Source organism: Clostridium sp. UBA1652 (genome assembly GCF_002320975.1).
Taxonomy (GTDB): Bacteria; Bacillota; Clostridia; order Clostridiales; family Clostridiaceae; genus Clostridium_T; species Clostridium_T intestinale.
This window is the reverse complement of sequence record NZ_DCLI01000020.1, coordinates 57,672-115,342: the sequence shown is the minus strand read 5'-3', so window position 1 is coordinate 115,342 and position 57,671 is coordinate 57,672. Positions and strand designations below refer to the sequence as shown.

Below are 57,671 nucleotides of genomic sequence, written 5' to 3'. Positions count from 1 at the left end.
AGTAGTACTTTTTATATAAATGAAGAAAATTTGATTTTAGATAAAATGAAGGAAAGTAATATTAAAGACCTTCTGGATAATAATTTGATAAATGATAAAAAGTTTGTACAAGTGGATGCGCATAAGGATTCTGATGTAATTTCTTTAGAAATTTCATTAAAAGGGGAAAACTCTCATGACTTAGACTTAAAAGAGTTAGTTTATATATCGGAGAACTTGGAGCTATGAAGAAAAAAGGTTTTACATTAATTGAGGTTATTGTGTATATTTCCATAGGAACTGTATTAATTACATTGATGATAGGAGTAATCTTTAACCTGGTAAAATTTCGAAAAGATTATATTAAAAGATCAATAGAAGAAGATATGGTCACTAATGGAATAATATCTATTTCAAGCAGATTAAACAAAGGACAGCTTAAAAATATAGAAGTTGAAAATAACAAAACCATAGCAATAAATGAAAATGGAAATAAAACATCTAAAATCACCCTATATAATGGAGCAGATTTAGCGGTATGTTATTATGAGGGCAATAGGCTACTAACTGTGAATAAGATAATAACAGGGATAAGTGATTTTGAAGTTGTTAAAAAACAAAAGTTAGTCTATATAAAAATTAGTATTGAGGAAAATGTATATGAAGAAGTTTTTAAAATCTAAAAAGGGTAATGTTTTATTAATTGTTCCCGTGTATTTAGTGGCAATATCGATAATTATAACCTTAATATATAAAATAATGATAGTTAATTCTGCTAAAAGCTACATATACCCTTATAAATATAATTCCACAGAAGTTTTTGAAGAGAGTGAATTAACTTTAGTTAATAATTATATAAAAAAGATAGATAAAACCAATATAAGAAATACTGAAGAATTAAAAAGCTATCTTATAAACAATAGGATAGTAGAAACATTAGGTACAAGTAGAATTTATTATGATAATAGCCAAGATTGTATATATATAGAGAGAAAAATAAAAGAAGGAACAATAAAAAATAGGCTAAATTATCGATTTGAAGATGAAAAGATAATAATAAGTTTAAGTAAATATTATGAAGGAGTGTAAGGACTATGATAGGTTCAAAAGAAATCATTATAGATGACAATTACATTACTTTTTCTAATCAAAAAAGGAAGTTTAAGTTGACTGAGTTTGACAAATACAAAAAGGAATTAAAGGGTAAAATCAAGGTTGTTTTAATTAATACAAGAATGGAAGTAATTAAAGTAATGCTAAATAAAAATGAAACTATTGAAAAGGTAATAGATGAAAATTTTTATAAACCAAAAGACAAATTGTTTCATTATATTAAAAACAAAAAATCCAATGACTTAATATTATACTCCATAGATAAACCTATGATTTTAGATAAGTTAATGGAGAGTGGACGGATAATTGCTATAAAACCATATGAGTTTATGCTTTTAAAGAAATATTCACCAAAGAAAAATATATTATTTAAGCCCTATGCATCTAAGGAAAAGAATAATAAAAAAATAATTATACACTCGGATTTTGGGAGATTGTTTTTATTAGCTATAGATGAAGATGAGTTGGTTTATAGTAAAAATATTAATCTTAATGAGTTTAGAGAGCTTAATAATTATATAAAGTTGTCAAAGACAAAAATGTTAAAAGAAAAAGAAGATAAAATAGAATTTAAATTCGGTAATCTTGAAAAAGGTTATTTAGATAAAGTTTTAGCTATGGAAGAGGTGGGAGTTAGAAGTGAGGAAGTTTAAAAATTTTATACCCTTAGATTATGAGGATAAGGAGAAAGTAAAAAGTGAATTTAGGGTTAAGAAAATTATAAAATTATTACTACTTATAAATTTATTACTCATTCCTGTAGCAGTTTCTAATATTAAAACTCAAGTTTTTAATAAAGAAGAAAAAAACTTAACTGTTAATGTAAAAGGTGAATTAATACCAATAGATAAAATAAGAATAGTGATGGATAAAGCTAGTGAATTAAATAGCGAAATTAAGATTAATAATTACAATTTTATTATAAAAACTTCAAAACTAGATAATAATGATAAGATGTTTCAGGAATTATATAAAAATAAGAAGATAAAAATTGAATCTGTAAATCACGGGGAAGATTTTGATGAAATAAAGGGTGTGTTAAATGAATAAAAATGTTTTGGTTAAACTTACTCTTTTAATAATCTTTTCTATAGGAAATATAATGGCTATTAATTATAAAGCTCCCGCTAAAGATATACCTAATAAAGTCAATATTCCTATAAGTTATGAGAATGTCAAAGAGTCTTTAGATAAAATAGATAATCTAATTATAGAAAAAGAAGAGTTTAAAGAAGATATTATTAAAGTATCCACCACATTAACAGGAGAAAAGAAAGAGCTTGAAGAATTAATAAAAGAGATAAACACAAACAAATTTATTAATGGAGTGGAGAATATATCAATAGAAAAATATCAAGAGAATTGGAAGTGGAATGGAGTAATAGTATTTAATTCTTATGTAGAATACAGAAATCTTCATAAAAATGAATAAATTGCTTAAAAGAATTGCATTCAAACAAGAGTTTTGATAAAATATCATTGTTGTTTAAATATAATAAATAACCCTTATCTAGGTAATTTAATTAGTATGATTTATTTATAAGGGGTTATAATATATAATGAATTAATACATTTTGGAGGGAAACTTAATGATATCAGCTAGTGATTTAAGAAAAGGCGCTACTTTTGAATTTGATGGACAAGTGTTTACTGTTTTAGACTTTTTACATGTTAAACCAGGTAAAGGAGCTGCATTTGTTAGAACAAAATTGAGAAATGTAATTGCAGGCGGAGTTGTAGACAGAACATTTAACCCAACTGAAAAATTCCAAGAAGCTGTTATAGAAAGAAAAGAAATGCAATATTTGTACTCTGATGGAGAATTATATTACTTCATGGATCAAGAAACTTTTGAGCAAATTCCACTTAACTTTGAAAAAGTTGAAGAAGCAATAAAGTACTTAAAAGAAAATATGTTTGCAATTATTAAATTCTATAAGGGAGAGGCTTTCTCTGTTGAAGCACCTAACTTTGTTGAATTATTAGTAACTCAAACTGAGCCAGGAGTAAAAGGTAATACAAGTACAAATGCATTAAAACCAGCAACTGTAGAAACTGGAGCTGTAGTAAATGTACCTATGTTTGTTAATGAAGGTGATGTTATAAGAGTTGACACTAGAACTGGGGACTACATGGAAAGAGTATAATATTAGCGCTAAGTCATAAGACTTAGCCCTTTTATTATAAGTGAGGAAGTGTAATTATGAATTTTAGAGATGAACTTGAAAATTTAGAATTATTACTTAAGGCTATTCCTGAAACTGATAAAAAAATCTTAGATTCATTTTCTAATATATTAAAAGGGTTTAATAATAAATTAGAAGAAATTGAAGTAAATATAGAAACTTTACAAGAGAACGTAGAGTTTTTAAATAGTGATTTATCTGAAATTCAAGATGATTTATTTGAAGAAGTAAGTTTAGAGGATCTAGAAGATTTTGATGAAGGTTTTGAGGAAGTAACTTGTAGTAATTGTAATAAGCCAATATTTATAGAAAAAAGTGCTTTAGTGAATAACGAAATAATTCCTTGTCCATTTTGTGGAGAAAGCATAGAATAAAAAAAGAATGTCACATGACTATATTTAAATAGGAGTGGCATTCTTTTTTTATTGCATAGGAAAGTGAATTCTTTTCTATGCAATAAAAAATGCAAGGGGTGCAGGGGAAGTTGTGTTCCCCTGCCTGTTAAGGAGGGTGCTCAGACACGTAGTGTCGTCGAAGGGAACCATAGGGTTCCCTAGCGAAGTGGCGACAGCCACTTTTTTTATGTAATTTTATTTTACATATTTTATTTATGTAGTTATATTTTTGGAAAAACATAAATAGAATTTATTGTAAGTGGAGGTGATGTTATGGATAGATATAATTCAATAATAGAGATATTACCAGAGACTATATTAAATAAAATAAGGCAAATTGATATGAATATTTTGCAGGAGCTTAGAATTAAGGTTGGATTACCTCTAATACTTGAAACCAATGTAGGAGAAAAAGTTATTGATTATATCTGTAGATACGAAGATTTAAAAACAATCACACAGAGAGTATCTAAATATTCTATGTATGCTTTTGAAGAAGACATAAGGCAAGGTTTTATAACTATAAAGGGTGGACATAGAATTGGATTAACAGGTGAATGGGTTATAGAAAAAGAAAAAGTAAAAACCATAAGAAATATTTCATCTTTAAATATCAGAGTTACTAAAGAAATATTGGGAGCAGCAGATTCGGTTATTCCATATATAACAAGTAAAAATACTGTTATTAATACTATAATAATTTCTCCACCTAAGTGTGGGAAGACCACCCTTTTAAGAGACATAACTAGAACCTTATCAAACGGAATAAGTTCTAGAGGATTTAAAGGAAAAAAAATATCTGTTATAGATGAACGAAGTGAAATTGGGGCTTGTTTTAAAGGCATACCTCAAATGGATTTAGGAATTAGAACAGATGTATTTGACAATTGTATAAAAAGTGAAGGAATGTTTATGGCAATAAGGAGTATGTCCCCAGAAGTTATAATCTGTGATGAAATAGGTACAAGTAAGGATGTGGATGCACTTATAAAGGCATTTAGTTCAGGAGTTAATATTATAACATCCATACATGGATATGGAATAAAGGATTTATATAACAGAGAGATATTCAAAGATCTCTTGATAAATAGAGTTATAAAAAGAGTTGTAGTACTTAGTAATAATAAGGGACCTGGAACCATTGAACAGATAAAAGAATTGGGGGAGGGAAGATCGTGATTAAAGGAATTCTTTTTCTAGGAATATTTATATGCTCAACATATTTAGGATTCAGTCTAGGTGAAAGCTTCATAAAGAGATATACACATTTAAGAGCTTTTGAAAAATCATTAGTGTTAATGCAAAATCAAATATTGTACGTCTATACTCCTCTGCCAGAAGTATTTGAATTTCTAACAGAAAAAGTTGAGGGGATATGGAAAGAATTTTTTAAGAATATATCTGAACTGTTAACTAATAATTTTACTGATGATGTATATGGAGCATTTAAAGACAGCATAAACAAGTACAAAGATAAGCTCTATTTAAAAAATGAAGATCTAGACTTAATAATTGATTTTTCAAAGTCATTAGGTGAGTCTGGGACATATGGGCAGGAACAGATATTTAGCTTAACTTTAAGCAATTTAAAAAATCATATAGAGGAAGCTAGAGAATTAAAAGAGAAAAATTGTAAAATGTACAGATATCTAGGGGCGTGTTTAGGTGCTGTAGTTATAATATTTTTAATTTAGGAGGGTATTATGTTAGACATTAACATGCTATTTAAAATAGCGGCAGCAGGTATTTTAATAATAATAATAGAAAAGGTACTAAAATCATCAGGTAAAGAAGATATTTCAACATTAACTAATATAGCGGGAGTTGTAATCATATTGCTGATGATAATTAATCTAATATCTAAGTTATTTGATTCCATTAAAACCATGTTTATGTTTTAGGGAGGAATTATGGACATAATTAAAATTATAGCTTTTTCTTTAGTTTCTTTGTTTCTTTTTATGTATTTTAAAGAAGAAAAGCCTAGTATAGCAACCCAAATATCCCTTGTAAGTGGAGTATTACTTCTTTTATTTTTATTAAGCCCAATAGGGGAAGTAATTACATTTTTAAAGGACATGTCATCAAAAGCGGATATAGATAGTTTTTATATTACGTTAGTACTAAAAATAGTTGGGATAACATATATAGCTACATTTGCTACAGAAATATGTAAAGAGGCAGGAGCTCAAGGAATAGCAAGTAGAATAGAATTGGCAGCTAAAATACTAATATTGGTCATAGCTATGCCTATATTAATGGGGGTACTAGATGCAATATTAAAAATAATGTAGAGGTATTATATGAAAAAAATGATAAGATTTTTACTAATCTTTTTTATATTAAGTATATCATTAACACAGTTCACTTTTGCAAGCGAAGTGACAAATAACTCTGATTCTTTGGAGCAGAGTAATAATGTTCAACAATTATATGACTATATAACAAAAATGAAAGATGATAACGAGTTAGTAAATGAATTAAATATAAGTGATTATATTAAAAACTATATATCAAAAGGAGATGGAGGAGTATCAACTTCAGATCTAGCTAAGATAACTTTTTCAGTAATTTTAAAAGAAAGTAAGACGGTATTAAAGCTATTAATTTCAGTAGTTGTTATGGCTATAATCTGTTCACTTTTAAAAAATCTGCAGGACGCATTTGGAGGTTCACATAGTGATATAGCTTTTTATGCTTGTTATGCAATTTTAATAATACTATTGTCTAAAAGTTTTTTAGTATCAATAGACTTAGCTAAAAATACAATTAATGGCTTAACAGATTTTATGATGGCATTACTGCCAGTTCTGGTATTTTTGATAGGGTCTGTAGGAGGAATAACTCAAGCAGCAACTATGGATCCAATACTTATGGGAGCTGTGACAATAGTTCCTAGGATATATGTAGATTTTATAATTCCTATGATTCTAATGAGTTTTGTACTTAATTTTGTTAATAATATTTCAAATGAGCATAAGATAAACAATATATGTAAATTGTTTAAGCAAGTTACTTTGTGGGTTCAGGGAATATTAGTAACAACTTTAATAGGGTTACTTACAATAAGAGGAATAACATCCAATGCTATAGATGCAGTGACATTAAAGACAGCTAAATTTGCGGTAGATAATTTTATACCCATTGTTGGTAAGGCATTTTCAGATGCTATTGCATCAGTAGCAGGTTATGCAGTTTTATTAAAAAATTCTATATCATCCTTAGGGCTACTTATAGTATTTCTTACCATATTAATACCAATTTTAAAATTAGTTCTGATTTCATTTATGTACAAGTTATCATCTGCATTAGTAGAGCCAGTTTGTGATAGTAGAATAACCAATTGTATAGCAGCTGCTGGAGATTATGTAGTTATGATTATTTCATGCATATTATCTATTTCACTTATGTTTTTTATTATGGTATCGGTGATGGCATCTACAGGTAAGTTTATTTTAGGAGGATAGCTATGGAATTAGTAAAAGATTGGGTTATAAAAATAGCTGTAACTTTAGTTTTTATGACAGCAGTAGAAATGTTAATAGTCAATAACTCCTTTAAAAAGTATGTTAAATTTGTTCTTGGCCTAATGCTTATAGTTGTTATCATAACACCATTAATAAACTTAGTTAGCAAATCAGACAATACTTTCATTGATACTTTTAGTAAGTATGAAAAACAATTAGAAGAAACAAGTAATGAGTCAAAAACTGTTGAGGCTAATGTAACAACGAAAAAGAAAATATTAGAAAATCTTCAAAATAACATAAATTCATCATTGAAAACAAAATTTGAAAATATGAATTTTGAAAGTGAAGTTCAAGGGGAAGTAGATTTAAATAAATTTGACATAAATATAAAACTTTTAAATATATATGTTTACGATGGAGGAATTGCTCCCGTAAAGAAAATAGAAATAGGTTCTTCTACTAAAAAAGAAGAAAGTAATGTTAAAAATAGTAAGGAAATTAAAGAATATTTAAGTGGTGAGTTGAAAATTGATAAAAGTAAAATAAACATATATTCAGCTAAATAAGGAGGGGTAATATGGATAAAAATGATTTGAAAAATAACATCCTTAAATCATTAAAAGATCCAAAGTTAATGAATATTATAGCTATACTTTTGATTGCTGTTTTTGCCTTTGTAGTACTAAGCTTTTTTAATAAAGATGGACAAAAAACTGTAGCAAAAAATACAACGCAAGAAACAGAAACAGTAGCTAAAACAAATGAAATATCTAATTATGAAGAAGCACAAAAAGAGGAACTAAGAAAAATACTAAGGAGCATAAAGGGCGTAGGGGAAGTGCAAGTAATGATGTACTTTGAGAGTAGTGAATCTAAGGTTCCTGCCATAGATACAAATGAACAAGCTAGTGTAACAGAAGAAACAGATGGAAATTCAGGTAAAAGGGTAACTAACCAAAATAACAATGCTAGCAAGGTAGTAATGGCTAGTGGGGATGATCCACTAATATTAAAAACCTTAAAGCCAAAGGTAACAGGTATAGTAGTGGTAGCTGAAGGTGCTGAGGCATCGAAGATTAAATATGATATTACTAAAGCATGTTCTGGGTTATATGATGTATCCTCAGATAAGATAAATGTATACCCCATGAAATAAGGTAAAGAAATATATATCTAAAAAATTATGTGAGATAAACATATATATTAAAATAGCAGTGAAATGAACGTATATCTAAAAAATTATGTGAGATAAACGTATATCTAAAAAATTATGTGCATATAATTCAATAGAAATAGATGGGAGGAATTAACAATGACAAGAAAACAATTTGGGATTATTTTTACTCTACTTGCATTAATAGTTTGTGTGGGGGTTTTGGCTGCAAGAGTTAATGGTTCTTTACCAGAATCGCCTGGAGATTTAAATCCAACAATAAAGTTAACAGATGATGAGAGTGATGCTAATGCAGATTATTTCTATGATCAAAGAAATCAACAAAATCAGGTAGACGCATCTACTATGGAATCGCTAAAGAAAATAATGAATGATTCTAATTCTACTGCTGCTGCAAAAGAAGATGCATCAAAACAATACAGTACATTAGTTATGAGTCAAAATTATGCATCAAAAATTGAACTAGAGATAAAAGGCAAAGGCTTTGAAGACGCTCTTTGTTTAATTCAAGGTGATGGTAAAAAAGCTACAGTAGTTGTAAAAAGTAAAGAAGAATTGAATCAAAAGCAAGCTAATGAAATACTACAAACAGTAATGAATGTTTCAAAGATCAAGGATGTAAAAATAGAAAGTAAGCAATAACATTGAATTTAAAAAGATATTTTGATATAATTAGCCTATGATAAAGTGCTTTAGAGCAAACAGGAGGTTATTTTAAATGGATGAACTTGTTAGAGATGAAAGTCTTGGAATAATCAAAATATCTGATGAAGTAGTAAGTGTAATTGCTGGTATAGCAGCTTCTGAAATAAGTGGGGTATATGAATTTAATTCGGGTGTTACCTCAACTATATTTCCAATAGGGAAAAAAAGTGCTGGTAAAAGCGTTAAGGTAAATGTTGATGGTAATGATGCAGTTATTGATATATCTATACTTGTAGCATATGGAGTAAGAATTCCAGATGTGGTTAATCAAGTACAAGAAAACGTTAAAAAAACTGTTGAAGTTATGACTGGACTTAAGGTTTCTAGTGTCAATATAAATGTCAACAACATAGTAATTCCTAAGGAAGAAAAGGTTTCTAAAGAAAAATAATTAAAATTTTTACCCTCTGACTTTCAGAGGGTATTTCATTGTGTTAAAATAATATAATATGTTTAATATAAATAAACAAGACAATAATAAGAATAGAAGATAGTGGAGGTACTTATGAATAGAAAAAAATCAAGAAGAGTGGCTATGGAGTTATGTTACAGTATGGAGATATCTAAGGATGAACCTAGCCTTGTACTGGAAAACTTTTTAGAAAACTACGAAGAGGATAAAACAGTATTAGATAAAGAGTACATAATTACAATATTAAATGCGGTGAATGAAAACAAAACTAGCATAGATTCTAAGATTGAAGAGTTTTTAAAGGGATGGAAGTTATCTAGAATATCAAAAGTTAATCTTTCAATATTAAGACTTGCTATAAGTGAAATGTTATATATAGATGATGTTCCTAAAAAAGTTGCTATAAATGAAGCTCTAGATGTTGCAAAAGAGTATTCAGATGAAAAATCAGTAGCATTTATAAATGGTATATTAGACAACATATATAAGGAAGAAAACTAATTTTCAGGGGGAAGTAACATGGGGCAAATAATTGATGGAAAAAAGATCGCGCAAGAAGTGAAAAATGAAATTATGGAGTTTGTATCAGAAAGAAAATCTAAAGGACTAATAGCTCCTGGAATAGCATCTATTCTAGTTGGGAATGATGGTGGTTCCATCTATTATCAAAATGCTCAAGAAAAAGTTGCAAATTCACTTGGAATTAATTTTAATAAGATTTTGTTAGAGGAAAATATTACTGAAGAAGAAATCGTTAATAAGATAAATAAACTAAATACAGATGAAAATATTCAAGGTATAATTATACAACTTCCACTACCAAAACATTTAAATGAAAAATACATAACCTCTTGTATAAGTGTAGATAAAGATGTTGATTGTTTGACTGATGAGTCTATGGGGAGGTTCTATAAAGGTGAAAAATCCTTTATACCATGTACACCTAATAGTGTAATAACTTTATTAAAAAGTTTAGATATAGAATTAAGTGGTAAAAAAGCTGTAGTTATTGGAAGAAGTAATATAGTTGGCAAGCCAGCCTTTCAACTTCTTATAAATGAAAATATGACAGTAACTATGTGCCATTCAAAAACAAAGGACATCAAGAGTATAACAAAAGAAGCAGATATATTAGTTGTAGCTATAGGAAAACCTAAGTTTATAAATAAAGAATATGTAAAAAAAGGTGCTATAATAATAGATGTAGGAACATCTTCATTAAATGGCAAAATAACCGGTGACGTAGACTTCGAAGATGTATTTGAGGTGTGTGATTATATAACACCAGTTCCTGGAGGAGTAGGAGCACTTACCACTACTCTTCTTATAAAAAATGCATGCGAGGCATTGAAATAAATGAAAATGAAGGTTCTAAAAGTAACAGAGGTTAATAGCTACATAAAAAGAATATTTGATAATGACTTTATTTTAAGCAATCTTTCTGTAGAAGGGGAAATTTCAAACTTAAAATATCATAGTTCAGGACATATATATTTTTCTTTAAAGGACGAAAATTCAAAAATAAACTGTGTTATGTTTAAAAGTGATGCTATGAGCGTAGATTTTAAACTGGCAGATGGAATAAAGATAATAGTAAAGTGTAGATTATCAAACTATGTTAAAGATGGAAGCTACCAGCTTTATATTAAGGAAATATCTGAAAGTGGGCTTGGAAGCTTACATATTCAATTTGAAAACCTTAAAAAGAAATTAAATGAAGAAGGATTATTTTCAGAAGATCATAAAAAAGCAATTCCTAAATTTATAAGGACATTAGGTGTAATTACCTCTCCAACAGGCGCAGCTATAAAGGATATAATAAATGTTACAAAGAGAAGAAATGATAATGTAGACATAATAATTTATCCAGCTTTAGTTCAAGGAGCAGAAGCCTATAAGACCTTAATTTCAGGAATACAATATTTTAATAAAACTAAAAATGTAGATGCTATTATTATTGGAAGAGGTGGAGGTTCTCTTGAAGAACTTTGGGCATTTAACGATGAATCCTTAGCAAGGGAGATTTATAAGTCCAAAATACCTGTAATATCAGCTGTAGGACATGAAGTTGATTTTACAATATGTGATTTTGTAGCAGACATTAGAGCTGCTACTCCATCTTCAGCAGCTGAAATAGCTATAGTTACAAAGGAAAGCTTGAGAGAAGAGTTATTTAACATAAAAAGTATGCTCAATAAAAGCATTAATAAAAAGTTAGACGAAGAAAAAAACAATCTTAATAACATCAAAAGATTTTTGCATATAAATTCTCCACAGAACATTATTATAAATTCTTATAATACAATAGATGGGCTTAAGTGGAGATTAAATAAAACACTAAAAACAAAAATTGATATAGAAAAAGAAATTATTTTTAGATACAATAAATTACTCCAAGCAAATAATCCTATAAGTATATTAGATAAAGGATTCAGTGTAATTAAAGATTCTAAAGGAAACACTATAAAATCTAAGGAAGATTTGAAAGATGGAGTGTATGAAATAATATTAAAAGATGGTATTGAAAAAAGAAAAATAAATACATTAGATTAGTTAGGGTGAGTTTATGGTTAAAAAAAATGAGACATATGAAAATATGCTTGAAAAATTAAAAGACATAGTAGATAAGTTAGAAAGCAATGAATTGAATATAGATGATTCCATGAAGATGTATGAAGAGGGAACCAAGCTTGTAAATAAGTTATATAAAACCCTTGATACGTTAGAGGGGAAGATAAAGGTTATAAGTGAAGAAGGAGAATTAGAAATAAAGGAGTAGTAAATGGTTATAGATAGTATTAAAGATTATTTTAATCATGAATTAGATAATTATTTTAAAGGTAAAGAGGGGTTTAATAAAATAATATATGAAGCTCAAGATTATAGCTTAAGAATAGGTGGAAAAAGAGTTAGACCTACATTATGTTTTTTAACATATTCTTTATATGAGGAAGATTACAAAAAAGTTTTACCTTTAAGCCTAGCACTTGAGATGATACATACCTATTCGTTAATACACGATGATCTTCCAGCCATGGACAATGATGATTTAAGAAGAGGTAAACCTACAAATCACAAAGTTTTTGGTGAGGCAATAGCTATATTAGCAGGAGATTCTTTATTAAATGAAGCATTTAATATATTAATAGACTTTTCTATAAAAAACGGAGAAAAAGCATTATTAGCTACTAAAGAAATAACTAATGCATCAGGCGCTGAAGGAATGATAGGCGGCCAAATAGTTGATATAATAAACGAAGGTAAAGTAATACAAGAAGAAGAATTATTATATATGCACAGTAAAAAAACTGGGGAATTAATTAAAGCTTCAATCCTATCTGGTGCCATATACGGAGGAGCTTCAAATGAAGAATTATCCAAATTAAAAAGATTTGGAGAAAATTTAGGGTTAGCCTTTCAAATCAAAGATGATATACTTGATGTAGTAGGAAACACTAATAAACTTGGAAAAAATGTAAAAAGCGATGAAAATAATAATAAAACTAATTTTATTACTATGTATGGATTGGAATATTGTAATAAGAAGTGTATAGAGCTTACAGATGAATGTTTAGAAATACTAAATTCATTAAATAAAGATGTAAAATCATTAAAAGCTCTAACATTAGAACTTTTAAATAGAGAAAATTAATTTGAAGGATGATAATATGGGTAAATTTTTAGATGAAATAAATGAACCTAAGGATGTAAAAGTATTAAATGAATCTCAGTTAGAAGTATTATCTAGTGAAATAAGAGAGTTTTTAATAGATAAGGTGTCAAAAACAGGAGGACATTTAGCCTCAAATCTAGGTGTAGTTGAGCTTACATTAAGTTTATTTAAAAATTTTGATTTTGAAGAAGATAAGCTTATTTGGGATGTAGGACATCAATCTTACGTACATAAAATTTTAACTGGTAGAAAAGAAAAATTTGATAAGTTAAGAACTTTTGATGGACTTAGTGGTTTTCCTAAAAGAGGAGAAAGTATATATGATTCTTTTGATACAGGACATTCTTCTACTTCAATTTCAGCAGCATTAGGAATGGCAAGAGCTAGGGATGTTTTAGGTAAAAAGAATAAAGTTGTAGCAGTAATTGGTGATGGTGCTCTTACTGGTGGAATGGCATTAGAAGCATTAAATGATGCTGGAGATAACAAAACAGATATAATTGTAATCATTAATGATAATGGTATGAGTATAGATAAAAATGTAGGTGGCTTATCATCGTATTTAAGTAAGCTACGTTTGGAGCCAAGTTATAACAAATTAAAAAATGAGATAAATGATACTCTTAAGAGTTTTGAAATTGGTAAAAACATAGCTGTATCTTTAAGTAAAATCAAAGATAGTGTAAAACAATTGGTTGTACCATCAATGCTTTTTGAAGATATGGGATGGAAGTATCTAGGCCCTATAGATGGACATGATTTGAAAGAATTAAATTCTGTTATATCTAAGGCTAAAGAATTAAATACTCCAGTAATTATACATACAATAACTAAAAAAGGTAAAGGATATGAGTTTGCTGAAAAAAATCCCAATAAATATCATGGTGTTTCTCCTTTTAACTCAACAAATGGGGAAATAAATGGTTCAAATGAAATTACATATTCTAAAGCGTTTTCAAATGCTATGGTAAGGCTTTCAGAAGAGAGAGAAGATATTGTAGCAATAACAGCAGCCATGCCTGATGGTACAGGATTAAAAGAATACTCTAGATTATTTCCAAAGAGATTTTTTGATGTTGGAATAGCTGAACAACATGCAGTTACATTAGCTGCTGGAATGGCAGCTGAAGGATTAAAGCCGGTTTTTGCCGTATACTCAACTTTTTTACAAAGAGCATATGACCAAGTTTTGCATGATGTTTGCATTCAAAATTTACCTGTTATATTTGCTATTGATAGAGCAGGTTTAGTTGGTGAAGACGGAGAAACACATCAAGGCATATTTGATATATCATATCTATCTCACATCCCTAACATGACCATAATGGCTCCTAAGTGTACTGGTGAGTTATATAATATGTTAAAATGGTCAATAAATCAAAATACACCTATAGCTATTAGATACCCTAGAGGTGGGGATGAAAGCAATAACTTAAAACCACTAAAGGAAATTGTTTTAGGTAAATGGGAGATAATTGATAATGGAGAAAAAGTAGCTATAATCTCAACAGGTAAAATGGTGACTAATTCATTAAATGCGAAAAGGTTATTATTAGAGGATAATATAAACCCTATGATAATAAATGCAACATTTATTAAGCCTTTAGACTATGAGCTTATAGATTACCTTATTAAAAATAATTATAAAATAATTACTATTGAAGATAATATTTTAAAGGGCGGTTTAGGTGATTCTGTTCTTTATTATTTAAATAAATGTAACTATAAAAAAAGCATTATTCAACTAGGATATGAAGATGAATTTGTAGAACATGGAGATGTAAAGACTCTATATAAAATTAATAAACTAGACGGAAAAGGAATTAGAGATAAAGTTATAGAAATTATAGATTAATTAAAGGAGTTAACTATGGCGGAAGCTAAAGAAAGATTAGATGTTTTATTGGTAGAACAAGGTTTTTTTGAATCAAGAGAAAAAGCTAAAGCTCAAATAATGTCAGGGAACATATTTGTAGATGGTCAAAGAGTAGATAAGTGTGGAGAAAAAATAAAGATAACTTCATCTATTGAATTTAAAGGGCAAAAAATTCCCTATGTAAGTAGAGGTGGATTTAAACTAGAAAAAGCCATAAAAGAGTTTAAAATTGAATTAGAAGATAAAGTATGCTTAGATATAGGAGCTTCTACAGGTGGATTTACAGACTGTATGCTTCAAAATGGCGCTAATAAGGTATTCTCAATTGATGTTGGGTACGGTCAATTTGCGTGGAAGTTAAGAACTGATCCTAGAGTAGTATGTATGGAGAGAACCAATATAAGATACGTTACTGAAGAACAATTGGGTGAGCAGGCTGATTTTGCATCTATAGATGTTTCATTTATATCAATCAATAAAATAATGCCAGCTGTATTATCATTAATAAAAGAATCAGGGGAAGTTGTATCTCTAATAAAACCACAGTTTGAAGCTGGAAGAGAAAAAGTTGGTAAAAAAGGTGTGGTGAGAGAAAAAAGCACTCATATCGAAGTAATAAATAAAATAGTTGAAAATTTAATAAAAGAAAATATAAATATATTAGATTTAAGTTTTTCTCCAATTAAGGGGCCGGAAGGCAATATGGAATTTTTGATATATTTTACAAAAGATTTAAGTAGAGAAACTAATTTTAAAATGCAAATGATAGATGAAGTAGTTAATAAAGCACATGAAAGTCTATAATAATTTTAAGATTGGAGAATATATGGATAAGATATCAGTATTAATTAATCCGTCAAAAGACAAAGGTGGAGAGATCTTAAGAGTTGTTTTAGGGAAGTTAGAAGATGCATTTTCTGATTGTGAAATATCTGTAGTTTATAATTGCGAAGATATAGCAGAGTCTATAGAAAAAGACATTGATTTATTAATAGTCTTAGGTGGAGATGGAACATTAATTGGAGCCTCTAGAAGATTAAACGGACATATTAATTGTCCTATATTTGGTATAAATATAGGGAATTTAGGATTTTTAACGTCGGCAGATATAGAAGATTTGGATAAGGTGATTTTAGATCTAAAAAAGGGAGATTACTTTATACAAGAAAGAATGATGTTAGAAGGAACTGTAATAAATGAAGGTGTTAAAAAGAAAAATGTTGCATTAAATGATTTTGTAATAGCTAGAGGAACCTTATCGCGTATGAGTAAGTTTACTATATATGTTGATGATAAGGAATTTACATCTATTAAAGGCGATGGAATAATAATATCCTCACCTACTGGCTCCTCAGCATACTCTTTTTCAGCTGGAGGTCCTTTAATTTATCCAACTTTAGATGTTATTCTCTTAACGCCTATTTGTCCTCACACTAAAAATATGCAGACAATGGTTTTAGAAGGTAAATCAAATATAAAAATAATAAGTGAAAGTTATGAGGAAGAGGTATACTTATCTATAGATGGTCAAAAAGCAGTAAAATTAGATAAAAAAGATGTAGTAGAAATAAGTAAAGCACAAAATAGCTGCAAAATTTTATTACTTAATGACTATGATTACTTTAAAGTAATTAGGACAAAACTTTTTAACTCTAATATTGATTGTGAAGGTGATTATGATGAAATCTAAAAGACATGATGAGATATTACAAATAATTAAGGATAAAGATATTGAAACTCAGGAAGAGCTTGCAGAAGAATTAAAAAGCTCTGGATTTGATGTTACGCAAGCAACAGTATCTAGAGATATAAAATTATTAAAATTAATAAAGGCTCAAGGAAAGTCGGGTAAATATAAGTACACTCTTCCAGCAGCAGATAAATATAATATTTCCGATAAACTAACATCAATACTAAAAAATTCAATATTACATGTTGAGAATGTAGATAAATTTGTAGTTGTAAAAACTATTTCTGGATCTGCAGCAGCTGCAGCTGAGGCTTTAGATACTTTGGACTTAGATGATATAGCTGGAACTATAGCGGGAGACAATACCTTTTTTATATTAGTTAGAAGAATAGAAAAAGCAGAAGAAATTGTAAGTAAACTTAGGAAGATGATAAATGAATAGAGCGTATAAGGTGGGTTAAAATGTTATTACAATTAAATATAAAAAATTTCGCATTAATAGAAGAGATGACTGTGGACTTTTATGAAGGATTCAACATCTTATCTGGAGAAACTGGTGCTGGAAAATCTATTTTAATTGAAGCAATTAACTATGTTTTAGGTGGGAAAGTTGGAAGAGATATAATAAGAACCGGAACTTTTAAAGCCTATGTTGAGGCTGTATTTTCGGTTAATAGTAAAAATATAAATGACATATTGAGAAATTTAGATATAGATGTTGAGGATGTTATTATAATCTCTAGAGAAACTTTTTTAAATGGTAGAAGTAATATAAAAATAAATGGGAAAAGTATTACTATTACTATTTTAAGAAAAATTACTGAAAGACTTGTAGATATACATGGTCAACATGAAAATCAAAATTTATTAGATAAAAGTAAACATATAAATTATTTAGATAGTTTTGGAGAAAAAAATTTAAGAGATTTATTAGAAGAATATAGATTGGTAAGAGAAAATCTATTATCTGTACGAAATAAAATTAAGGAACTAAATGGTTCAGAAGATAAAGAAAAGTTTGTAGATTATCTTAAATTTCAAATAAAAGATATAGAAGATGGGAACTTAAAGCTAGGAGAAGAAGAACAGCTTAGAGAAAGATTCGAATTATTATCTAATTCAGAAAAGATACTTAGCGCTTTAAATAAATCTTACGTTTTATTAAAAGATTCTAATACTGAAGGAACTATAATAGACAATCTTTCTAATGTTGTTGCATACCTAGAATCAATTGAGAATACTGTTTCAGAGATTAAAGAATTAAATAGTAGTCTTAATGAAACCTTTTATATCTTAGAAGAGGCTGCTAGAGAAATAAATAGATTATTAAATTCAATAAATTATGATGAATTTGAATTAGCTGAAATAAACGAAAGATTATATAAAATTTCTAACTATAAAAAGAAGTATTCATCTAATAATCAGAGTGTAGAAGAAGTTTTGGAGTATTATGAGAAGATTAAGTCTCAGTATGATGAAATAATTAATTCAGAAGAAATTATAAACAAGTTAAAAAATGAGGAAGACAAGATAATTATCTCTCTTAATAATATTTGTAGAAAAATTAGAGAAGAAAGAATAAAAGTAAGTACATATCTTCAAGATAAGATAATGAATGAATTAAGATATTTAGGATTAGAGAAGTGTACTTTTAAAATTTCTATAGATGAAGATTCAGATTTTAATAACAATGGAAAAGATAAGGTTTTATTTGTAGTATCCACGAATATAGGAGAACCTTTAAGAGCTTTGGATAATATAGTTTCTGGAGGAGAATTATCAAGAATAATGTTAGCACTAAAAACAGTATTTGTAGATAAAGATAATATAGAAACTGTTATATTCGATGAAATTGATACAGGAATAAGTGGAAGAGTAGCTCAATCTGTTGGAGAAAAAATCTTTGAAATATCAACTAAACATCAAGTTATATGTATAACTCATTTACCACAAATCGCATGCTTATCAGACACTCATTATTTTGTTTCTAAAGAAGAAAGAGATGGTAAAACTCTTTCTAAAATAAAAATATTAAGCGAAGAGGAAAAAGCAAAAGAAATTGCATTAATGGTAGGTGGAGCTAGGATAACAGATGTTACATTAGAAAATTCTAAAGAAATGATAAAATTAGCAAACGTAATTAAAGAAAATATAAAAAGATTAGAGAATAAAAATAGAAAAAATAGCCAAAATAAAATCGATAAGTAAAATCGGTTTTATTTTTTTGTTTTAAAGAAAAATAAAGGTATATTATTAAAATTATTGTCTATAATAACAAAGTTATTACAGGATATTGTAAAGTATACACGGGCAATTTAAAGATAGAGGCGAAAGGAGGAGAAAAAATGAAAAATAGAAAAATAAAAATTACTGCTTTAATTTTAACTCCCCTAATACTTCTATTTTTATTAGGAATAACTGTACCAAATAAAACTCCAAAGTATATATATACATCTACAGGAGAAATAGGTGATTATAAATTAACCAGTTCACCTATATACTCTAAAAAAGTTGAATCAAACAAATTAAATATAAATCTTTTTGGTTTGATTACGGTAAAAAGTGTAGATATTAAAAATGTCAAAGATTTGGAGGTATATCCTGGAGGAACGCCAGTTGGCATAAAATTATCATCTAAAGGAGTTTTGGTAGTAGGATATTCAGACATACAGATAGAAGATAAAAAGATTTCATCTCCAGCAAAAGAAATAGGTATAGAAATAGGTGATTTAATACTAAAAATCAATAATGAGGATGTGGAAGATTCTCAGGATTTAGTTAGAAAAGTAAGTAGTAGTAAAAGTGATGAAATTAAGATTGAAGTATCAAAAAATGGTAAAAGTGAAATTAAAACACTTAATAGAATCAAAGCTACTACAGACGGTAAATACAAGATAGGATTATGGGTGAGAGACTCTACAGCAGGAGTAGGAACATTAACTTTTTCGCATAAAGAAACAGGATATTATGGAGCATTAGGGCATGCGATAATTGATGGAGATACTAATTCATTAATTACAGTAAAAAAAGGGGACTTAGTGAAGTCTTCAATAATAAATGTTAGAAAAAGTGAAAAAGGATCTCCAGGAGAACTAAGAGGAATTTTCTTAGATGAAGAATCTCCATTAGGCTTAATATCACAAAACACGTATTGTGGTATTTTTGGAAAACTAAATGAGAATTATCAGCCAAGAAGTAATCCCATAAAAGTTGGTTTTAGGGATGAAATAAAAGAAGGAAAAGCACAAATATTAACCACTGTTGATGAAAATGGACCACAATATTATGACATTAAAATAACAAAATTACTTGCACAGGATGAAGCTGGACCTAAAAGCATGGTTATTGAAGTAACAGACCCAAAACTATTAGATAAAACAGGTGGTATAGTTCAAGGTATGAGTGGTTCACCAATAATACAAAATGGAAAAATAGTAGGTGCAGTAACGCATGTTTTGATAAATAATCCTAAGGTTGGATATGGCATATATATAGAGTGGATGTTAAAAGATGCGCAGATCATTAAATAATTCAAAAACCTCTCAATTATTTGAGAGGTTTTTGTAATATTTTTATAAAAAATATTAAAATTTTACTCTTATGTGTTATAATCTATTTATAAATAAAAGAGATAAAAGATTTTTTTTATTTTTTATACCAAATTAGAAGGAATTGGTGTGGATTTGTCGAATAGAAATAATGTAAAATTATGGTACAAAGTGAAGGGGAGAAGATTATGCAAAATTCAAAAATATCAGTTTTAATAGCAGATGACAACAAAGAATTCTGTAACATTCTTAATGATTATCTTTTAAATCAAAGGGATATAATAGTTACGGGTATAGCGAAAGATGGAATTGAAGCATTAAAATTGATTGAAGAAAAACAGCCCGATTTAGTTGTTTTAGATATAATAATGCCTCATTTAGATGGTCTTGGAGTTTTAGAAAGATTAGGTTCTATGAATCTTGATCCTATGCCAAGAATTATAGTATTAAGTGCAGTAGGACAAGATAAAATTACTCAAAGAGCTATAAGTTTAGGTGCAGATTATTATGTAGTAAAACCATTTGACATGGATGTATTTACTAAGAGAATAAGACAAATGTTCAATAATACTATTTCTGCAGAAGGAGTAAAAAAATCAATTCCGTTAATTGAAACACCAGAAATTAAGGTAGAAAATAAAAGAGAACCTATTGATTTAGAAACTGAAATAACTAATATCATACACGAAATAGGAGTTCCAGCACATATTAAAGGCTATATGTATTTAAGAGAAGCTATAACAATGGTTGTTAATGATATGGAACTACTATCAGCTGTAACTAAAGAATTATACCCATCTATAGCTAAGAAGTTCAATACAACTGCATCAAGAGTTGAAAGAGCAATTAGACATGCTATAGAAGTAGCTTGGGGAAGAGGTCAAGTAGAAGCAATCAATAAGTTATTTGGGTATACTATACACAATGATAAAGGCAAGCCAACAAACTCAGAATTTATAGCAATGGTAGCTGATAAATTAAGGCTTAAAAATAAAGTCAGTTGAAAGAGATAACACTAGGCTAAAAGCGTTTTAAGTTTAGTGAAAAAATCAATAAATATTTTAATATAATAAAGCCAACAAATACATGAGTGTAGATTTCACTAATCTATACTCTTTTTTTGTTGGATGAATATAATCAAGTGTTTTATATACGCATTAGTATTAAAATACTAAAATAATGAATTTAAAGCAAATTAACGTATTTAATAGGTTTTAAGTATATGGAAAATGAAACTTAAACTTATTGTTTTGTAATCCACAGTAACTTATAATTAAATAAATAATTACAAATTATTATGTATTATAAAGGTATGGAGGATTTATATGTTTGAATTTAATACTAAAGAGGCAAGATGGTTTTATAAGCCTCAAAGTTATGTGATTGAAAAAGATAGAATTGAAATTACAACTGATCCTAATACTGATTTTTGGCAAAGAACTTATTATGGATTCAGAAATGATAATGCTCATGTGTTTTATGTTACAACAGATGAAAAATACTTTACTTTTACGGTAAAGGTTGATTTTAATAGTACAGCATTATTTGACCAGAGTGGAGTTGCAATTTATCAGGATAGTGATAATTGGGTAAAAGCAGGGATAGAATTTCACGACAATAATACTGCATGGCTCGGAAGCGTAGTAACTAATCATGGATATTCTGATTGGGCAACCACCGACATTAGTTCATCAATAAAGTGCGTATGGTATAGAATAAGTCGACGAGAAAGTGATTATTGTATTGAGCATTCATTTGATGGTATAAACTTTAAACAAATGAGAATTTTTCACTTGTTCGAAGGTGGAGATGAAATTAATATTGGTTTACTTGCATGTTCTCCAAATAATAATTCTTTTAAATCTATATTTACTGAAATGAAAATAACAGAGTGTTTATGGGAAAAATATAATCCAATTACAAAGTAAGAGTCTAAAGTTATAGGCTCTTTTTTTTATAGGAATTCTAGCATTAAGGCATAGAGGTAAAAAGAATTAATAACAGATAAATTAAACTTTTTTATAAAAATCATGACAATAAATCACTAAAAAGAGAAAATCCGAATTGAAGAATTGCACTATTATTCGGTAGACACGCACTGCTGATCTGTAGAAGTTCGAAGAACTTCATCAAATTCAATCTCTTCCTCAGCTTCAATCTAATCCTTTTTTATATTGGCAAAAAGGAATCTAATGAGACTTGAGGAGAAGTCTCTACAGAGAAGTAGTGTAGCGTCAGTCTAATCCATATTGGTATATATGAATCTAATGAGATTTGAGAAGAAGCCTCTACAGGGCAGTAGTGCACAGTAAATCTAATCCTTTTAGAAGTTTAAGAATACTTTTTTATAAAAGATGAATAATGAGTAGGAAGAAAAGTAGACTACCCTATGTCAAAGTGTCAAAGTGTCAAAATTTCATTATGTTGTTGTGTCGTACTTAGAAGGAATCTAACGAGACTTGCACCGCTAATCGGTAGAAGCTCTCCTCAGCTTCAATCTAATCATTTAAGTCTCTACAGAATAGAAGTGCAGCGCCAGTCTAATCTTTTTTTATATTAAGAATAAAGTAAACTTTTTTTAAGAAAAGCTTGCAAAAAAGTCACAGAAAAAGTAGACTGCCCTAAGAAAGCGAGAAAGCGAGAAAGCGAGAAAGCGAGAAAGCGAGAAAGCGAGAAAGCGAGAAAGCGAGAAAGCGAGAAAGCGAGAAAAATGAGAGCATACTAGACTTAAAAAAATCTAGTATGCCCTCATTTTTTATCTTTCATTAATACCTTTATATAATTTTTCGGTAACTATACTTTCGTATGCAGGTCTTATTATTTTATCTGTATTTATAAGTTCTTCAAGACGATGAGCGCTCCATCCAACAATTCTTGCCATTGCAAAAATTGGAGTATAAAGCTCTAAAGGAATGTCCAACATACTATAAACAAAGCCGCTATAAAAATCTACATTAGCACTTACTCCTTTATAGATATTACGCTCTTCAGCTATTACTTCAGGAGCAAGTCTTTCTATGATTGAATATAGTTTAAAATCAGTATCTCTAGATTTTTCTATTGCAAGTTTCTCTACAAAACCTTTGAAAACAGTTGCTCTTGGATCTGAGATTGTATATACAGCGTGTCCCATTCCATATATTAAACCTCTTTTATCAAATACTTCTTTATTAAGCATCTTTTTAAGATAAGCTCTTATTTGATCTTCATCATTTATATTATTAACATTTGATTTAATATCCTCCATCATTTCTACAACCTTAATGTTTGCTCCACCATGTTTACCTCCTTTTAAAGAGGATAAAGCTGCTGAGATAACTGAATAAGTATCTGAACCTGATGATGAAACCACTCTTGTTGTAAAAGTGGAGTTATTACCGCCACCATGTTCCATATGAAGCATTAAGGCTGTATCAAGTACACTTGCTTCAAGGGCTGTATATTTTGTGTCAGGTCTTAGCATTCTTAGTATATTTTCAGCTGTTGAAAGATTTTCATCAGGTCTATGAATATAAAAACTTTCTTTAGCCTCATAGTGGTTATAGGCATGATATCCATAAACTGCAAGCATAGGAAATATACTTATAAGCATTAAACATTGTTTTAAAACATTGTCTAATGATAAATCAGAAACATTTTCATCATAGGATGCAAGAGTTAAAATACTTTTAGTTAAGGAATTCATGATATCTTTACTTGGTGCTTTCATAATTACATCACGTACAAAATTTTTAGGAAGCTCCCTTGTAATATTTAATACACTTTTAAACTCAGTAAGCTCACTTTCAGTTGGAAGTTTTGAAAATAAAAGTAAATATGTAGTCTCTTCAAAACCGTAACGCTTGTCATTAACAAAACCCTTAATTAAATCTATGATATTATAACCTCTATAAAGAAGTTCCCCTTCACAAGGAATGCTTTTTCCATTAACTTCTTCATGAGATTTAATTGAAGATATACTTGTAATTCCAGTAACTACACCTTTTCCATTTTGATCTCTAAGCCCTCTTTTTACCCCATATTTTTCATATAAGCTTATATCAATAAGACTAGTTTCACTACATACTTTGCTATATTTATTTGTATACTGGTCAAGAGTTTCTCTTTCTATTTCCTTCATAATATTTTGCCCCCATTAATCTTTTATTTGATGCCCTAATTTTTCATATGAATATATATAACTGTTAATGATTTTCTGTTATTTAATATATTCATAGAATTATTAATGAATAGATTTACTTAAACAAAATATATTACAAAAACAATAATATATCAATCTTTTTTATATTATTTTACTATTAGAGTTATAGATTATAGGGGTATTTTTATTTAAAGTGGTAAATATAATAATGAATTTATTATTTATAAAAATAGGGGGACTACAATGAATAAAGAAAAATTAAAAAACGAAATAGAAAAAAATGATGTGATTTTTAGATATAATAATAAGTATTATTCTATATGTTATTTTGGAGATAAATACAGTGTATATGAAACAGATGTTGACTATAGTGAACAAAGGTTTAACTCTTTTGAGGAAATGATAGAAAATTTTAATATAGAGGGAAAAGCATTTAAGGATGTAATAGGGGAGATTATTCTGGTATAATATACTAAATATTAATAAACTATGTTTTAAGAGGTGTCATATGAACTTAGTAGAAAAAACTTTAAAGAAAAGTACCGTTTATGAAGGTGATTTTCTAATATATGAAAAGATACAAGTAGAATTACCAGATGGAAATACAGCTAATAGAGATGTAATAAGACATCCAGGAGCAGTTGCGGTAATAGCTATTACAGAGGATAATAAAGTATTGTTTGTTGAGCAATATAGGAAGGCATTAGACAAAATTACATTGGAAATACCAGCAGGAAAAATAGACAAGGGGGAATCTCCTGAAAAAAGTGTTGTCAGAGAATTAGAAGAAGAAACTGGATTTAAATCTGATAATATAAAATTTTTAGGAAAAATAGTTACGGCTCCTGGATTTTGTGATGAGTATATACATATTTATTTAGCGAAAGACCTTAAAACAGGAATTAAAGAAGGAGATGAGGATGAATTTATAAATGTTAAAAAGTTTTCAATGGAAGAAATTAAGAAGTTGATATTAAATGGAGAAATATATGATAGTAAAACATTATCAGCTCTATTATATGTTTTAATTTAGAAAACTGCCTTGAGATAGTATTTATCTACTATTTCAAGGCAGTTTATTTTTTTTATAAGAATAATTATATTCCTTATATCATAAAGATAATTATGGTAACAAGGAGGTATATAAGAATGAAGTTTAAAAGTTTGTTTGAGGAAAGTATGAGAAAAAATAAAGGGGCCTACTTAATGACATTTCTCTTCTTTTCAATAGGAATAGTTTTGGGAGCATATACCATAAAGTACATGGGAGATTTTAATAGATCAGAATTAAGTAATTATTTTACTAGTTTTTCAACAAATTTAGGGAATGAAAATATAAATCATAGTGACATATTGTTTTCATCAATAAAAAACAATGCGATTCTTTTTATAGCAATAATTTTATTAGGAATCTTTATTTTTGGTTTTCCTTTTATATTATTAATAGATTTATGGAAAGGATATTCTATAGGTTTTACTTTTTCTTTTTTACTTACAACATATGAATATAAAGGTATTGGACTAGCCTTAGCCGCAATAATTCCTCAAAACATTTTCATTATACCCTGCTTAATACTTTTAAGTACTATATGTTTTAGTATGTCATTTGATAAATTTAAAAGTAAATTTACAAAAAATAAAAAAATATCTATAGATATAGCGGAGTTTGGGAATATATTGATAATATTTTCCATATTATTGGGTATAGGAATTTTTATAGAAGCCTTTATAAGTCCGAGTATAATAAGATTTATTATTACTACAATCTATCTTTAACAGTTCTTTGAATGGTTTTATTAAGTAATTTTATGGGAGAGAAAAATGAAGGAGATACTAAAAAGTTATGAGGAATATTTATATGATAGCTCAAAAAGTAAAAATACAGTATTAGCCTATGTTACAGATATAACATTATATAGTAAATTTTTATTAAATACGAAAAAAATTGAAATTCTAGAATCTGATAAAGACTGTATCAGTGAATACATTAAGTATTTAATTAGTCAAGGAAAAAGCGAAAGAAGTGTCAACAGGATAATTATTTCTATTAGAAATTTTTATGGATTTTTAAAGAAAAAAGCACTTATTAAAGAAGTACCAGAAATAACCTACAAAACTTCAAATTTATCTAAAAAAATACCGGAGATATTGACAGTAGATGAAATTGATAGGATAATCAATATTGTAGACAAAGATAGTCTTAAAGGAGTAAGAGACAAGGCTTTACTTGAGATTATGTATGCTACTGGTATGAAGGTAAGTGAATTAACGGCATTAAAAATTCAAGATATTAATACAGAGATGTCCTTTGTTGCATGTAAAGATAATAAAAGAACAGATAGATTGATTCCTATAGGAAGTTCGGCAGTTAGAGCTTTAAACGAATACTTATCAGAAAGAGATAGGGTTGGATACCTTACATCTCCGTATTTATTTATTAATTTAAATGGAAATAAGTTAACAAGGCAAGGAGTTTGGAGAATAGTAAAATCTTATTGTGAAAGAGCAGGAATTAGGAAAAGTGTTAATCTTAATACTTTCAGGCATTCTTTTGCAGTTCATTTATTGGAAAATGGAGCAAATGTTAGAGCTGTTCAAAAGTTATTGGGGAATCAAGTTTTAACATATATGGATACTTACTATGAAATAATAAACTCTGATAGATTAAATGTAATCTATAAGAGATCTCATCCAAGAGCTTAATTAGGGACCTTAATTGTGTCCCTTTAAAAAAAAATAATGTGTGAGCGATTACACAAATTTAAAAATATACTTAAACAATTATCCAAAAGGATAAAAAAGATGGATAGTGGAAAACTTAAAGCGGAGGTATATAAAATGAGAATGGTAGATATTATTCAGAAGAAAAAACAAGGTGAAGCTTTAACAGCATTAGAAATTGATTTTGCTGTTCAAGGTTATACTAAAGGTGAAATTCCAGATTATCAAATGTCAGCATTTTTAATGGCGGTATATTTTAAGGGTATGAATAAAGAAGAAATATCCAATATGACCTTATCTTTTGTTAATTCAGGAGATCAAGTGGATTTATCAGCTATTGAAGGAATAAAAGTAGATAAGCATTCAACAGGTGGTGTTGGAGATAAAATTAGCTTAATAGTTATACCACTAGTAGCTTCATTAGGTATACCTGTAGCTAAAATGTCAGGAAGAGGATTAGGGCATACAGGCGGGACTATAGATAAATTAGAATCTATAGAAGGATTTAAGACAGAGTTAACTAGTGAAGAGTTTATAAACAATGTAAACAAGTATAAAATGGCAATAGTAGGTCAGTCAGGAAATTTAACTCCAGCAGATAAAAAGATATATGCATTAAGAGACGTTACAGCAACAGTAGATAGTATACCACTTATTGCAAGTTCAATAATGAGTAAAAAAATAGCTTCTGGAGCTGATGCTATTGTTTTAGATGTAAAAGTTGGAGATGGAGCTTTTATGAAGACAGTAGACGAGGCTAGAGAATTAGCTAGAACTATGGTAGACATAGGTAATATGCTAAATAGAAAAACCGTTGCTATAATTACAGATATGAATAATCCTTTAGGCCATGAAGTTGGTAATGCTAATGAAATTAGAGAAGCTATAGAAGTTTTAAAGGGGCATGGATCAGAGGATGAAACTACTGTAGCCTTAACCATTGCATCTCACATGGCTGTATTAGGTGGAGCATTTAATGAATTTGAGGAAGCTTATAAAAACTTAGAAAGTATAATAAGGTCAGGAAAAGCTATAGAAAAGCTAAAGGAGTTTGTTAAGATTCAAGGTGGGAACTCTGAAGTTGTTGAAAATGTGGATTTACTTCCTAAAGCTAAATATCATATAGAAGTTAAAGCAAATGAAGATGGATATGTTTCTCATATAGAAGCAGAAAAGATAGGTATTGCTGCTATGCTACTTGGAGCTGGAAGAAAAACTAAAGAAGATAGTATAGATTTTGCAGCTGGAATCACCCTAAACAAAAAGGTTGGAGATAAGGTAAAAGTAGGTGAAGCTATATGTACTCTCCACACTAATTTGGAGGTTTGCGAAGATGCAAAAAAAGTAGCTGAAGAGGCATTCTACATTAGTGATAAATGCAATACTATACAATATATCCATGATATAGTAATGTAGATAATGATGTGATTTTTGGATGAATATTACATACAAAAATAAGATGTTAAAGAGTCTTATTTTTGTATGTTTTTTTTTATTTTGGTAAAGATATTTCTGAAAGGAGGAGTACAAATGATGAAATTTGATAAAAAACTTATAGCAAAAATATTATTAATTACAAGTATATTTTCACTAGGAAGCACAAGCTTAAGAGTTAAAGCGGAAGACGCGGGCACCAATGGAGGAATAGAGGTTGAAGCAAAGAGTGCATTACTTATGGAGGCTAAAAGCGGTACAATAGTGTATGAAAAAAATTCCCATGAGAAATTTGCACCTGCATCAGTTACAAAAATAATGACTATGCTTTTAGCTATGGAGGCTGTTGACTCAGGAAAAATAAAAATTGATGATAAAATAACAGCATCAGAAAATGCAAAAAAAATGGGCGGAAGCACTATGCTATTAGATATAGGAGAGATAAGAACTGTAGAAGAGATATTAAAAGGTATAGCTATTGCCTCAGGTAATGATGCAGCAGTTGCTATGGGAGAATATCTTGCAGGAACACAAGAAGCTTTTGTTGAATTAATGAACAAAAGAGCACAAGAACTTGGAATGAAGGATACTACCTTCAAAAACTGTACTGGTTTGCCAGCAGAAGGTCATTTATCCTCAGCATATGATATATCAATAATGTCTAGAGAACTATTAAAACACCCAACTATACTAAAATATACAGGCACTTATGTGGAGACTATATCAGAAGGAAGAAAAGCACCAATTGAATTAGTTAATCATAATAAGTTAGTAAGATTCTTTAAGGGCTGTGATGGACTAAAAACTGGATATACTGAGGAAGCTAAATATTGTATATCTGCTACAGCAACTAGAGAAGGTGTAAGAATGTTAAGTGTAATTATGGGAGCACCTACATATAAAATAAGAAATAGAGATGCATCATTATTATTAAATTTTGGTTTCTCTAAATTTGAAGGTAAAAAGATTTTAGATAAGGATGCAGATGTAGTTAAAGTACCGCTTAATAAGAGCGAAGATAAATTCTTTATTGCAAAAGCTAAAGAAGAAGTGGTATTAGTATTCCCTAGAGGTTCAGGAGATAGCGTTGAACAAAAGATTTCTTTAGATGAAAGTAGAAGATCATACGTTAAAGGTGAAAAAATAGGGGTATGTGAATACTACTTAGGAGAACAAAAAATAGCAGAAGTTGAACTATATGCAGATAGAGATGTTAAAAAAGGTGGATTTATAGATAATCTAAAATACAACTTTAGGAACCTTTTTAAAGGTGGAGTTTAAATATATAATTATTAATGAGCGTGACTTTTTTCTTGAACTAAGTTACGCTCATTGATATTATTATAAATGTGCTATAAAATGCAGGAGAGTAATTATTATGGATATTATGAAGATAAAAATAGAAAACTTTGAAGGACCATTTGATTTATTATTACACCTAATAAGAAAAAATAAAATGGACATATATAATATTAGGATTTTTGAAATTACTAATCAATATCTAGAACATTTAAAAACAATGAAGGAATTAGACTTAGAGATAACTTCAGAGTTTATTGTAATGGCATCCACGTTACTGGAGATTAAATCTAAAACCTTACTTCCTAAAATAAAAAATGAAGAAGAGGATGAAAATCCTGAACTTTCCCTTGTGGAAAAGCTTATAAGATACAGAAAGTTTAAGGGTGCAGCTGAATTTTTAAAAGAAAAAAGTTTATATAATGGGGTTGTCTTTTCGAAGAAACCTGAAATAATTGAAGAACCCAAAACTGATAAAAATAATGAAGACATATTTAAAAATATTACTATGTTAGATCTATATAACATATATAATAACCTTATTGAACAGATGAAAAATAAGATGAACGAATCTAATGTAAGTAATATGAGCAAAACTATTGAAATGGATAGATATAGAGTTGAGGATAAGATAGTGTACATAAAAGAATTGTTAGGTAATAAAAAAGTGTACAAGTTCAACGATATAATAAGTGAATGTGAAAGCAAAATAGAAACTATAGTTACATTTTTAGCTTTATTAGAACTTATTAAAGACAAGCAAGTAAAAGTATTACAAGAAAATAGTTTTGAAGAAATTTATGTTGAAAGGATTGAGCTAGATGAGTAAATTAGATATTAATCAATATGAATTTACTGAAGTTTCTAAAAAAGAATCGTTAAAATCTATAATTGAAAGCTTGTTATTTGTAGCTGGAGAACCATTAAAAATAAAAGACATTGGGGCTATTTTAGAATGCTCTGAAGAAGAGTGTTTGGATTTGATTAAAGAAATGGAAAAAGAACTTGATAATGATAAATCCAGAGGGATTAAGTTAATCTCCATTGAAGGTGGATATCAATTTGTTACTAAGTCACATAATAGTGATTATATACAGAAATTACTTAAGAAAAATGTGAGACAATCTCTATCGCAAGCTTCTTTAGAAAGTTTAGCTATAATAGCGTATAGACAACCTATCACAAGAGTAGATATTGATGATATAAGAGGAGTAAAAAGTGATTCAGCTCTTCATAGATTATTAGAAAGAAACCTTATAAAAGAAATAGGTAGATTAGAGGTTCCAGGAAGACCGATACTTTTTGGAACTACAGAAGAGTTTTTAAGGGCTTTCGGTTTAGAAACCCTAAAAGAGCTACCTTCTCTTGACTTATTTAATACAGAAGAACAAAAAGAAGAGCCAGAGTTTGAAGAATAATCTTTAAACTCTGGTTTTTTAGTTATTCTACATTGACATTAACTTTAGTAGGACCATCTTCCTCAGAGTCTTTAGATAACTTGTTTTTAATCATTTCTATGACTTGAGGGATAGTATCAACAATTCTATCATAAGTATTATTTGCATCAACAGGTAATAATCTAACAGAATTATCACGCATTACTAAAAAAGCTACAGGTTTTACTGATACACCAGCACCAGAACCACCACCAAAAGGATAACGTTGATCTTTCTCACTGGCTATTTTTTCAGTTCCAAATTCACTTCCACCAGATGCAAATCCCACACTAACCTTAGATATAGGTATTATGCAGCTACCGTCTTTTGTTTCAATAGCATCACCTATTACAGTGTTAACATCAATCATTTCTTTTAAATTTTCCATGGTACATTTCATTAAATTTTCTATAGGATGATTATCATTGTTCATATGCCTCCCTTAAAGGGGACACCTCCTTTTTTATGCATTTTAATAAATTAATAGCAATAATGATTAGTTTTACAAAATTTATATAAATTATTCCTTTAAATTGAAATTCAATGTTAAATTCATTTTTAAATAAAGGATTTACCTGTATATTAAATTTCTTAATTTTAAAAAACCATAATAATAAATGATGAAGTGAACTTGATAATATATTTAAATATCCATTTAAAATTGCTGTGTAATAAGCATCAGAGGTATCGTAAAGAAGTTTATACTTGTAAGATAATCTAGGCTTAAATTTAGAATGTTTTATTATATGCAAAAATTTTTTCCAATTAAAAATAAAACTATAGTTTTTCTTTTTCTTTGGAGCCTTTTTTTTCTTATCAGATTTTTTTATTTTTATCTCTTTATTATATAAATAAATTTTAATTACCTTATTATTAACATAAAGTGAAAATTTTATAGGAAAAGGGATAAAAATAAGAATAACAAGAACAAATATTATATACAAGTAAATCACCTCATTAACTATATCTTTAAGTTTATCCATAAGTGTTAAAATTAAACATTTATTAATTGAATTAAATTTAAATAATAATACACACTATAAAATGAGGTGATTTTATGGCAAAAAAAATATCATTGTTGTTTATTTGTTTTTTATTTATGATAACAACTGCAACACAAGCAAAAACAAAAAAAATATCAATTGACGCAAAGGCAGCTGTAGCTATAGATGGTAAAAGTGGCGTAATATTATATGCAAAAAATGCCCATGAAATAGTACCTATGGCTAGTACAACTAAAATTGTTACTTCATTAGTAGCCTTAAATAGAGGAAGTGTAGATGAAAAATTTAAAATAAGCAAAAGTTCTGCAACCATTAATGGCTCAACGGTAGGTTATAGAGAAGGCGAAGAAATAGCTTTAAGAGAGCTTTTATATGGACTTATGTATAAGTCAGGCAATGATGCTGCTATTGCAATAGCCGAAGGAATAGGGGGAACTAAAGAAAATTTTTATAAACAGATGAATGAATGTTCAAGAAATATAGGACTAATTAATAGTTCTTTTAACTCTCCCCATGGTTTAGATACAGAAAATCATTATTCTACAGCCTATGATTTAGCCATTGCTACTAAAAAAGCTATGGAAAATGATATTTTTAGAGAAATAGTAGGAACAAGAGAAATATCTAGAGGTAAATATAACTTCACAAGAGACTACAACAATATAAATAAAATGCTTTTTCAAGTTCCGGAAGCTAATGGAGTTAAAACAGGATATACAGGTGGAGCAGGCAAATGTTTAGTATCTTCCTTTAGGTATCAAGACAGAGATATAATTACTGTTGTTTTAAACTGCCCAGAAAGATGGAGAGAAAGTACTAAATTATTTGAATATGTAAAAGAAAATTATTCTGATTATTCGGTTAATGTTCATGATTATTTTAAGGATAAAAATAGCAAATTTCTCGATTTAGTTAAAGATGACAAGATTAGTATTATGGCCCCTAAAGATGGAATAGAATCCGAAATGGTTCTTATAACTCCAACTAAAAAAATAATGAAAGATGACTATCTAGGATATATAAGCATAAAATCAAAAGTTGGAGATGAAATATATAAAAAAAATATATATTCTGAAGTATCGATGAAAAACAAAGAGTTTTTGGAGTTAATGAATTAATTAAGTTTGCAGGTAATAAAAAGTTACCTGCACTTTTAATAAGTTAATTGAAAGGAAATAATTTATGTTTGAACTAGAATATGAACTTTCAAAAAAAGATTATATAGAGTATGACCTCTTTAGTTTAATGGCATCAAGTACAATGAAGAAATTACTGTTTATACAAAGATATATAATATCACTAATTTTTTTAGTTGCGCCATTTGTAGGAAGAAAGATAAGTACAATATCTTTTGAGATATGGCTTATTGTATTTATAATTATATATTTGGTTTGGGTTATTTTTTATCCAAAATTTTTTGAAGCCATGCTTAAAATAAGATTAGAAAGAATGATTAATAGAGGAAAACAGGAGTATTTATTTGGGAATCATAAAATATTAATACGTTCTGAAGGAGTATTTGAAAATAATAAAACTGGCATATATGAAAGTCACTGGACAGCAATAAAAAAAATCGTTGAAACAAAAGAAAAGATATATATTTATAGAGAGGCTATAGGGGTAATCATTATACCTAAAAGATTCTTCTTTAGTTTAAATTATAAAGAGGAGTTTATTAAACTGGTTGAAAAGTACAGTGAATTAGAAAGAATAAGTATTGAATATTAATAAAAATCTTCATGAAATATACTCATGGAGATTTTTATTTTGAATCTAAAAAGGAGGATTGAGAAAATTTTATCCAAAATAAACGAAAATAATGAAAATTATTTTTAAAAACTATTTACAAGAAAGAATGCGTGTGGTAAATTAAAAATGTAGTATTAAAACGATATCATAAATTTTGTTGAAGGGAGAGACTAAATGAAAAACTATGATTTAGTTATTGTAGGTGGTGGAATTTCTGGTTCAGTTGCAGCTATAGCCGCAGCTAGAATGGGAGAAAAAGTACTTATAATTGAAGGAACAGGGTTTTTAGGAGGAGCATTAACTTCTTGTGGAGTAGGACCAATGATGACTTTTCATGCAGGAGAAAAACAAGTTATTAAAGGGATTACTGATGAGTTAATTGAAAGAATGAAGAAAGCAGGAAAATCACAGGGACATATAATTGATTCTACAACTTACACTTATACAGTAACACCTTATGACTCGGAGGGTATGAAATATGAGTTAGAATGTATGTTATTAGAAAGTGGAGGAGAAGTTCTATATCACACTATGCTCACAGATGTAAACGTATATGAAAAAAAGATTGAGAGTATAGAAGTATGTAATAAGTCAGGTAAAAGTTTACTTAGTGCTAAAGTATTCATAGATGCAACTGGTGATGGAGACCTAGCATATTTGTCTGGAGTTCCTTGTAAAAAAGGAAGAGAAAGTGATGGAGCCGCTCAACCTATGACATTAAAGATGAAGATGAGAAATGTTAATATGGAAGAAATTAAGGAATATATAAAAAATAATCCTGAGAATTTTACTAGAATTCATAGAGATGTTTCATTGATGGACAAGGTATCAAGGTTATCAGTAATAGGGTTTGTAAAAGAATTCGAAGAAGGTAAAAAAAATAAAGAGATATCTATTAAAAGAGAAGATGTACTTTTCTTTGAAACAAATAACCCAGGTGAGGTAATAATAAATACAACTAGGATTTTAGGTTGTGATGGAACAGATGCTTGGAGTTTAACTAAAGCCGAAATAGAAGGAAGAAAACAATGTAGGGAATTAGAATTATTCTTAAAAAAGAGAATTAAAGGTTTTGAAAATGCAGTGGTTGTTTCAACAGGACCATCAATTGGAGTAAGAGGATCAAGGCAAATACAAGGTATATACACAATAACAGCTGAAGACTTACTAGAACAAAAGAAGTTTCAAGATGTTATAGCTCACTCTGGTTATCCAATTGATATTCATAGTCCAGATGGAGAAGGAACATCTCATGGGCATCTAAAGTGGGGAGAATATTACGGAATACCATATAGAAGCTTAGTAAGTGAGAAGATAGAGAACTTAATTGTTGTTGGAAGATGTATATCAGCGACTTTTGAAGCTCAAGCTGCAATAAGGACAACGCCTACAGTTGGAGCTATTGGACATGCTGGTGGGATAGCAGCATCCTTAGCAATTAAAAATAATAAAAATGTAAAAGATATAGATATTAAAGAACTTCAAGAGAATTTATTGAATCAAGGAGCATATTTAGATATATAAAATTAATTATCTTAGGGAGGAATTATAAAATGGGTTCAATTCAAACAATTCAGGCTATCGGAATTTTAGCGGTATTTATAATATCAGTTATTCTTATGATGACAAAGAAGGTGCCAACAATATTAGCTTTACCTATAATGGGAGTTGTCTTTGCTTTAATTGCAGGGGTTCCATTTATGTCAAGTAATGCAGAGACTTATACAATTGCTAAAAATGTTTTAGAAGCTGGAGCTATGAAGATGTCAACAGCAATAGCCGGATTAATTTTTGGTGCTTGGTTTGGACAGATACTTAGCAAGGTAGGCGTGACTAAATCAATTATAAAAAAAGCAGCTGAACTTGCTGGAGATAAACCACTTGGAATAGCTATTACATTTTTTGTAGCAGCATCAGTAATATTTTCAGCATCATCAGGTTTAGGTATGGTTATATTAGTTGGAACAATTATAATACCAATAATGCTTACAGCAGGGTTAAGTCCACTAGTAAGTGCTATGGTACTATTATTAGCAAATGCAGTAGGGGTAACCTTTAACGTTTCAAACTGGGGTGTTTACACAGATGTAGTGAAACTTCCAGTTAATACAGTTGCAGCTTATACTTTAATACCAGCGATTCCACTAATAGTAGTATCTCTAGCAATGATTGTATTTTATACAAAAAAAGGTGGAAGAAGCAAAAGAGCTTGGGCTATGCCAATAAAAAATGAAGTAATAAATAATGATAACAAAAATGTTAGAGCAATAGCTATGATAAGCCCAATTATACCAGTAGTATTAGTGTTTGCATTTAAGTTAACTATAGTTCCATCTATCTTTATAGGAGCAGCAATAGCAATATTACTTGCAACACCTAAAAGACCTATACATGTATTATCAAGTGCACTTATAGACGGAATTCAAGATGTTGCAGGTGCAATGGGACTTATGATAGGAATAGGAATATTATTAAATTCTGTTATGGCACCACAAGTTGCTACAATAATAGAACCATTAATAAAAGCAATAATACCTACAAGTCCAATAGCTTATATACTTATATTCACTGTATTAGCGCCTTTAGCAATCTATAGAGGACCACTAAATGTTTGGGGACTAGGAAGCGGTATAGCAGCTCTTATGATTTCAGCAGGAATGAATCCTATAGCTGCAATGTTAGCATTACGTATAGATAGTAACCTACAAGCAGTATGTGACCCTACAAATTCACACAATGTTTGGGCCGCGGACTTTACTAAAACAGATATAAATGAAATTTTAAAGAAAACAATAGTATGGATTTTAGTATCAGTATTAATTTCAATGATAATAGCAAGTTTTGTAGTATTTAAATAAATAAAAGAATGGGATACTTTTAGTCTCCCATTCCTATTCATAATAGGAGGTATAGATATGGGAAAAAAAGTTAGAATAGGTATAGATGTTGGAGGAACTTTTACAGATGCAGTTGTTATAGATAATGAAAGCTATGAAATTATAGCTAAGCAGAAGATCCCAACAACTCATGCTAGCAGTGAAGGAGTTGCTGGAGGAATAGTTAGAATAATAGATAAGGTATTAAGTGATAATAATATATCTCCTGATGATGTTATGTTTATAGCACATGGAACAACTCAAGCAACTAATGCATTACTTGAAGGTGATGTAGCTAAAATAGGAATCATTGGAATGGGAACAGGAATAGATGCAGGTAGTGCTAAAAATGAGACTAAAACCTCTGATATACAATTAGCACCAGGAAAGTTTTTGAAAACCTATCATAATTTCTGTGATTCTAAAACCTTAAATGAAACAAATATTAATAGTACAATTGATGGACTAATAAAAGATGGTGCGGAGGTTATAGTTGCATCAGAAGCCTATAGTGTTGATGATCCATCAAATGAACTTAAAGTAATAGATATAGCTAATTCAAAAAATATATATGCAACTGGTGGACATGAAATTTCACAATTATATGGACTGAAAATAAGAACAAGAACAGCAGTAGTTAATGCAAGTTTAATACCTAAGATGATGGAAACTGCCAATATGACAGAAAAGGCTGTTAAAGATGCTAAGATAAAATCACAGCTTATGATAATGCGTTGTGATGGTGGAGTAATGAGTGTTGAGGAAGTTAGAAAAAGACCAATACTTACAATGTTATCAGGTCTTGCTGCTGGAGTTGCAGGTGCACTTATGTATGAAAAAATATCTGACGGGATATTTTTTGAAGTTGGTGGAACCAGCGTAGATATATCAGTAATTAAAAATGGAAAAGTAATGATAAAAAATGCTCAAGTAGGAGGGCATAAAACTTACCTTCAATCTCTAGATGTAAGAACATTAGGAGTTGCTGGAGGAAGTATGATAAAGGTTGAGGATAAGAAAATAACTGATGTTGGTCCTAGAAGTGCTCATATTGCAGGCAAGGATTATGAATCTTTTGCAGATGAAGATAAGATTAATAACCCTAAAATAAAATTTATAAGTCCAAGAGATGATGATCCTAAAAACTATGTGATTATAGAGTGTGAGGATGGGAAAGAGTATTCCTTAACTTTAGCTGGAGCTTCAAATATATTAGGGTACATTCCAGAAGATGATTATGCTAGAGGAAATGTAGATAGTGCAAAAAAAGCATGGCAAGTTCTTGCAGACTACCTTAATATATCTGTTGAAGAGGCAGCTAGGCAGGCTATGGACATAGCTGTTAAAAAGGTTATGGAAATAGTAAATGAAATGATAGATGAATATGATTTAGATAGAAAGTTTATTACTTTAGTTGGAGGCGGCGGAAGTGGAGCAGTATTAGTTCCAGCTCTTGCAGACAAAGAAGATTTTAAATGGAAAATAGCAAAAAATGCACCATACATATCAACAATAGGGGTTGCACTTGCTATGGTTCGTGAGCAAATAGAGAAATCTGTATTAAATCCAAATGAAGAAGATATAAAGAGAATAAGAGAAGAAATTATAGAAAAGATAGTAAAGTCAGGAGCGAATGAAGCTACTGTTGATGTTACTATAGAAATAGATAGCCAGAAAAATATATTAAGGGCTATAGCTACAGGTTCTACAGAATTAAGATCTAAAGATCTTACACAGAGCGAAGTATCTGAAGATAAGATGCAAGAGATAGTATCAGAGGCCTTAAGTGTAGAAAAATCAACGGTTCAAGGTATAGCTAAAACTGGAAGATGGAGTTTGTTTAAATCTGTACAGCAAAAGAAAATGTTTTTTGGGCTATTTAAGAAAAACTTAAATAATCTTTGCGTGGTAGATCGTGAAGGAATTGTAAGGCTAAAGAAAGAAAATGCAAATAACTTAATTTTTAGAAAAAATCAACTAAGCAGTGTTTTTGATGAATTTTTAGATGACAACACCATATACTCAGATGCAAATGCAACAATTCCTAAAGTATTTTTATTTTACAAAGAAAAGATGCTTGATTTAACAGGAATGCAGACCAAGGAACAGCTTTTATCAATAATAGAAGTAGAAACACAATATCTTCAAGAGGATAATGAGATTATTGCATTAGTTTATCAATAAAAAAGCAGGGAGTAATTGATATGGAGAAAATTCTTGATATTTTAGATAGGTTGGATGATGAAGTTTTAGCTTATGGAGAGCTAAAAAATGATCTGGTATTTCATAAAATTCCTAAAGATAAAGTAAGCTACTATATAACTGAATCATTAAGACTAGGTGAAGAAAAGGGAAAACAGTATAAAACCTCAAATTTGATTAAATTATGTAATGAAAATGATATTAAAGTAGAGTTTGTAAAAAAATCAGGAAAATTTTATAGTGTACAGTTTAGGGCAGAAATAAACTTCTCAAAAAAAGAGAACATTATTAAAATATATGAAGACTCACTTATGGATCTTATGAATACCTATAATAAGATGGTTGAGGAAAAAGATAAACTCACTTATGAAGAGGTAATAAATATTCATCTAGCTCACGAATTTTATCACTATTTAGAACATAGAGATAAAAAATACACAAATGATATATTGGAACCTATCTGTACATTTCAATTACTAAGCTTTAAAAAAGAAGCTTCTGTTTTAAAGTGTTCAGAAATAGCTGCACACAAGTTTTGCAAAGAGGTATTAGGATTAAAACATCTGCCTAATATTTATGATTATATATACTTAATTGAAACAGGAGAAATAAGTTTAACTAATTTCAATGAGATGATAACTTCTTGGAAAAAAGAATTAATAAGTTAGGTGAAGGGAATCTATATATTAACTCGGTAAATCTTAGTGTTTTATAATCTCAAAGCTTTATATTAAGGCTTTGAGAATTTTTTTGAGGTGATTTATGATAGAAAAAATAGAAAATGAGTATCTTAGTATAGAAATTAAAACTTTTGGAGGGGAGCTCACAAGTGTAAAGAGCATTAAAGATAAGTGTGAGGTTTTGTGGCAAGGAGATGAGAAGTATTGGAAAGGCCAGTCACCTATATTATTTCCTATTGTAGGAAAGCTGCCAGAAGATAAATATACACATATGGGAAAAATATATGAAATGATGGGACATGGTTTTGGAAGTAAAAGTAAGTTTGAAGTGGTTTATAAAAGTCCAGATTCAATAGCTTTTAGGTTATGCAGTAGTGAGGAAACAAGAAAAAGTTACCCTTTTGAATTTGAGTTAAATATTAAATATACCCTTTTAGAATCTTCACTTAAAACAGAATTTGAGGTTATAAATAAGGATAATAAGGACATGTTCTTTTCAATAGGAGCTCATCCAGCATTTAAATGTCCACTTTTAAATAATGAATCTATGGATGATTATTATTTAGAATTTGAAGTGAATGAAAATGTTAAACGCCTACTATTAGGGGAGAGGCTTCTTACTGGAGAGAAAGTAGATTTTTTTGATAATGAAAAAATTCTAAATCTTAATCACGCCTTGTTTTACAAAGGAGCCATAATATTAGAGAATCTAAAATCAGAATATATAATATTAAAAAACAGAAAAAACTCTAAAGAAATAAAATGTAGTATTAAGGGATTTCCTTATGTAGGAATATGGTCAGCAATTAATGATGCTCCATTTGTGTGTATAGAACCTTGGCATGGAATAAATTCAACCTATGGTGATGAATATGATATAACAAAAAAAGAGGGAATAATAAAGCTAGAGGAAGATAAAAAGTTTAAAACTCAATATATAATTGAAGTTAATTAGCTATATATTTACATGAATATATAATAATCTATGTAAAATTTTGTTTTGATGGTATAATAAAGGTTATCGAGATAAATTTTATGTGGATTATTTTTATTTAAATGATTCATTTTGTTTGAAAGTGAAAGAAGGAGGACTTAATGAATACCAGTATTCCCGTTGTAATAACTAAGATTATATCAAAGCAGAAGAATTTTACCTTTAGTGAAAATGAAATAGCGAATTTTGTTATTAATAATCCCGAAGTAGTTGTTAATAACACAATAACATATATGGCTAATGAAACTGGCACATCAGAAACCAGTATTAATAGATTTTGTAAAAAGATTGGATTTAAAGGCTTTAATGATTTTAAGATAGCTTTAGCTCAAGATAATTTTTATAGAAACATGAGAGAAAAAGATAAAAGCAAAAAAAATGATAATATTATAGATTCTATTTCATCAGATTATAATGAACTTATATTAAATACAGCTTCTTTAATTAACGAAAAGGATTTAATAAAGGCAGTTGAATTAATAAAAGGTGCTAGAAGGATATATATATTTGGAGTATTTAGCTCTTGGCTTGCTGCTTTAGAATTAAAACAGAAGCTTAATATGATAGGTATAAGTGCTGAAGCCTATAATGATGGGCCTAATATGAAATTAAGTAGCATTAATGCAAAAGAAAATGATTTGTTTATAACAATATCTAGATCTATTTCAGTTAGAGATATAATTGAATCCTTAAATATAATAGAAGAAAGAAATGCTAAACTAGTTACAATTACAAGTTATGATTATCAGAAATCAAATGCTATTGCAGATGTAAAGATAGTTACTGCTGACAGACTTTCAATTAAACACAGCTCAGTAATTTCTGAGCATATTCCTTTTCTATTAGCTATTGATTTGATTTTTGAAATGCTTATTGAATCAAATAAAAACTATTTAAAGATAAAACAGAATAGTGATGCTTTATTTGAAAGCGAACAAGTTAGTAATAGTTATTTTTATGATTTGTAATGCTAAAAGACCTCCAAGAGAAATTTTGGAGGTCTTTTTTTAAGAATTTAAGATTTTAAGAATTTAAGAATAAAAGAAGTTAAGAACATAAGAATATATAGTAAAAATGCGGGTTACAAGGATTAATTAAAAATTTTGAAGTTCTTGAACCAAAAGCATGATCCTTAAGTCTAATTTATGAGAGGAGGGAGTTAACTTTGGATACAAGCCAATTAGTGAGAAAAGCTAAAGGTGGAGATGATAAAGCTTTTAGTAAACTTATAGAACCTATACAAGAAAAGTTATACGTTACAGCTTATTCTTATGTAGACAATAGGGAAGATGCTCTAGATATAGTGAGTGAAGGAGTTTGCAGGGCATATACTTCAATTAAAAAATTAAAAAATGAAGCTTTATTTAACACTTGGATAACTAGAATAGTTATTAATTTATCTATTGATGTCTACAACAAAAATAAAAAGAAAGCGCAAATTGTATACGAAGAAAATGATCAAGGTTATATAGAAGAGCATGATGAAAGAATAGATTTAAATAGGGCTATAGAAGATTTAGATCCTAAATATAAAATTATCTTACAAATGAAGTATTATGAAGGACTAACCTTATCTGAAATAGCAAAAATATTAGAGATACCGTTAGGAACAATAAAAAGCAGTCTTAATAAAGCTCTTAACATTCTTAGGTTAGAGCTTAAGGAGGAGGTTTTAGAATGAAGAAAGAAAATAATAAAAATGATATTGAAGATTATTATAAAAATATAGAGATACCAAAAGAATTATCTAGTGCTGTAAAAAGAGGAATTGAAAAAGGAAAAAAAGAAAAAAGAAATATATATTTTAATAAAGGGTTAAAAATAGCATGCAGTTTTTTAATAGTTGTAACTTTAGGAATGCTTTTAAACAATTTAAAGCTTGGGGTAGGAGATATAGACCAAAGTGTAGAGAAAGCTAGTATAGGTTTGGAACTACCCAAGATAAAAGATGATAAAGAGCTTCTAAAACTAATTGTTTCTAGCCAAGATATAAAGAAAGAATCCTCTACTAATAATGAAATCACAGGTAGTAGTAATGATGCAGGCAAATCTGATTATGGAGCAGCAGATTATTCAAAAACCAATAACCAGGTTGAGAATGTTGAAGAAGGGGATAGGGTAAAAACTGATGGTAAATATATATACACAGTTAAAAATGACTATAAAGGAGGGAATGTCTCTGAGGTAATAATCGTTAAAGGTGATGACCCAACTAATATGAAAATAGAAACAAAAATTACTTTAGAGGGATTTATTCAGGATATTTATATAACTACAAATAAGCTACTAGTAATTTCACAAAATAATAATTCCTTAGGAACCGATTTTAGCATTTATAATAAAGAAGATATTGAAAATTTAAAACTTGAAAGAAAACTAAATTATAGTGGACAGATAGTAAACAGTAGATTAATTTCAAATAAATTAATAATGATAACAAATAATAATCCATTTTCAATCTATCCAATGATGGAAGATAGTAAATCTGGCGTTATAAAAGATAATGGGAAAACAATATCTCTACCTAGATATTATGACTCTCTTAATGATAAAGAAGAAGTTACAAACATTAAGGATATTTCTTATTTTCCAGATACTAAGGGAGAGAGCATAATTAATATAGCTTCAATAGATATAAATAATTATAATGAAAAAATTAAAACTGAAACAGTTTTAGCTAGTGCAGGAAGCGTATATTCAACAGCGGATAATATATATATTACTGCATCTAAGGGAAGTTTTTCTGACTTTGCTACTAAGAATACTATATTCTCTGATGGAGATACATTAATTTATAAATACTCTATTAAAAATGGACAAATAAATCCAGTTGCTAGTGGTGAGGTAAAGGGGAGATTATTAAATCAATTTTCTATGGATGAAAATAATAATACTTTTAGAATAGCAACAACTAAGGGTTTTTCAGAGGGAAGTACAAATAATTTATATATATTAGATGAAAATCTTAAGGAATTAGGAAAGTTAGAAGGTCTTGCACCAAGGGAGAGAATTTATTCAGTTAGATTTTTAGGAGATACAGCATATATGGTTACTTTTAAACAGGTAGATCCATTATTTGTTATTGACTTAAGGGACTCAAAAAATCCAAAAGTTACTGGGGAACTTAAGATACCTGGATTTAGTAACTATCTTCATCCACTAGATGGGGAAAATTTAATAGGGTTTGGTGAAGATAGAGATGAGCTGAGTAGATATAGAGGACTAAAGCTTTCTATATTTGATGTTAAGGATGGAACATCTCCAAAGGAAAAATCTACACTTGCATTTGGAGGAAATAAGACTCATTCAGAGGTGAATTATAATCATAAAGCTTTCTTTTTAAATAAAGAAAAATCTATTATAGGTATACCAATGGTGAACTTCACTGATTATGGGGAAAATAGAGAAGGGATAGTATATTTAGCTAAATACTCAGAAGATAGAGTGATGTCAAAGTTTGGTGAGCTAAAATTTAATACGGGTTATTATGGTTATGAAAATAGAATAATTTATATTAAAAACAATCTATATGTAGTTACCAATGAAGGGATTTTTTCATATAACATTGATAGTTTAGAGTCTTTAGGAAAAATTGAATATTAAATTATAGGCAAGTTTTTAAATTTATAGGATTTAAAAACTTGTCTTTTCATATTCTGAAAATAATATTTTTCTTCATTTGATAAAATAAAAAAGTTAATTATTATGTATAATAATATTTGAGAAGATGATGAAGGAGGAAATAAAAATGAGTTTTCCAAAAAAATTTTTGTGGGGTGGAGCGGTTGCTGCACATCAATTAGAAGGTGGATGGAATAAGGGAGGAAAAGGACCAAGTGTTGCTGATGTTATGACAGCAGGAGCCCATGGAGTGCCAAGAGTAATTACAGAAGGGGTAATTCAAGGTAATAACTACCCAAACCATGAAGCTATAGATTTTTATAGTAGATATAAAGAGGACATAGCACTATTTGGAGAGATGGGATTTAAATGCTTTAGAACATCTATTGCCTGGTCAAGAATTTTTCCAAATGGAGATGAATTAGAACCAAATGAAGAAGGATTAAAGTTTTATGATGATATGTTTGATGAATTACATAAACATGGTATAGAACCTGTAATAACTTTATCTCATTTTGAAATGCCTTATGGACTTGCAAAAAAATATGGCGGATGGAGAAGCAGAGAAGTTATTGACTGTTTTGTAAGATTCTCAAAGGCTGTATTTACTAGATATAAGGATAAAGTTAAGTATTGGATGACTTTTAATGAAATAAATAATCAAAAAAATGTTGCTAATGGAATATTTGCTTGGACTTGTTCAGGAGTTCTTTTTGAAGAGGGAGAAAACAGAGAAGAAGTTATGTATCAAGCAGTTCATCATGAATTAGTAGCTAGTGCCTTAGCTGTTAAAATAGGTCATGAGATTAATCCAGAACTAAAAATAGGATGTATGGTATCATTTGTCCCAATTTATCCGTATTCATGTAATCCAGATGACATGATGTTATCAGTTGAATCTATGCATGATCGTTATTTCTTTGCAGATGTACATTGTAGAGGTCATTATTCTTCCTATGCATTAAAGGAATGGGAAAGAAAAGGTTACAACATAAAGATGGAACCAGAAGATAAAAAGATATTAGAAGAAGGAAAAGTAGATTATATTGGATTTAGCTATTATATGTCTGATGCTGTTAAATCAGGCGTAGATACTTTAGATGAAAATTCAGTAGTAGGTTCAAGTGCTAGTGTTAAAAATCCACATGTAAAAGCTTCTGATTGGGGATGGCAGATAGATCCAGTAGGTCTTCGATATTCTTTAAATATGCTTTATGAGAGATACGAACTTCCTCTATTTATAGTTGAAAATGGGTTTGGTGCTATAGATGTAAAAGAGGAAGATGGAACTGTAAATGATGATTATAGAATAGATTATTTAAGAGCTCATATTGAAGAAATGGATAAGGCTATAAATATTGATGGAGTAGATTTAATGGGATACACTCCGTGGGGATGTATAGATCTAGTTTCTTTCACTACAGGGGAAATGAAGAAACGTTATGGATTTATCTATGTTGATAAAGACAATGAAGGAAATGGAACTTTAGAAAGATCTAAAAAGAAATCTTTTGATTGGTATAAAAAAGTAATAGCTACTAATGGAGAAGATTTAACTAATAATTAGAAATAGAATAATATAAATAACTACAGGTGGACTAACAGCCACCTGTTTTTTATGCTAATATATATTAGTACATAAAAACAGGGGGATAAAATCAATGAGGATTAATATAAGTAGACTTTTTAACGATAAAGAGTTTTATAAAAAGTTATTTATTTTAGCTATACCTATGATAATACAAAACTTTATAGTGTCATCTATAAATATGCTAGATACTGTAATGGTTGGTGCGTTAGGAGAAAGTGAGATTGCGGCAGTTGGAATAGCAAATCAATACTTCTTTTTGTATAACTTAATAATCATAGGTATAACTACAGGGTTTAGTATATTTATTTCACAGTATTGGGGAAGTAAGAATATAAGAGACATAAAGAAGGCTATAGGATTAGAATTTCTAAGTGTTATGGTGGTAGGTCTTATTTTTACATTAAGTGCATTAATTATTCCAGGCGTTATACTTAGAATATTCACAAAAGATATAAACGTAATAGGTTTTAGTGAAGGTTACCTTAGAATAGTAGTATTAAGTTACGTGATTACTGGAGTAACTATATTATTTACAGGTGCATTAAAAAGTATAGGAAATTCAAAGGTTCCTATGGTTGTAAGTGCTATGGCATTACTTATAAATGGAATTTTAAATTATATACTTATATTTGGTAAAATAGGATTTCCTTATATGGGGGTAAAAGGAGCAGCATTAGCAACTCTTATTGCGCGTTTGGCTGAGATGATAATAATTATTTATTTTAGTTTTAAACATACTTCGCCACTTAGAGGAAAAATAAAGGAGTTCTTAGATTTTGATTTTAGTTTTACTAAAAAAATATATAAGTCTGTTACTCCTGTAATATTAAATGATGGAATTTGGGCTTTAGGAATTGTTCTTTATACAGTTGCTTATGGAAAGGTTGGAACTAAAGCTATAGCTTCGGTTCAAATATCAAATACTATTCAAAACTTATTTATGATATTTTGTATAGGAATTGCAAGTTCTTCTTTGGTTATGATAGGACATGAAATAGGTAAAAAAAAGAGAGAAAAAGCTATAGAATATGCTAAGAAATTCTCTATATTATCATTTATAATAGGTGGAATTTTAGGTGTTTTGCTAATTATATTTTCACCTGTAATTTTAGAGCTATTTAATGTTTCTAGTGAAGTAAGGGATTCCACAAGGAATATTCTAATAATATATGGAGCTATTTTCCCTATAAGATCATTAGGAATAGTTTTGATCGCTGGAATATTCAGAGGAAGCGGAGATGCTAAGTTTGCATTAAAAGCAGAATCTTTTGCAATGTGGGCTGTAGCTCTGCCACTATCTTTTATAGGAGCTATTGTTTTTAATTTTAGCGTGGAGATGGTGGCTTTTATGGTTATTATTGAAGATATAATAAAGTGCCTTCTTTGTGTTATACATTTAAAAGGTGGAAAGTGGATGCATGATTTAGTTAATCTTAAAGAAGCAAGTTAGAGGTTTGTTTTAAAAAGAAAAATGAAAAATATAAATTAATCAACCTTAAAAATCAACCGAAAGGTTGATTTTATTTTTTCTCTTAAAAGATAAAATGAATATCAAGGAAGGTGATTAATACATGAATAATATATTTGAAGTAAAAGGTTTAGAAAAAAGCTATAAAAATAATAAGGTTATAAAAAATATTTCCTTTGAGGTTTTAAAAGGAGAGATACTTTGTATATTAGGGCCTAATGGTGCAGGAAAAAGTACCACTATAAATGTTCTTACAGGGGTTTTGGGTTATGAGTTAGGAGAATTATTTTATAGTGGCAGGAAAATTAAGAAAAATGATAAAGAGTTTAAAGGGAAATTAGGAGTAGTACCACAAGATATAGCTTTATATGAGGATATAAGTGCAGAACAAAATCTTAGATTTTTTGCATCTCTGTATGGATTAAAGGGGCAGGAATTAGATGAAAAAACGAAAGAGGCCTTGGCGTTTGCTGGGTTAAGTGAAAGAGCTAAAGATAAGGTACGTACATTTTCAGGGGGAATGAAAAGAAGACTTAATATAGCATGTGCTATAGCTCATAATCCAGAACTTTTAATAATGGATGAGCCTACAGTTGGGATAGATCCTCAATCCAGAAATCATATTTTAGATTCTGTAAAAAAAATGAGAGAAAGAGGTATGACTATTATATATACAACTCATTACATGGAGGAAGTAGAAGAAATCTCAACAAGGATAATCGTAATGGATAAAGGGGAGATAATAGCGTCAGGAACAAAGGAGAAGCTTAAGGAAAATGTAGTCAACTTTAAAAAAATAATTCTAGAAGTTGATGATACAAGTAAAGTTAATTTAGAGAAATTCTACGATGTTGAAGGAATTAAAGAAGCTATTATAAAGGAGAAAAAAATTGAAATCATAAGTTTAACTGGAGTTGAAAATTTGGATAAAATAATTTCAATTTTAATAAATGACTCTATTAAAATCAATAATCTAACGACAGAGGTACCAAGTTTAGAAACTGTATTTTTAAATCTTACAGGGAAAACCTTAAGAGATTAGGAGGATGTCATGTATAAATTTTTACAGATTTTAAAAAGAGATTTCTTAAACATGTTATTTAATCCTATGTGGGTGTTTTATGATACAGTTTTCCCTTTAATGCTTATTTTGATTTTGGGTTTCTTAAATAGTGGAGCTTATGGGAATGAGGTGTCTTCTTATGATTATTATGGGGTAGCTATGATACTTTATATAATATTAAACACTGCAACCTTAAGTGCTAATAGTTTCATGGAAGAAAGAATTAAGAAAGGAAATATGAGATTAATATATTCACCATTACCTAAAAGTTATATATATTTATCTAAAATTTTAGCAACTTCTGCATTTGCATCTTTATGCCATATTTCAGTAATGATTTTATTAGAGCTTTTTATGAAGGTTAACTATGGAGGAAAAAATATTGTTTTTATAATTATAATACTTATTTTTGCTGAGATATTTGCCTCAGTTATTGGAGTGTTGTTTTGTTGTATTTTTAAAAGCGAAAATATAGCAAATCAAATATTAAGTATTGTTATAAATATACTAGCTTTGTTTGGGGGACTATTTTTTAAAGTTGACAGCATGGGAAAGGCTTTAGAGAAGTTGAGTTATGTATCTCCAGTAAAATGGATGATGATAAGTATATTTAAAATAATTTATGATAGAAACTTTTCAGATTATATGGTGACTATAGGAATATTAATAATTTCGTCAATAGTAGCAGGAGCTTTATGTGAGAAATTTTATAAACCGGAGGAATATATATGATTAACATTCTAAAAAATAATTACTTTAGACTAAAGAGCAAAAAATATTATAGTATCATTTACTTAATAATGACTATACTCTCAATAGTAGCAGCAGTATATATGACATCAAAATTTCAGACTAAAGGAAATATTGCTTTTGTAACAAATGATAAAGAAAGAGCAATTAAGTCTGAATATTTTAATTTTGTTAGCTTGGAGAGAGAACCAGAGAAATATGAACTGGCTTTAGGTGGATATGATGGAGTAGTAATAGATAATGGAGCTGGAGATTATGAAATATATACTATAAAAAATACTGAATATAAACAAATGCTTAAAAACGTTATAGCTAATCCTGATTCTAAAGAGATAGAAATTGAAAGTAATAGAGGAGTAGGTACAAATATAATAGGTTTTTTAATGGTTTTTATTCTGCTTCAAAGTATTTTATTTATGTTTACCTTAGCAGAAGAAATTGAATTAAAGCAGATTGAAAGAATAGCGGTATCACCCTTATCATTTTCAAAATATATATTAGCTCACTTCATTTACAATATATCTTTTATAGTCGTGCCTACATTTTTAACTTTAACTATTATAAATATTTTCTTTAAAGTAAATATAGGCTTTAGTTTAACTCAGTATTTAGGTATATTAATGCTTTTAGGTGCCTTAGGAACAAGTTTTTCTCTATTTATAAATGCATTTATAAAAGGTGCTGACAATGCTAATATGATAGGTTCAGCTAGTATACTTTTAACAACAATCTTATCTGGAAGTTTTTATTCTTTTGAGAATGGAAATAAAGTTCTTCAAAAGATATTATTAATTTTTCCTCAGAAAGAGTTTCTAAATTTTGTTAAGGCATTAGAAGAGGGTAAGGATATTTTAAATTCGCTACCTCAAATATTATATGTAATTACAATCTCGTTAGCATTTTTCTTTATTTCCATAATAAAAATGAAAAAAGACTATGTACTAAGGAGCGAGTAAAGTAAACTAATATTAAAGTAAATTTAAATTTTAGGTGATGATATGAAAGATACACCATTATTAATATATACAAGGCTTAAGGTACCAGAACCAAGGAAAGGTTATATAATAAGAGCGGATTTGTTTTCAAAACTCGAAAAAATAGATGAGTATAAGGTTGTTTTAATTAAGGGTGGAGCTGGTACTGGAAAGACAACCCTTGTAAGTTCGTTTATAAAGCAGAAGAATCTAAAGGCGAAATGGATATCTCTTGATGAAAGTTGTGATAATGTTTTTTCATTTTGGAACTACATGTTAGAGGCTTTAGGAGATGTTTTAGGAAGAGATAAGGATGAAATTAAGGCTATTTATGATTCTAATATGCAAAAAGACAATCTTCAAATGTTTCTAGTAGCTATTTTAAATCTTTTAGATATAAATGAAGATATTTATATAGTGCTAGAGGACTTCTATTATATTAAGGAAAAATTTTTAATTGAAACAATAAACTTTTTCATAAAAAATCTTTCTTTAAATGTACATTTAATAATAATAACAAGAGAGTCTCCAGATATATATTTAGGAGCTATAAGTATGGAAGGACGGCTTTTATCCATTGAAGATAATGAGCTAAACCTAAGTAGAACTTTAGGCATTAGCTTTTTAAAAGATACTCTAAAACTAGATTTTAAAGAAGATATATTGAGTTATATATACGAACTTTCAGAGGGCTGGATTGGAGGATTGCAGTTAATTGCTTCATCAACCAATATAAAAAGTGAAAAAGAAATATTTAAGCTTAATTTCAAAAATAGAGTTATAGAAGAATATATAAATAAAGAAATATATGAGTTTTTTAGTGAAGAAGAAAAAGAGTTTTTATTAGAAACTTCAATACTTTCCTATTTTAATGAGGATATATGCAAAAGGTTTATTCCTAAGTTTGATTTTAAAGGTATACTTTATAGTTTAGTCAATAGAAATACTTTAATAAGTTGCGTTAATGAAGAGTTTGAAATATATAGATATCATAATATATTAAGAGAATATCTAGAAGAAAAAGTAGATAGAGATAAAAAGATAAAAGCTCATATAAGGGCTTCAAGTGTTTTTAAAGACTTAGGAGATTATAGTGAGGCTATTAATCATCTGTTGCTTGCAGGAGATTATGAAGAGGCAATGGAAACTATTTTGGAACACTCTAGGAGTTTAAATCTATTTTCCTATATAGAGAGAATCCCTAAAGAGTTCATTATAAAAAATCCTGATTTTGCGTATCAAAGTTTTTTCTATTATTATGCTAATTTAGAAGTTGATAAAGGGAGTGAACTATACGATTTAATTATTAAAAATATGCATACTAGCCCTATATTAGAAGCCTTTAAGTTTTCTAATATGTTTATAGAAGACAACTTCAAATTAAACGAGATTGAAGTAATGCCTCTAGCTGAAATTGATAAACTTAAGCTAAAAGATTCTACAAAAGCGTATCTATTATTAAAAGAAGCATCTTTTTTATATGTTCAATCTAAGTACAATGAAGCATTAGATTTTCTTGAAAAAATTGATAACTACTCAATAACCAAAGACAATTTCTATATTCAATTTTTCTCTTTTAGTGTTAAGTCGCAGGTTTTAGAGGATATGGGAGAAATCAATAAAACCTTTGAATTATATGAGGGAATGAAAGAGATGATTTTAACCTATAAAAAGTTGCCTATGCTTACTGTAAGCTTTTATATAGGTATTACTGGAATGTATTTAAAAAGAATGGAATTAGAAAAAGCAAAAATATCATTAGATGAAGCTTACAAGTATATGCCAAATGAAGCTGTAACAATGAACAGGGGATATAGGTATAATCTATGTGAGTATAAGTTTATTATAGGAGAAACAGAGGAAGCTATTAAAATACTAGAAGAACTTATTAAACTAGAGTCCTACAAGAATTATGTATTTATATCCCCACTTCTAAAATATATATATAAATTTGAGAATGAAATAATAAAAGATTTTATAGTTGGATATGAAAAACAACAAGAGGAGAGAAAAAGTTTAGATAGTAAGCTTTTGTATGGATCAATTCTTTTTAAAAAAGGCAAGAAAGAAGAAGCTCTAGAGTTAGTTAATGAGGTTTTAAGATATTCTAGAAAAAGAAAAATTAAACTTAAGATGGTTCAAGGATCTTTACTTAAGATAAGTATTATCATAGAGGATTTGGAAAAAAATAGAGAAGTCAAAAACCTATTTATAGAAGCATTACATTACAGTTATGAAAATAAAATTCTGCAACCTTATTTTTTCGAAAAAGATATAGTTAATAGACTTACTACAGAAGGAAGATTTAATATTATTAGCGAACTTACAAATAAGGAAAAGCTTCACTACGAAGAAATCATTAATATTATTAGAACTAAAGATGATATTATTTTAAGTCAGCGTGAGATAGATGTTCTTAAAGAGATTGCAAAAGGATCTACTAATAAAGAAATAGGAGAAAATTTGTTTATCTCAATTTCAACAGTTAAGACTCATATAATAAATATATATGGTAAACTTCAGGTTAGTAACAGGGTTTCGGCTGTAGAAGAGGGTAAAAGGCTTAAAATGATATAAGAGAACATGTTCATAGGCTTGAAATTTATTTAAATATAATATATGATAATAACAATAAAACTTTGGAGGAATATTATGAAAACACTTTGTTTAAAAAAATTACATCATCATACCTAGAGACTTGATCTGCTTAGATGTAGATACAAGTCTATTAATGTAGGCTTGTATCCTCTAGGTGATGATGAATTAAGTGTAATCATAATTTGTTAAGCCATGTGGGATTTTGCCTGCATGGCTTTTTGTTATATAAAAATATATTAAAGGAGAGTTAAACATGAAAACAAAAATTAAACCAAGTATATTATCAGGATTTATGGAGCTTTTGCCAAAAGAGCAGGAAAAGTTTAATAATATTTTAGAGAAAATAACTAATGTTTATGAGAAAAATGGATGCCTTCCTATGGATACTCCCATAATAGAAAAAGCAGAAGTTTTATTAGCTAAATCTGGAGGAGAAACAGAAAAACAAGTATACAGTTTCTCAAAAGGGAAAAGTAATTTAGCACTACGTTTTGATTTAACTGTGCCATTTGCAAGGTATGCTGCACAATATTATAATGAACTGGTTTTTCCATTTAAGAGATATCAAGTAGGTAAGGTTTATAGAGGGGAAAGAAATCAAAAAGGAAGATATAGAGAATTTTATCAATGCGATGTAGATATTATAGGAAAAGATGAGCTAAGTATAAAAAATGATGCGTGGATTATAAATCTAGTATCAAAGTCTTTTAAAGCCATTGGATTAAGTGGATATAAGATTCAAATAAGCAATAGAAAGATTTTGAAAGGTTTGTTAACTGAGCTATCTATTGAAAATAGTAAAGAAGTTATGATCTTAATAGATAAGTATGACAAGATAGGAAAAGAAGCTTTTATAGATGAATTAAATGTATTAGTAGGAGAAGATAGGAGTAGGTTTATTAAATCTATATTAGATATGGGGTTAGAAGATTTAGAAAAATTGACTATAAACAATGAAGATTTCAAAAAAGGTATAGAAAATCTTAAAGAAGTGAAGTCAATGCTTAATGTTTTTGGAGTTAAAGAAAATGAGTACGAAATAAATTTAAAGATTATAAGAGGGCTTGACTATTATACAGGAACTGTATTTGAAACCATACTTGAAGGAAATGAGAGCTATGGATCTATATGCTCAGGAGGGAGATATGATAACTTAGCTGAAAATTATACTGATAATATACTACCGGGCGTAGGTATGTCAATTGGACTTACTAGATTGTTTTTTATACTTCAAGAAATAGGGTTTATAGATAATTATAAAATTCCAAATAAATTTAAATATTTAATTTTGCCTATAGGAGATACCTTAGAATATTGTGGACTAATAATAAAAAGATTAGAGGAAAAAGAATTGGATTATTCTATATATTTAGAGAATTCAACATTAAAGAAAAAAATGAACTATGCAAATAAACTTGGTTTTGAGAATGTAATATTGGTTGGAGAAGATGAGGTTAAAAATAATGAACTAATAATAAAGAAAATGACAACTGGAGAAGAAGTTAAATTAGATATAAAGGAACTTTAAAACTTTTCTAAACTTTTTTACTTAATATAAATATTGTTTGGATTTTTGAAATATAAATATATAGTTATTAATTTTAATATTAGGGGGCTTAGATGTACACAACATCAGAACTTTTTGCTAAGATGATTCAAATTGTATTTATAAACTTGGTTTTATCAGGAGACAATGTAGCTATTATATCACTTTCGGTAAAAAACTTGCCGGTACATAAAGCAAAATTAGTAAGTATGATAGGAGTTATTTTAGCCCTAATTTTTAGAATTTTTTTTGTGGCTATAATAGGTGTTTTATTTAATTTGAAATGGCTCCATCTAAACTTAGTTGGCGGAATAATACTTATAATAGTTACTATTAATATGTTTAACCATGAGAAAAGCACTTCTGATTCTGATAAAGATGATAATGAGGGATTTATGAAGGCTTTATTTTCAATAATTATCTCAGATATTAGTATGAGTCTAGATAATGTACTTGCAATTACTTCTATTACCATGGCTGACAGTGGAGTGATTAGTAGGCAAGAAATGACGCTTATAATATTTGGAACAATAGCGTGTATGCCTATTATATTTTTTGGAAGTGAGGCTGTATCAAAATTAATGAACAAATGCCAGGCTGTTATATATCTTTGCGCAGGATTATTAGTATATACAGCTACAAAAATGATTTTAAGTGATAGTATAGTTTCGAACTTAATTAATAAAGTGAATCCTGTAATAGGACTAGCTGTAATTGTAATTATGGCAACAATTTTAATTGTAATCATGATTAAGGACAAAAAGAAGAGCTGCTGATTTATTAAAGAAATGGTAAAAAGATTTTTAGTATTATTCTAAAAGTCTTTTCTTTTTAAAAGAACATTAGTAGAAAAATGGCAATAATTATGATATTATTACATTTGGTATTTTATTTTAAATACATTAAGGAGGAAGTGGATGGATAAACTTAATTTGGTATTAGTATTTTTAGAAGGAGTAATATCTTTGTTTTCTCCTTGCGTGTTACCAATACTTCCGGTATACATAGGAATGCTTTCTAATAGCAGTGTAGATAGCTTAAATAGAAATTTTAAATTCAAAAATTCTATATTATTAAAAAACACTCTATTTTTTATATTAGGAATATCATCAACATTTTTTATATTAGGTTTTTCTATAAATAAATTAAGCAATATATTTATAACTAATAAATACTTAGTTGAAATCCTAGGGGGAGTAATAATTGTTTTTTTAGGGATATTTTATATGGGATATCTTAAAATACCGTTTTTGTATAGAGAAAAAAGGTTTAATATAAACCATAAAACTATGAATTTCTATACTGCTTTTCTGCTAGGATTCTTTTTTAGTTTTGGATGGACACCATGTATAGGTCCAATGCTTGCGTCGGTGTTATTTTTAACTGCGCAATCAGATAGTGCCTTATTTAGTGGTATTGTAATATTAATATACTCTTTAGGATTTACTTTACCATTTTTATTAATAGCTATTTTCTATAATAAGTTATTTGTGTATATTGATAAAGTAAAACTAAGAATAAATGATATAAAAAAGCTTGGAGGGGTAATACTTTTAATAGTCGGATTTATCATGTTCTTTAGAGGTAGTAACAGTTTGCTTGAAGAACAGAAGGGTAAGATTAATAACTCTACAAGTATCAATGAGAACATCACCAAAGATACGGAAGATGAAGAAGTTCAAGCTCCTAATTTTACTTTGATTGATCAATATGGAAAGATTCATGATTTGAAATCTTATAAGGGAAAAACAGTTTTCTTGAATTTTTGGGCCACTTGGTGTCCACCTTGTAGAGAAGAGATGCCGAATATAGAATCTATATATAAAGAATATGGAGAAAACAAAAATGAAGTAGTAATATTAGGGGTAGCTGCGCCTAGTTTAGGAAATGAGGGTTCTACAGAAGATATTATAAAGTTTTTAAAGGATAATGGTTATAGTTTCCCAGTGCTTTTTGATAATGGAGGAAGGGTAATGAATAGCTATAATATTAGTGCCCTACCTACAACCTTCATTATAGATAAGGATGGAAATATAAAAGGGTATGTTCCTGGTGCAATGGATAAAGAAACAATGAAAAAGATAATAGGGCTTGAATAAAAGTTTAGGTTTGAAATTAGCATTTATTTTGATAATATATAAATAGGGTTTACCTAAATTCCGCAGAAAGATAACTAACTTTAACAAAAGTAATATATCAAAGAATTTAATTTGTATTCAAATGTTTATAAGTTAAGTTTAAGATAGCTCAAGAAGATTAAGGAGTGATTTTATGGCAAACAATAGAACAGAATTAATACAAAGCGCCCTAGGTTCAGTTTTTACAGTTTTTAGTGAAGATCAGTTAAAAGAATTAAGAGGAAAAAATAGAAAGATAGCTATCTGTGGAAAAATAAATAACCCAGGAATTATAGATATTCCAGAAGGAGCTACTCTTCAAGATATAATAGAATTATGTGGTGGAATAATAAACAAAAGCAATTTTAAAGCTGCCCAAATTGGACTTCCTTTTGGAGGATTTTTAACAGAATCAAGTTTAGATAAAGAATTTGATTTTGATTTATTTTATGAGAATATTGATAAAACTATAATAGTTTTATCAGAAGAAGATTGTATAATTCAATATCAAATGTTCTATATTGAATATTTGTTAGCTAAGGTGAAAGAAGGATCCTATAAAAACTATGAGATAGTAGTAGATGAAATAACTAATATGCTTAAGACTTTAGATAGAATAAGTAAAGGCGTATCTAATATGAGAGACGTTTATCATCTAAGAAACTTAGCACAAATAGTAAAAGGCAAAATGAAACAAAAACATAATTCAATGGAAGATATAATTACTACTTTCTACCATGAAATAGAAGAGCATATAGAAGAAAATAAATGTTATACAGCTCAATGTAACCATTTAATAAAACTAACAATAACTTCAAAATGTATTGGGTGTGGAGCATGTAAAAGAGCATGTCCGGTTGATTGTATAAATGGAGAGGTAAGAAAGCAACATTACATAGACTATAATAGATGTACACACTGTGGAGCTTGTGTATCAGCTTGCCCTGTAGATGCTATAAAAACAGGAGACAACACATTAAAGTTTATAAGAGATTTAGCTACACCAAATAAGGTAGTGATTACACAAATGGCTCCAGCTATTAGAGTTGCGATAGGAGAAGCATTTGGCTTTGAGTCAGGAGAAAATGTTGAAAAGAAACTAGCAGCAGGTTTAAGAAAACTTGGTGTTGATTATGTATTTGATACAACTTGGGGAGCTGACTTAACAATAATGGAAGAAGCTGCT

General features: G+C 28.7%; 61 protein-coding genes (2 of these 61 cut by a window edge). 58 read left to right on the top strand and 3 right to left on the bottom strand.

Annotated features, from left to right (window positions below):
- The 30 genes from B3N22_RS03075 to B3N22_RS02930 form a co-directional block, all read left to right on the top strand.
- Positions 1-228, top strand: partial view of a hypothetical protein gene (locus B3N22_RS03075; protein ID WP_286904766.1) — the 3' portion only. Its footprint begins 219 nt before the window's first position; the window shows 228 of its 447 coding nt (coding positions 220-447); the start codon falls outside the window, past its left edge; it ends in the stop codon at positions 226-228.
- A complete protein-coding gene (locus B3N22_RS03070; protein WP_286904765.1) occupies positions 225-662 on the top strand; it encodes a type II secretion system protein in 438 nt (145 codons plus the stop codon). The genes B3N22_RS03075 and B3N22_RS03070 overlap by 4 nt, the downstream gene beginning before the upstream one ends.
- Positions 640-1,068 carry a hypothetical protein gene (locus tag B3N22_RS03065; protein WP_286904764.1) on the top strand — a complete coding sequence of 143 codons (429 nt, stop codon included), beginning with the start codon at positions 640-642 and terminating at the stop codon, positions 1,066-1,068. Before B3N22_RS03070 ends, B3N22_RS03065 begins: the two co-directional genes overlap by 23 nt.
- A 5-nt stretch (positions 1,069-1,073) precedes the next feature.
- Positions 1,074-1,745, top strand: coding sequence for a hypothetical protein (locus B3N22_RS03060; RefSeq protein WP_286904763.1), 672 nt, complete (start codon positions 1,074-1,076; stop codon positions 1,743-1,745).
- The gene (locus tag B3N22_RS03055; protein ID WP_073019746.1) at positions 1,732-2,142 is read left to right on the top strand and encodes a hypothetical protein; all 411 of its coding nucleotides are present in this window, start codon (positions 1,732-1,734) and stop codon (positions 2,140-2,142) included. Before B3N22_RS03060 ends, B3N22_RS03055 begins: the two co-directional genes overlap by 14 nt.
- On the top strand, positions 2,135-2,524 hold the full coding sequence (locus B3N22_RS03050) for a hypothetical protein (protein ID WP_286904760.1): 390 nt from the start codon (positions 2,135-2,137) through the stop codon (positions 2,522-2,524). Before B3N22_RS03055 ends, B3N22_RS03050 begins: the two co-directional genes overlap by 8 nt.
- Positions 2,525-2,681: 157 nt before the next feature.
- Entirely contained in the window at positions 2,682-3,239 is a 558-nt protein-coding gene (gene efp / locus B3N22_RS03045) for an elongation factor P (protein ID WP_021801442.1), read from the top strand.
- Positions 3,240-3,295: 56 nt separating this feature from the next.
- Entirely contained in the window at positions 3,296-3,652 is a 357-nt protein-coding gene (locus B3N22_RS03040; protein ID WP_286904757.1) for a CD1247 N-terminal domain-containing protein, read from the top strand.
- Between the two features lie 294 nt (positions 3,653-3,946).
- Positions 3,947-4,852, top strand: a complete 906-nt coding sequence (gene spoIIIAA / locus B3N22_RS03035; protein WP_286904755.1) for a stage III sporulation protein AA — start codon at positions 3,947-3,949, stop codon at positions 4,850-4,852.
- Positions 4,849-5,367, top strand: a complete 519-nt coding sequence (spoIIIAB, locus tag B3N22_RS03030; RefSeq protein ID WP_286904753.1) for a stage III sporulation protein SpoIIIAB — start codon at positions 4,849-4,851, stop codon at positions 5,365-5,367. The genes spoIIIAA and spoIIIAB overlap by 4 nt, the downstream gene beginning before the upstream one ends.
- Before the next feature lie 9 nt (positions 5,368-5,376).
- On the top strand, positions 5,377-5,574 hold the full coding sequence (spoIIIAC, locus tag B3N22_RS03025) for a stage III sporulation protein AC (protein ID WP_021801445.1): 198 nt from the start codon (positions 5,377-5,379) through the stop codon (positions 5,572-5,574).
- Between the two features lie 9 nt (positions 5,575-5,583).
- On the top strand, positions 5,584-5,967 hold the full coding sequence (gene spoIIIAD / locus B3N22_RS03020) for a stage III sporulation protein AD (RefSeq protein ID WP_073019734.1): 384 nt from the start codon (positions 5,584-5,586) through the stop codon (positions 5,965-5,967).
- Positions 5,968-5,976: 9 nt separating this feature from the next.
- Positions 5,977-7,140: a stage III sporulation protein AE gene (gene spoIIIAE / locus B3N22_RS03015; RefSeq protein ID WP_414632216.1), complete on the top strand. Its 1,164-nt coding sequence runs from the start codon at positions 5,977-5,979 to the stop codon at positions 7,138-7,140.
- A 2-nt stretch (positions 7,141-7,142) separates the two neighbouring features.
- Positions 7,143-7,709 carry a stage III sporulation protein AF gene (spoIIIAF, locus tag B3N22_RS03010; RefSeq protein ID WP_073019730.1) on the top strand — a complete coding sequence of 189 codons (567 nt, stop codon included), beginning with the start codon at positions 7,143-7,145 and terminating at the stop codon, positions 7,707-7,709.
- An 11-nt stretch (positions 7,710-7,720) separates the two neighbouring features.
- On the top strand, positions 7,721-8,299 hold the full coding sequence (gene spoIIIAG, locus B3N22_RS03005) for a stage III sporulation protein AG (protein WP_021801449.1): 579 nt from the start codon (positions 7,721-7,723) through the stop codon (positions 8,297-8,299).
- Between the two features lie 156 nt (positions 8,300-8,455).
- Positions 8,456-8,959 (top strand): SpoIIIAH-like family protein, encoded by a 504-nt coding sequence (locus B3N22_RS03000; protein ID WP_073019728.1) that lies wholly within the window; start codon positions 8,456-8,458, stop codon positions 8,957-8,959.
- 76 nt (positions 8,960-9,035) lie between these two features.
- Positions 9,036-9,413, top strand: coding sequence for an Asp23/Gls24 family envelope stress response protein (locus B3N22_RS02995; RefSeq protein WP_021801451.1), 378 nt, complete (start codon positions 9,036-9,038; stop codon positions 9,411-9,413).
- 114 nt (positions 9,414-9,527) lie between these two features.
- Positions 9,528-9,935 carry a transcription antitermination factor NusB gene (gene nusB, locus B3N22_RS02990; protein WP_073019726.1) on the top strand — a complete coding sequence of 136 codons (408 nt, stop codon included), beginning with the start codon at positions 9,528-9,530 and terminating at the stop codon, positions 9,933-9,935.
- 18 nt (positions 9,936-9,953) lie between these two features.
- Positions 9,954-10,790, top strand: coding sequence for a tetrahydrofolate dehydrogenase/cyclohydrolase catalytic domain-containing protein (locus B3N22_RS02985; RefSeq protein WP_238907369.1), 837 nt, complete (start codon positions 9,954-9,956; stop codon positions 10,788-10,790).
- Positions 10,791-11,987 (top strand): exodeoxyribonuclease VII large subunit, encoded by a 1,197-nt coding sequence (xseA, locus tag B3N22_RS02980; protein ID WP_286904749.1) that lies wholly within the window; start codon positions 10,791-10,793, stop codon positions 11,985-11,987.
- 13 nt (positions 11,988-12,000) lie between these two features.
- Positions 12,001-12,213 carry an exodeoxyribonuclease VII small subunit gene (gene xseB, locus B3N22_RS02975; RefSeq protein WP_073019719.1) on the top strand — a complete coding sequence of 71 codons (213 nt, stop codon included), beginning with the start codon at positions 12,001-12,003 and terminating at the stop codon, positions 12,211-12,213.
- Positions 12,214-12,216: 3 nt separating this feature from the next.
- On the top strand, positions 12,217-13,086 hold the full coding sequence (locus B3N22_RS02970; protein ID WP_286904748.1) for a polyprenyl synthetase family protein: 870 nt from the start codon (positions 12,217-12,219) through the stop codon (positions 13,084-13,086).
- Between the two features lie 16 nt (positions 13,087-13,102).
- Positions 13,103-14,962, top strand: coding sequence for a 1-deoxy-D-xylulose-5-phosphate synthase (dxs, locus tag B3N22_RS02965; RefSeq protein ID WP_286904746.1), 1,860 nt, complete (start codon positions 13,103-13,105; stop codon positions 14,960-14,962).
- A gap of 15 nt (positions 14,963-14,977) precedes the next feature.
- Positions 14,978-15,787 (top strand): TlyA family RNA methyltransferase, encoded by an 810-nt coding sequence (locus B3N22_RS02960; RefSeq protein WP_073019712.1) that lies wholly within the window; start codon positions 14,978-14,980, stop codon positions 15,785-15,787.
- Between the two features lie 22 nt (positions 15,788-15,809).
- On the top strand, positions 15,810-16,673 hold the full coding sequence (locus tag B3N22_RS02955; RefSeq protein WP_073019709.1) for an NAD(+)/NADH kinase: 864 nt from the start codon (positions 15,810-15,812) through the stop codon (positions 16,671-16,673).
- The gene (locus B3N22_RS02950; protein WP_021801460.1) at positions 16,663-17,115 is read left to right on the top strand and encodes an arginine repressor; all 453 of its coding nucleotides are present in this window, start codon (positions 16,663-16,665) and stop codon (positions 17,113-17,115) included. Before B3N22_RS02955 ends, B3N22_RS02950 begins: the two co-directional genes overlap by 11 nt.
- A gap of 20 nt (positions 17,116-17,135) precedes the next feature.
- Entirely contained in the window at positions 17,136-18,881 is a 1,746-nt protein-coding gene (gene recN / locus B3N22_RS02945) for a DNA repair protein RecN (protein ID WP_286904743.1), read from the top strand.
- A 137-nt stretch (positions 18,882-19,018) separates the two neighbouring features.
- Positions 19,019-20,203, top strand: a complete 1,185-nt coding sequence (gene spoIVB, locus B3N22_RS02940) for a SpoIVB peptidase (RefSeq protein WP_286904741.1) — start codon at positions 19,019-19,021, stop codon at positions 20,201-20,203.
- Positions 20,204-20,409: 206 nt separating this feature from the next.
- Positions 20,410-21,225, top strand: a complete 816-nt coding sequence (spo0A, locus tag B3N22_RS02935; RefSeq protein ID WP_021801463.1) for a sporulation transcription factor Spo0A — start codon at positions 20,410-20,412, stop codon at positions 21,223-21,225.
- Between the two features lie 321 nt (positions 21,226-21,546).
- Positions 21,547-22,149, top strand: a complete 603-nt coding sequence (locus B3N22_RS02930) for a DUF1349 domain-containing protein (protein WP_073019703.1) — start codon at positions 21,547-21,549, stop codon at positions 22,147-22,149.
- An 827-nt stretch (positions 22,150-22,976) separates the two neighbouring features.
- Here B3N22_RS02930 and B3N22_RS02925 read toward each other — a convergent pair.
- The gene (locus tag B3N22_RS02925) at positions 22,977-24,341 is read right to left on the bottom strand and encodes a citrate/2-methylcitrate synthase (RefSeq protein WP_286904738.1); all 1,365 of its coding nucleotides are present in this window, start codon (positions 24,339-24,341) and stop codon (positions 22,977-22,979) included.
- 264 nt (positions 24,342-24,605) lie between these two features.
- Between B3N22_RS02925 and B3N22_RS02920 the strand changes: the two genes are divergently transcribed.
- The 8 genes from B3N22_RS02920 (at position 24,606) to scpB (ending at position 31,234) form a co-directional block, all read left to right on the top strand.
- Positions 24,606-24,830, top strand: coding sequence for a hypothetical protein (locus B3N22_RS02920; protein ID WP_286904737.1), 225 nt, complete (start codon positions 24,606-24,608; stop codon positions 24,828-24,830).
- Between the two features lie 40 nt (positions 24,831-24,870).
- The gene (locus B3N22_RS02915) at positions 24,871-25,395 is read left to right on the top strand and encodes an NUDIX hydrolase (protein ID WP_286904736.1); all 525 of its coding nucleotides are present in this window, start codon (positions 24,871-24,873) and stop codon (positions 25,393-25,395) included.
- Between the two features lie 116 nt (positions 25,396-25,511).
- Positions 25,512-26,138, top strand: coding sequence for a stage II sporulation protein M (spoIIM, locus tag B3N22_RS02910; protein ID WP_073019696.1), 627 nt, complete (start codon positions 25,512-25,514; stop codon positions 26,136-26,138).
- A 45-nt stretch (positions 26,139-26,183) separates the two neighbouring features.
- Entirely contained in the window at positions 26,184-27,065 is an 882-nt protein-coding gene (locus B3N22_RS02905; RefSeq protein WP_073019694.1) for a tyrosine-type recombinase/integrase, read from the top strand.
- A gap of 135 nt (positions 27,066-27,200) precedes the next feature.
- Complete coding sequence (locus B3N22_RS02900; protein ID WP_286904731.1) at positions 27,201-28,499, top strand: pyrimidine-nucleoside phosphorylase; 1,299 nt, start codon at positions 27,201-27,203, stop codon at positions 28,497-28,499.
- 114 nt (positions 28,500-28,613) lie between these two features.
- Entirely contained in the window at positions 28,614-29,798 is a 1,185-nt protein-coding gene (locus B3N22_RS02895; RefSeq protein ID WP_286904729.1) for a D-alanyl-D-alanine carboxypeptidase family protein, read from the top strand.
- Between the two features lie 97 nt (positions 29,799-29,895).
- Positions 29,896-30,645 carry a segregation/condensation protein A gene (locus tag B3N22_RS02890; protein WP_286904727.1) on the top strand — a complete coding sequence of 250 codons (750 nt, stop codon included), beginning with the start codon at positions 29,896-29,898 and terminating at the stop codon, positions 30,643-30,645.
- Positions 30,638-31,234: an SMC-Scp complex subunit ScpB gene (scpB, locus tag B3N22_RS02885; protein WP_286904725.1), complete on the top strand. Its 597-nt coding sequence runs from the start codon at positions 30,638-30,640 to the stop codon at positions 31,232-31,234. Before B3N22_RS02890 ends, scpB begins: the two co-directional genes overlap by 8 nt.
- A 22-nt stretch (positions 31,235-31,256) precedes the next feature.
- Here the strand turns inward: scpB and ytfJ are convergent, their stop codons facing one another.
- Together ytfJ and B3N22_RS23685 are read right to left on the bottom strand one after the other, a co-directional pair.
- Positions 31,257-31,685 (bottom strand): GerW family sporulation protein, encoded by a 429-nt coding sequence (gene ytfJ, locus B3N22_RS02880; RefSeq protein WP_286904723.1) that lies wholly within the window; start codon positions 31,683-31,685, stop codon positions 31,257-31,259.
- Positions 31,675-32,235, bottom strand: coding sequence for a DUF2953 domain-containing protein (locus B3N22_RS23685; protein ID WP_414632215.1), 561 nt, complete (start codon positions 32,233-32,235; stop codon positions 31,675-31,677). Before B3N22_RS23685 ends, ytfJ begins: the two co-directional genes overlap by 11 nt.
- Positions 32,236-32,309: 74 nt before the next feature.
- On the opposite strand from B3N22_RS23685, the gene B3N22_RS02875 reads away from it, so the two are divergent.
- The 20 genes from B3N22_RS02875 to B3N22_RS02780 form a co-directional block, all read left to right on the top strand.
- Positions 32,310-33,374 carry a D-alanyl-D-alanine carboxypeptidase family protein gene (locus tag B3N22_RS02875; protein ID WP_286904721.1) on the top strand — a complete coding sequence of 355 codons (1,065 nt, stop codon included), beginning with the start codon at positions 32,310-32,312 and terminating at the stop codon, positions 33,372-33,374.
- 64 nt (positions 33,375-33,438) lie between these two features.
- Positions 33,439-33,984, top strand: coding sequence for a YcxB family protein (locus B3N22_RS02870; protein WP_286904719.1), 546 nt, complete (start codon positions 33,439-33,441; stop codon positions 33,982-33,984).
- Between the two features lie 195 nt (positions 33,985-34,179).
- A complete protein-coding gene (locus tag B3N22_RS02865; protein WP_286904717.1) occupies positions 34,180-35,529 on the top strand; it encodes an FAD-dependent oxidoreductase in 1,350 nt (449 codons plus the stop codon).
- A gap of 29 nt (positions 35,530-35,558) precedes the next feature.
- Positions 35,559-36,863 (top strand): Na+/H+ antiporter NhaC family protein, encoded by a 1,305-nt coding sequence (locus tag B3N22_RS02860; RefSeq protein WP_238907069.1) that lies wholly within the window; start codon positions 35,559-35,561, stop codon positions 36,861-36,863.
- 57 nt (positions 36,864-36,920) lie between these two features.
- A complete protein-coding gene (locus tag B3N22_RS02855) occupies positions 36,921-39,065 on the top strand; it encodes a hydantoinase/oxoprolinase family protein (protein ID WP_286904714.1) in 2,145 nt (714 codons plus the stop codon).
- Between the two features lie 20 nt (positions 39,066-39,085).
- Positions 39,086-39,751 carry a hypothetical protein gene (locus B3N22_RS02850; RefSeq protein WP_286904712.1) on the top strand — a complete coding sequence of 222 codons (666 nt, stop codon included), beginning with the start codon at positions 39,086-39,088 and terminating at the stop codon, positions 39,749-39,751.
- A 94-nt stretch (positions 39,752-39,845) separates the two neighbouring features.
- On the top strand, positions 39,846-40,718 hold the full coding sequence (locus B3N22_RS02845) for an aldose 1-epimerase family protein (RefSeq protein ID WP_286904711.1): 873 nt from the start codon (positions 39,846-39,848) through the stop codon (positions 40,716-40,718).
- A 140-nt stretch (positions 40,719-40,858) separates the two neighbouring features.
- Entirely contained in the window at positions 40,859-41,725 is an 867-nt protein-coding gene (locus tag B3N22_RS02840; protein WP_073019672.1) for a MurR/RpiR family transcriptional regulator, read from the top strand.
- A 197-nt stretch (positions 41,726-41,922) separates the two neighbouring features.
- Positions 41,923-42,438 (top strand): sigma-70 family RNA polymerase sigma factor, encoded by a 516-nt coding sequence (locus tag B3N22_RS02835; RefSeq protein WP_286904709.1) that lies wholly within the window; start codon positions 41,923-41,925, stop codon positions 42,436-42,438.
- Positions 42,435-44,360, top strand: a complete 1,926-nt coding sequence (locus tag B3N22_RS02830) for a beta-propeller domain-containing protein (protein WP_286904707.1) — start codon at positions 42,435-42,437, stop codon at positions 44,358-44,360. Before B3N22_RS02835 ends, B3N22_RS02830 begins: the two co-directional genes overlap by 4 nt.
- 145 nt (positions 44,361-44,505) lie before the next feature.
- A complete protein-coding gene (locus tag B3N22_RS02825; RefSeq protein ID WP_286904705.1) occupies positions 44,506-45,945 on the top strand; it encodes a 6-phospho-beta-glucosidase in 1,440 nt (479 codons plus the stop codon).
- Between the two features lie 94 nt (positions 45,946-46,039).
- The gene (locus tag B3N22_RS02820; RefSeq protein WP_286904703.1) at positions 46,040-47,419 is read left to right on the top strand and encodes an MATE family efflux transporter; all 1,380 of its coding nucleotides are present in this window, start codon (positions 46,040-46,042) and stop codon (positions 47,417-47,419) included.
- Between the two features lie 121 nt (positions 47,420-47,540).
- Positions 47,541-48,479, top strand: coding sequence for an ABC transporter ATP-binding protein (locus B3N22_RS02815; RefSeq protein ID WP_286904700.1), 939 nt, complete (start codon positions 47,541-47,543; stop codon positions 48,477-48,479).
- Between the two features lie 9 nt (positions 48,480-48,488).
- A complete protein-coding gene (locus B3N22_RS02810; RefSeq protein ID WP_286904698.1) occupies positions 48,489-49,232 on the top strand; it encodes an ABC transporter permease in 744 nt (247 codons plus the stop codon).
- Entirely contained in the window at positions 49,229-50,206 is a 978-nt protein-coding gene (locus B3N22_RS02805) for an ABC transporter permease (RefSeq protein ID WP_286904696.1), read from the top strand. Before B3N22_RS02810 ends, B3N22_RS02805 begins: the two co-directional genes overlap by 4 nt.
- Before the next feature lie 42 nt (positions 50,207-50,248).
- The gene (locus B3N22_RS02800; RefSeq protein ID WP_286904694.1) at positions 50,249-52,801 is read left to right on the top strand and encodes a LuxR C-terminal-related transcriptional regulator; all 2,553 of its coding nucleotides are present in this window, start codon (positions 50,249-50,251) and stop codon (positions 52,799-52,801) included.
- A gap of 274 nt (positions 52,802-53,075) precedes the next feature.
- On the top strand, positions 53,076-54,350 hold the full coding sequence (gene hisS, locus B3N22_RS02795) for a histidine--tRNA ligase (RefSeq protein ID WP_286904692.1): 1,275 nt from the start codon (positions 53,076-53,078) through the stop codon (positions 54,348-54,350).
- Positions 54,351-54,442: 92 nt separating this feature from the next.
- Positions 54,443-55,144 carry a YjbE family putative metal transport protein gene (locus tag B3N22_RS02790; protein ID WP_286904691.1) on the top strand — a complete coding sequence of 234 codons (702 nt, stop codon included), beginning with the start codon at positions 54,443-54,445 and terminating at the stop codon, positions 55,142-55,144.
- Between the two features lie 141 nt (positions 55,145-55,285).
- A complete protein-coding gene (locus B3N22_RS02785) occupies positions 55,286-56,467 on the top strand; it encodes a cytochrome c biogenesis protein/redoxin (protein ID WP_286904689.1) in 1,182 nt (393 codons plus the stop codon).
- Between the two features lie 172 nt (positions 56,468-56,639).
- Positions 56,640-57,671: the 5' portion of a [FeFe] hydrogenase, group A gene (locus tag B3N22_RS02780; RefSeq protein WP_286904687.1), read on the top strand. 903 nt of this gene lie beyond the right edge of the window; the window shows 1,032 of its 1,935 coding nt (coding positions 1-1,032); its start codon is at positions 56,640-56,642; its stop codon lies off the right edge, out of view.

Bases quoted from the DNA above. Each gene is read 5' to 3' on its own strand.
- B3N22_RS03060 (WP_286904763.1), top strand. From the start codon at position 1,074: ATGATAGGTTCAAAAGAAATCATTATAGATGACAATTACATTACTTTT.
- spoIIIAC (WP_021801445.1), top strand. From the start codon at position 5,377: ATGTTAGACATTAACATGCTATTTAAAATAGCGGCAGCAGGTATTTTA.
- B3N22_RS02950 (WP_021801460.1), top strand. From the start codon at position 16,663: ATGAAATCTAAAAGACATGATGAGATATTACAAATAATTAAGGATAAA.
- dxs (WP_286904746.1), top strand. From the start codon at position 13,103: ATGGGTAAATTTTTAGATGAAATAAATGAACCTAAGGATGTAAAAGTA.
- B3N22_RS03000 (WP_073019728.1), top strand. From the start codon at position 8,456: ATGACAAGAAAACAATTTGGGATTATTTTTACTCTACTTGCATTAATA.
- scpB (WP_286904725.1), top strand. From the start codon at position 30,638: ATGAGTAAATTAGATATTAATCAATATGAATTTACTGAAGTTTCTAAA.
- B3N22_RS02830 (WP_286904707.1), top strand. From the start codon at position 42,435: ATGAAGAAAGAAAATAATAAAAATGATATTGAAGATTATTATAAAAAT.
- B3N22_RS02800 (WP_286904694.1), top strand. From the start codon at position 50,249: ATGAAAGATACACCATTATTAATATATACAAGGCTTAAGGTACCAGAA.
- B3N22_RS02960 (WP_073019712.1), top strand. From the start codon at position 14,978: ATGGCGGAAGCTAAAGAAAGATTAGATGTTTTATTGGTAGAACAAGGT.
- B3N22_RS03050 (WP_286904760.1), top strand. From the start codon at position 2,135: ATGAATAAAAATGTTTTGGTTAAACTTACTCTTTTAATAATCTTTTCT.
- B3N22_RS02865 (WP_286904717.1), top strand. From the start codon at position 34,180: ATGAAAAACTATGATTTAGTTATTGTAGGTGGTGGAATTTCTGGTTCA.
- B3N22_RS02930 (WP_073019703.1), top strand. From the start codon at position 21,547: ATGTTTGAATTTAATACTAAAGAGGCAAGATGGTTTTATAAGCCTCAA.
- B3N22_RS03070 (WP_286904765.1), top strand. From the start codon at position 225: ATGAAGAAAAAAGGTTTTACATTAATTGAGGTTATTGTGTATATTTCC.
- B3N22_RS02825 (WP_286904705.1), top strand. From the start codon at position 44,506: ATGAGTTTTCCAAAAAAATTTTTGTGGGGTGGAGCGGTTGCTGCACAT.
- B3N22_RS02805 (WP_286904696.1), top strand. From the start codon at position 49,229: ATGATTAACATTCTAAAAAATAATTACTTTAGACTAAAGAGCAAAAAA.
- spoIIIAG (WP_021801449.1), top strand. From the start codon at position 7,721: ATGGATAAAAATGATTTGAAAAATAACATCCTTAAATCATTAAAAGAT.
- B3N22_RS02860 (WP_238907069.1), top strand. From the start codon at position 35,559: ATGGGTTCAATTCAAACAATTCAGGCTATCGGAATTTTAGCGGTATTT.
- spoIIM (WP_073019696.1), top strand. From the start codon at position 25,512: ATGAAGTTTAAAAGTTTGTTTGAGGAAAGTATGAGAAAAAATAAAGGG.
- spoIIIAE (WP_414632216.1), top strand. From the start codon at position 5,977: ATGAAAAAAATGATAAGATTTTTACTAATCTTTTTTATATTAAGTATA.
- B3N22_RS02970 (WP_286904748.1), top strand. From the start codon at position 12,217: ATGGTTATAGATAGTATTAAAGATTATTTTAATCATGAATTAGATAAT.
- xseB (WP_073019719.1), top strand. From the start codon at position 12,001: ATGGTTAAAAAAAATGAGACATATGAAAATATGCTTGAAAAATTAAAA.
- B3N22_RS02985 (WP_238907369.1), top strand. From the start codon at position 9,954: ATGGGGCAAATAATTGATGGAAAAAAGATCGCGCAAGAAGTGAAAAAT.
- B3N22_RS02785 (WP_286904689.1), top strand. From the start codon at position 55,286: ATGGATAAACTTAATTTGGTATTAGTATTTTTAGAAGGAGTAATATCT.
- B3N22_RS02900 (WP_286904731.1), top strand. From the start codon at position 27,201: ATGAGAATGGTAGATATTATTCAGAAGAAAAAACAAGGTGAAGCTTTA.
- recN (WP_286904743.1), top strand. From the start codon at position 17,136: ATGTTATTACAATTAAATATAAAAAATTTCGCATTAATAGAAGAGATG.
- xseA (WP_286904749.1), top strand. From the start codon at position 10,791: ATGAAAATGAAGGTTCTAAAAGTAACAGAGGTTAATAGCTACATAAAA.
- nusB (WP_073019726.1), top strand. From the start codon at position 9,528: ATGAATAGAAAAAAATCAAGAAGAGTGGCTATGGAGTTATGTTACAGT.
- B3N22_RS02920 (WP_286904737.1), top strand. From the start codon at position 24,606: ATGAATAAAGAAAAATTAAAAAACGAAATAGAAAAAAATGATGTGATT.
- ytfJ (WP_286904723.1), bottom strand. From the start codon at position 31,685: ATGAACAATGATAATCATCCTATAGAAAATTTAATGAAATGTACCATG.
- B3N22_RS02925 (WP_286904738.1), bottom strand. From the start codon at position 24,341: ATGAAGGAAATAGAAAGAGAAACTCTTGACCAGTATACAAATAAATAT.
- B3N22_RS23685 (WP_414632215.1), bottom strand. From the start codon at position 32,235: ATGGATAAACTTAAAGATATAGTTAATGAGGTGATTTACTTGTATATA.
- B3N22_RS03065 (WP_286904764.1), top strand. From the start codon at position 640: ATGAAGAAGTTTTTAAAATCTAAAAAGGGTAATGTTTTATTAATTGTT.
- B3N22_RS02855 (WP_286904714.1), top strand. From the start codon at position 36,921: ATGGGAAAAAAAGTTAGAATAGGTATAGATGTTGGAGGAACTTTTACA.
- B3N22_RS02815 (WP_286904700.1), top strand. From the start codon at position 47,541: ATGAATAATATATTTGAAGTAAAAGGTTTAGAAAAAAGCTATAAAAAT.
- B3N22_RS02820 (WP_286904703.1), top strand. From the start codon at position 46,040: ATGAGGATTAATATAAGTAGACTTTTTAACGATAAAGAGTTTTATAAA.
- B3N22_RS02905 (WP_073019694.1), top strand. From the start codon at position 26,184: ATGAAGGAGATACTAAAAAGTTATGAGGAATATTTATATGATAGCTCA.
- efp (WP_021801442.1), top strand. From the start codon at position 2,682: ATGATATCAGCTAGTGATTTAAGAAAAGGCGCTACTTTTGAATTTGAT.
- spoIIIAD (WP_073019734.1), top strand. From the start codon at position 5,584: ATGGACATAATTAAAATTATAGCTTTTTCTTTAGTTTCTTTGTTTCTT.
- B3N22_RS02995 (WP_021801451.1), top strand. From the start codon at position 9,036: ATGGATGAACTTGTTAGAGATGAAAGTCTTGGAATAATCAAAATATCT.
- spoIVB (WP_286904741.1), top strand. From the start codon at position 19,019: ATGAAAAATAGAAAAATAAAAATTACTGCTTTAATTTTAACTCCCCTA.
- B3N22_RS02895 (WP_286904729.1), top strand. From the start codon at position 28,614: ATGATGAAATTTGATAAAAAACTTATAGCAAAAATATTATTAATTACA.
- spoIIIAF (WP_073019730.1), top strand. From the start codon at position 7,143: ATGGAATTAGTAAAAGATTGGGTTATAAAAATAGCTGTAACTTTAGTT.
- B3N22_RS02870 (WP_286904719.1), top strand. From the start codon at position 33,439: ATGTTTGAACTAGAATATGAACTTTCAAAAAAAGATTATATAGAGTAT.
- B3N22_RS02915 (WP_286904736.1), top strand. From the start codon at position 24,871: ATGAACTTAGTAGAAAAAACTTTAAAGAAAAGTACCGTTTATGAAGGT.
- B3N22_RS02955 (WP_073019709.1), top strand. From the start codon at position 15,810: ATGGATAAGATATCAGTATTAATTAATCCGTCAAAAGACAAAGGTGGA.
- B3N22_RS02840 (WP_073019672.1), top strand. From the start codon at position 40,859: ATGAATACCAGTATTCCCGTTGTAATAACTAAGATTATATCAAAGCAG.
- B3N22_RS02810 (WP_286904698.1), top strand. From the start codon at position 48,489: ATGTATAAATTTTTACAGATTTTAAAAAGAGATTTCTTAAACATGTTA.
- B3N22_RS02845 (WP_286904711.1), top strand. From the start codon at position 39,846: ATGATAGAAAAAATAGAAAATGAGTATCTTAGTATAGAAATTAAAACT.
- B3N22_RS02790 (WP_286904691.1), top strand. From the start codon at position 54,443: ATGTACACAACATCAGAACTTTTTGCTAAGATGATTCAAATTGTATTT.
- spo0A (WP_021801463.1), top strand. From the start codon at position 20,410: ATGCAAAATTCAAAAATATCAGTTTTAATAGCAGATGACAACAAAGAA.
- B3N22_RS02875 (WP_286904721.1), top strand. From the start codon at position 32,310: ATGGCAAAAAAAATATCATTGTTGTTTATTTGTTTTTTATTTATGATA.
- B3N22_RS02890 (WP_286904727.1), top strand. From the start codon at position 29,896: ATGGATATTATGAAGATAAAAATAGAAAACTTTGAAGGACCATTTGAT.
- B3N22_RS03040 (WP_286904757.1), top strand. From the start codon at position 3,296: ATGAATTTTAGAGATGAACTTGAAAATTTAGAATTATTACTTAAGGCT.
- hisS (WP_286904692.1), top strand. From the start codon at position 53,076: ATGAAAACAAAAATTAAACCAAGTATATTATCAGGATTTATGGAGCTT.
- spoIIIAA (WP_286904755.1), top strand. From the start codon at position 3,947: ATGGATAGATATAATTCAATAATAGAGATATTACCAGAGACTATATTA.
- B3N22_RS02850 (WP_286904712.1), top strand. From the start codon at position 39,086: ATGGAGAAAATTCTTGATATTTTAGATAGGTTGGATGATGAAGTTTTA.